Genomic DNA, 57,671 nt, shown 5'->3' on the forward strand with positions numbered 1-57,671 from the left:
TTGAAAATTTTAAAAATTATGGATAATGAAGCTTTAATAGATTCTTTTTCAGATTTTAAATATGAAAAAAATATAGATAGAGTTAATCTCATGGCTATTTTAGAAGAATCCATACGATGTGTATTGAGAAAAAAATACGATTCTTCTAAAAATTATGATATTATTGTTAATCCAGATCAAGGAGATTTAGAAATTTGGAGAAATCGTATAGTTGTAAAAGATGGGTTTGTGAAGGATCTCAATAAAGAAATAGAATTATCTACAGCTCGTAAAATAGAACCAGATTTTGAAATAGGAGAAGAAGTCACAGAAAAAGTAGAACTAAAATCTCTTGGAAGAAGATCTATTTTATCTTTAAGACAAAATTTACTTTCGAAAGTGAACGAATATGATAATACAAATACTTACAAAAAATTCAAAAATAAAATAGGAGAAATTATTAACGTTGAAGTTTATCACATTTTACCTAGACAAATTATTATGAGAGATGAAGAACAAAACGAAATGGTTCTTCCTAAACAAGAACAAATTCCAAATGATTTTTTTCGAAAAGGAGATCCTGTTAGAGTATTAGTAAAAAGAGTAGATTGGAAAGATAATAAACCTTTTGCTATTCTGACTAGAAAAGATGAAACTTTTTTAGAAGAACTTTTTAAATTAGAAATACCAGAAGTTTCTGAAGGATTAATCACGGTTAAAAAAGTAGCGCGTATTCCAGGAGAAAAAGCAAAAATTGCTGTCGAGTCTTATGATGATCGTATAGATCCTGTAGGAGCTTGTGTTGGAATGAAAGGATCTAGAATTCATCCTATTGTTAGAGAATTAAAAAACGAAAATATAGATGTAATCAATTATACATCCAATATACAATTATATATAACGAGAGCTTTAAGTCCTGCTAAAGTTTCCATGATGGAGGTGAATGAAGAACACAAATATGTGAATGTATATGTCAAATTTGAAGAAATATCTAAAGCGATTGGAAAAGGAGGACAAAATATAAAATTAGCTAGTCAATTAACAGGATATAAAATCCATATTTTTAGAGATTTTCCTTATGAAGATGACGTAGAACTAACAGAATTCTCTGACGAAATAGAACCAGAAGTTCTAAAAAAATTTCATCAAGTGGGATTGAATACTGCAAAATCCGTTTTAAACTATAGAAATAATGATCTTAGTCAACGGACTGATCTTGAAGAAAAAATTATTAAAAAAGTAATTTTTATCCTCAAAAAAGAATTTGAGGAAGAATTCAATAATAATAAAAAATAATCCATGAATTTTTTTTGTGTCTAAATTTTTATTTTTGTTCTTATTATTAAGATTTATATGACTGATAAAATCAGATTAAAAACAGTATTAACCAAATTCAATATTTCCTTACAAAGAGTTGTCAATTTTTTGAAAAGAAAAGGGATTAAAATAGAAAATAATCCTAATGCAAAAATAGAGGAACAAGTATACAGATTTCTTGTAAGAGAATTTAAAACTTATAAAGAAATACGAGATGCTTCTGAAAAAGCTTTTTTACAAAAAAGAAAAGAAAAAGAAAAAATAAAAAAAGAAGTATTGAAATCCAAACATAATAATGTTGCTCATCAAATCATACGTGCAAAATCAGAGAAACTAGTTAGATTAAAAAAAATAGGAAAAATAGATATTGACACATTAGAAAAAAAATATGGAACTCCCGAAGGGACAAAAGACAAAAAACATATTGAAGTTGAAGAGAAAAAAACAGGAAATCATAAATCTATTATTCAAAAACATAAAGAAAAAAATAATAAAAAACCTGAACATATAGATACTATCTATCAAAAACTAGATGGTGTCATGTTAACAGGAGATAGAATTGATCTATCTCAATTTGAAAAAAAAAGAACAAAACAAGAAAATAAAAAAAAACGAAAAAGAATTAAAAAAGAAATAATTCTTGAAGAGATAAAAAATATTCCTATCAATAGTGTGAATAATAGTAGAAATAAACAGGAAAAAGAAAGAAGAAATATTTTTAAAAATTTTTCTCATGAAAAAAAAATGGAGAAATCAAAGAATAAAAAAAATTATCAAAAATCTATAGTTACTGAAGAACAAATTGAAAAACAGATTAAAGAAACTTTAGAAAAACTTTCTTCAAAAGGAATTAAATCAAAAGCTTCAAAAATTAGAAAAGAAAAACGTTTACATAAAAAAGAAAAAAGAATTCTTAAAAATGAAAAAATAAAAAATGAAAAACAAGAACAAGAAAAAGTTCTTAAACTAGCTGAATTTACAACTGTAAATGAATTAGCATCTATGATGAACGTAAATGCAACAGATGTTATTGTTTCTTGTATGTCATTAGGAATTATGGTGACTATGAATCAAAGATTAGACGCAGAGATATTAACCCTTGTTGCTGATGAATTCGGATACAATGTAGAATTTGTAGGATTAGATTTAGAAGAAGCTATTCAAGGAGATCATGATTTAGAAGAAAATTTAAAATCTAGACCTCCTATTATTACTGTTATGGGACATGTGGATCATGGAAAAACATCTTTATTAGATTATATTAGAAATACTAATGTAATTGCTGGAGAAGCTGGTGGAATAACTCAACATATAGCAGCTTATAGTGTTGAACTATCGAATAATCAAAGTATCACCTTTTTAGATACACCTGGTCATGAAGCTTTTACTGCTATGAGAGCAAGAGGAGCACAAATCACGGATATAGCGATTATTGTGATAGCTGTAGATGATCAAGTAATGCCTCAAACTAAAGAAGCTATTAGCCATGCTCAAGCAGCAAATGTTCCTATTATTTTTGTGTTTAATAAAATTGATAAACCCAATGCAAACCCTGATAAAATTAGAGAACAATTAGCTAATTTAAATTTTTTAGTAGAAGAATGGGGGGGGAAATATCCCTCTCAAGAAATTTCAGCAAAGTTAGGAAATGGAGTAGATAAATTATTAGAAAAAGTTCTTTTAGTCTCTGAATTATTAGATTTAAAAGCAAATCCAAATAAACCTGCGACAGGAACTGTTATAGAAGCTTCTTTAGATAAAGGAAGAGGATATATAACCACCTTGCTTTTGCAAGGCGGAACATTAAAAGTAGGTGATTATGTTTTAGCAGGAAGTCATCATGGAAAAGTCAAAAATATTTTAGATGAACGTGGAAAATCTATTCCATGTTCAGGACCATCAAAACCTATCAAAATTCTAGGATTAAACGGAGCTCCTACTGCTGGAGATAAATTTAAAGTATTCAAAGATGAAAAAGAAGCAAAACAACTTGCTTCTAGAAGAGAACAACTGCAAAGAGAACAAAATATAAGAGCTCAAAAACATTTGACTCTAGATGAAATAGGAAGACGTATAGCTCTAGGAGACTTTAAAGAATTAAAAATTATTATTAAAGGAGATGTTGATGGTTCTGTAGAAGCTCTTACAGATTCTTTACAAAAATTATCTATAAATAGGATCATGATTAATATTATATATAAAAGTGTTGGTCAAATTACAGAATCTGATGTTTTGTTAGCAAGTGCTTCAGATGCTATTATAGTAGGATTTAATGTACGTCCCAATACTGGAGCTAAAAATATTGCAAAAAAAGAAAATATAGAAATACGAATTTATTCAATTATATATGACGTTATTAATGATGTTCAAGAAGCTATGGATGGAATGTTATCTCCAGAAACAAGAGAAAAAATTTTAGGAAATGCAGAAATAAGAGAACTTTTTAAGTTTCCAAAAACAGGAACTATAGCTGGATGTATGGTCGTAGAAGGAAAATTATTACGTAAAGCAAAAGTTAGATTAATTAGAGAAGGAATTGTAATATACAACAATGGTGTTTTTACTTCTCTAAAACGTTTTAAAGAAGATGTAAAAGAAGTTTCTAAAGGATATGAATGTGGATTGGGGATAAAAGATTATCATAATCTTAAATATGGAGATATTATAGAAGTCTATGAAGAACTATCTTATTCTCCTCCTCCTACTACAACAACTACAAACAAAAAGAAATAAGTTAAAAAAATCAAGTGAGTCTTAGTCAATCATCATACAGAACACATAATTGTGGAGAACTTTGTAAGAAAGATATTGGAAAAAAAGTAGTTTTATCTGGATGGATTCAAAAATTAAGAAATTTAGGATCTATAACTTTTATAGATATTAGAGATTATTTTGGAATAACACAACTTATTTTTTCAAAAAAATTCAAAAAAAATATTGAATTGGGAAAAGAATTTCTCATTAAAGTTAATGGAAAAGTAGTAGAAAGAGTTTCTAAAAACTCTAAAATTCCTACAGGAGAAATAGAAGTCCTATTATCTAGAATAGAGGTATTAAACTCCTCCATATCTCCTCCTTTTTTCATAGAAGATAAAACAGATGGAGATGAAAAATCACGTATGAAATATAGGTATTTGGATATACGAAGAAATCCAATAAAAAATAATTTGAAACTTCGTCATAATATTTCTATAGAAATACGAAATTTTCTTTCTAAAAATGGATTCTTAGAAATAGAAACACCTATGTTAATTAATCATACTCCTGAAGGAGCTAGAAGTTTTGTAGTTCCATCTAGAATACATTCTGGAAAATTTTATTCTTTACCTCAATCTCCTCAATTATTTAAACAATTATTGATGATTGGTGGAATTGATAAATATTTTCAAATTGTAAAATGTTTTAGAGATGAAGATGCTCGTTCTGATCGTCAAATAGAATTTACACAAATAGATTGTGAAATGGTTTTTGTAAATGTTAATGATGTATTGATTTTTTTTGAAAAATTCATAAAATACATATTCAAAAAAATAAAAAATATTCAATTAGAACCTTTTACAAAGATTACTTATTCTGATGCAATTAAAATGTATGGAACAGATAAACCTGATTTACGTTTTGAAATTAAATTTTTGGAGTTGAATGATTTAGTTCAAGAAAGAGGAATTGAATTTTTTAAAAAAAAAGAACTAACAATAGGAATAACTATTCCAAAATGTAGTTCTTATCCATGTGAAAAAATTCATTCCATTATTGAATGGATGAAACAAACAAAAATAGGAATTAAAGATATTTTTTGGTTGAAATATTTTCCAGATAAAACATTATTTTCTCCAATGAGTAATTTTATGAAAAAAGAAGATCTGATAATGTTCATAAAACATTTGAAGGCAAACCCTGGAGACTTATTATTCATTTTTTATGGAAAGGAAAAAATGAGAAATCAACTCAGTCAATTTCGTATGAAATTAATCAATTTTTTAAAAAAATTAAAAGAAAATATTAAAATATTTAAACCTTTATGGGTTACAGATTTTCCACTATTAGAATGGAATAATAAAATTAAAAGATATAAACCTTTTCACCACCCTTTTACAAATCCAAAAGAAGAGGATCTTCATCTTATAAAAAAAAATCCAGAAAATGTTCGTTCACAATCTTATGATTTAATTATTAATGGAGTTGAAATTGGAGGAGGATCTATTCGTATTCATAATAAATCCATTCAAAATTTAATTTTAAAACATTTAGGATTCTCTGTAAAAGAAATTCAATCTAAATTTGGTTTTTTAATCAGAGCTTTTGAATATGGAGTTCCACCTCATGGTGGAATTGCTTTTGGGTTCGATAGATTAATTGCCCTTTTAGAGGGGAAAAAAAATATAAAAGAATTTATTGCTTTTCCAAAAAATAATTCTGGAAAAGATCTAATGATAGATGCTCCATCTTTCTTAGAAAAGAAGAAACTAAATGAATTATATTCATAATTCATTTAGTTTCTTCTTATATCGTAAAGATGATTCTTCATAAATAAAAAGAGCTTCTTTTTGGTTTTTCCAGTTTCCTATTTTTACTTCCTTACCCTCTAAATATTTGTATTCCATGAAGAAATGTTCAATTTCTTTCTTCGCATGAAAAGAAATTTCTTCAATATTATTAATAATATTATAATTAGGATCTTCTATTGGGACACAAATAATTTTTTCATCTTCTCCTTTTTCATCCGTCATAAAAAAAATACCAATAGGTTTAACTCTAATTAAACAACCTGGAATTGTTGGTTCTGTTAAAAAAACTAATGCATCTAATGGATCTCCATCTTTTGAAAGAGTTTTTGGAATAAATCCATAATCCGTAGGATAACTCATAGGAGAATATAGAACTCTATCTAAACGAATTAAATTATTTTTCTTATCAAATTCATATTTATTTCGACTTCCTTTAGGAATCTCAATTAGTACATCAAAATTTGTTTTCATATTTTTTTTTGGACTATATTTTTGTGTAACAATTAAATTTCTCTAAATACAAAGCAACTTTTTTAGCAAATCCTCCTCCTAAAACCCCATCTATAACGCGATGATCATAAGAATGTGACAAATAAATTTTATGTCTAATTCCAACAAAATCTCCTTCTGGAGTTTCTATAATGGAAAGTTTTTTTTGTATTACTCCTATTGCCAATATAGCTACTTGTGGTTGATGAATAATAGGAGTTCCAAATAAATTTCCAAAACTACCTATATTGCTAATAGTATAAGTTCCTCCTTGTGTTTCTTCAGGTTTTAATTGATTCAATTTTGCTCTTTTTATTAAATCATTAATAATTTTTATTAATCCTCCTAAACTATAAGAATCTGCATGTTTAATGACAGGAACAATTAAATTACCATCAGGTAATGCGGTAGCCAATCCTATATGAATATTTCTTTTTTTTATAATATTAGTTCCATTAACAGAAATATTGATCATTGGAAGATCTTTTATAGCCTTAACCACACATTCCACAAATACAGACATTAAAGTCAATTTTTCTCCTGTATTTTTTTGAAAAGTATCTTTCATTTTTTCTCTCCACTTAACAATGTTTGTTACATCCGCTTCAACAAAAGAAGTAACATGTGCAGATATATTTTTACTTTCCATCATATGTGATGCAGTGATTTTACGCATTCTATCCATTTCTTCTATGATCTCCTCATCATTATCATTTTTACCACTACTAGTAAATGAAAAATTATTGTAAGGAGAAATGATTTTATTTTTATTTAAATGAATATACTTCAATATATCTCTTTTGGTAACACGTCTATTTTCTCCAGTTCCTTTTATAGTTTCTAATTCAGAGAAATTAATTCCTTCTCTATGAGCAATAGAACGTACAAGAGGGGAATAAAATCTTTTTTTTAATGGTTCTTTTTCTTCTGTTTCTAAAATAGCTATAGCAGTTCCTACCTTAACCACTTCATTCGGAAAAAATAATTTTTTTTTCAAGATTCCATTTACAGGAGAAGAAATTTCAGAATCTATTTTATCCGTAGCTATCTCTACTAAGAGATCTTCTTTTTTTATAGAATCTCCTTCGTTTTTTAACCAACGAATGATAGTAGCCTCCGCTATACTTTCACCCATGGCTGGAAGGGTCAAATTATACTCGGACATCTAAATTTTTTATCGTTTTATTATATATTGTTTTTTTTTCTGATATTAACCATATTTTACAATCTATCTAAAAAAAAGAAAAAACCAATAAAACCAAAAATAATAAATTCATTTTAAAAAATGAAAATTCTTTCTTTGAATCAAATTAAAAAAGTTGATCAATATTGTATTGATTACGAAGATATTTCTTCTATAGAATTAATGGAAAGAGCTGCAAAAAGTTGTTTCGATTGGATTATTCAACATTATAATCATAAACTTAGAAAAATATCATTTATAATATTAGTAGGAAATGGAAAAAATGGAGGAGATGGACTTTCTTTATCTAGAATGTTACATTTGCATGGCGCTAGGGTCAAGATATATATCTTGAATATTTCTAATCATTTTTCAAATGAATTTATAATTAATAAAAATAAAATATTAAGATATGGAATTGAATTGAATTCAATAAATGAAGGAGATAAATTTCCATTATTTGATAATAAAAATAAACTTATAGATGCAATTTTTGGAATCGGATTGAATCGTCCTATTAAAAAAAAATATTGGAAGTCTTTTTTTTATTATCTAAATAATCAGAAATTTTCATCTGTTATTTCTATAGATGTTCCTTCTGGTCTTTTTATGGAAAAAAATCATGATATTATCATAAAAGCGACTCATACATTAACTTTTCAAGTTCCAAAAATTCCTTTTTTTTTATCAGATTATGCTTTTTACGTTGGAAAATGGTATTTATTAAATATTGGATGGAAAAAAAAATACATACATAATATGTATGTAAAAAATTTTTACATTGATAATACAGATGTTCATTCTATTTATAGAAGTAGGGAAAAATTTTCACACAAAGGAAATTATGGTCATGGACTTATTATAGGAGGAAGTTATGGAATGATTGGATCTGTTTTACTTTCTGCAAAAGCAAGTTTTCGAATTGGAATAGGAAAATTAAGTGTATATCTTCCACATTGTGGAAATAAAATTATACAAACTGTTCTTCCAGAATCTATTATAAAAACAGATCGAAAAGAAAATTTAATTTCTTCTATTCCTAATAATTTTATTATTCAAAAATATGCAGCAATAGGAATAGGAATGGGAATGGGAAAAGATCCTATCACTGAATATGCATTAGAATCTTTTCTCTTAAGATTAAGAAAGAAAAATAAAAAAATTCCTATGGTGATAGATGCAGATGCGATTAATATTCTATCAAAAAAACCAAATATACTAAATCTTTTATTAGAAAAAGAAACTATTCTCACTCCGCATCAAAAAGAATTTGAGAGATTATGTGGGACATGGAAAAATGATTATCAAAAATTATCTCTTTTGAAAAAATTTTCTAAAAAATATAACATTTTCTTAGTATTGAAAGGAGCGCATACTGTTATTTCTACTCCTCATGGAAATCTTTATTTCAATAGTACTGGAAATCCAGGAATGGCTACAGCTGGAAGTGGAGATGTCCTGACAGGCATGATTACAGGTTTATTAGCTCAAGGTTATTCTTCAAAAAACGCTTGTATTATGGGAGTTTATTTGCATGGTCTAGCTGGAGATATAGCCTCTAAAGAATTAAACGAAGAATCTATAATGGCCATGGATATTATAAATTATATAGGAAAAGCTTATAAAAAACTAAAAAATCATGAATGAAGAATATATTTTTTGATACACAAACGATATGTTATCGTATATAACAAAATTATTATTGATAGAAAAAAACTAATTTTAAAAATATAATCTCCATACTTGATATAAAAAGTTTTCTTTTTATTTAGAAAAATTTTTCTGGATAAAACTCCTTTTTTTCCGTACGGAATAGAAGATATAATTTCTCCTTTTTCATTAATAAAACAAGACACGCCTGTATTTGCAGATCTGGCAATAAATTTTCTATTTTCAATAGCTCTAAGACATGCATAAGATAAATGTTGCTTATATCCTTGTGAGACCCCCCACCATCCATCATTAGTAATGAGGGTCATAAATTCTGCATTCTTTTTAAAGAATTGAGAGACATATTCTCCAAATACAGATTCATAACAAATAATAGGAGCGATCTTTATTCCTAAAAAAGGATGTGTAAATATTGTATAATGAGGATCTTTTCCGTGTTCCATTACGGATCCTCCAAAATTAAGAAAAATATTTCCCAATATAGGAAAAAAAATTTTTTTATAAGGAAAAGTTTCTACAGCTGGAACTAATTTAGATTTATGATGAAATTCAATCTGATCATCAGAATATGTTTCTATTTGTATGATAGAATTAAATATATCAATCCATAAGATTTCATTTCTAAAAAAAATTGGAGTTGAAGTTTGACTAAACTCTTTTTTTTTAGAAGAGTTGAATAATTCTATTCCTGTAATAAATACGGTTTTTGGAGAAATTTTTTTTATATGATTTCTAAATATTGAGATGATGTTATTTTTTCCTATATTTTTCAGATAAATTTTTTTTCCATTTCCTGGAAATAGAGTTTCAGGTGCTATAATAAAAGTAGTATTTTTATCAATTTTTTTATCTATTAACTTTATCAATATAGAAATTAATTTTTTCGTTGAAATTTTATATTTTTGATGATATGGATTGATATTAGGTTGTAAAATTAGAACGTTAACAGTTCCAGTTACATCTTTTTTTTCTTCACATTTTAAATATATGTAATTTGAAATAAGAATGAGGAAAAAAATTTTTCCTATATTAAAAAATATGTTCTTATATAAAGAAAGTATGTTTTTATTTTTTTGATATTTGATAATAGAATTCATAAATCCTATATTCACAATCCATATCCATAATGTTCCCCCTAATATTCCAGTATATTCATACCATTGAATCCATTTTATATGATTAGAAAAACCATTTCCTAAATTTAGCCATGGCCAAGAAAACTCCCATTCTAAATGCATTTTTTCAAATGAAATCCATATACAAACTAAAAATAAATATCCTATATTTCTATTTTCTACATGTTTTTTTATCCATGAGTAAAACGAAAAAACAATGGACATTAAAAAAGCATTTATTGTAACAGGAGTTAAATAGGCTTCTGTTGAAAAACTTCCATCAGGTCTTTTTGCATAAAATAACCACCATGTGGATATAGCATTCCATGTAAAAAAAGTAAAAAAAGACAAGAAAAATATTAATACAATTTTTTTCTCTGAATCTGAAGAATAAAAATGTTCTTCTGCATATAAAATAGGAATAAAAGCTATAAACAAATACAAGGGATTTCCATAAGTAGGCCATCCCAATCCTAATAAAATTCCAGAAAGAATACTAAAAAAGAAAAATTTAATATTTTTACTCCTATGTTTTATAAGAAATCTTGAATGACAAGACAATTTATTAAATAAAATTATTTGATTGCATTTGACAGGTTTTTCTCCTTACAGAGTTAAAAAGAAAAACTATGTGGAGCTGGCGGGATTCGAACCCGCGTCCAAACAAGTAGCATAAAAAATTTCTACATACTTATCCAAAAAAATTTTTTTAGACTAAAATCGGTTTTTGGATACCAAATAAAAGTTTAGATTCTAAAAAAAATAGGAAAACTTAAGAATCATCCGTTTTCTTGTCCTTATATATGTTTTAGTATCTCTATATAATCAGTGTATTTATAAGGAAAAATTCCTGAGAGACATTTTGCTTCCACATATTGTGGATTTAGCTATGAAATAATATCAAATTAAGAATTATTTTTCAAGCAGCAAAAGCATATTGTTTTTCGCCATTTATATTGACTTTGTAAGTCTGTATTTACGTGTAAGATCTTACGTAACACGGTATGCTTAATTTTACAACTAATCTTGCTGTCAATTCCAAAAAGTCAGCCCCTTTTTTTTTCAAACTTTAATCATTTTTTCTTATGATGAAAAGAACAAATTTATTAAAAAATTTTGAATATTACATTCATATAAGTCGTTTTTTTTTTAAAAATAATCCCACTCATGATGCATAGAAAACAATAAAAAAGTTATTCAAATCAAACTCGCTTGATTTGCAGCATCTAATCTAATGAAAATGAATAACAAAACAGTAAAAGACCAAAAAGAAGATCCTCCGTAACTGAAAAAAGGTAAAACAATTCCTATTGTTGGAAAAAGTCCCATTACCATGCTTAAATTAATAAAAAAATGAACAAAAATAATATTCCCTACTGAATATCCAAAAATTCTTCCAAAAATATCTTTTTGTCTTTCGGACAAAAAATATATTCTACTAATGAACAACAAATAAAATATGATTAATATAATACTTCCTATAAAACCCCACTCTTCTCCTACAGTACAAAAAATATAATCCGTATGTTGTTCAGGAACAAATTTTCCTTTTGTTATAGTTCCTTTTTTATATCCTTTTCCAAAAAATTTACCGGAACCAATAGCTGTTTTTGAATACAGGAGATTATATCCTATATTATCTCGATATTTTTTATCGAATTCATTTTGAAAAAGAATATTAATCCTATCTTGATGATGTTTCTTTAAAAATTTTTGAAAAAAAAATGGAGAAACGACAACGAAAATGGATAAAAAAATAAAAACAAATAAATAAAATAATAAATCATTTATATTTATAAACCTGTTTTCTTTTCTTAAGAAAAAAATCAATAGTAAAATTGAAAAAATACAGAATATAATAATCCAAGATGATATCTTTAAAGAAGCAATAAACAAAAAAATTAAAAGCAATAAAAAAAGAAGAAAAGAAATAGACAATCCTTGTCTATATAAAGTCAAAATAAATGAAGAAAAAACTATAGATGAACCTGGATCTGGTTGAAAAAATATTAATAATGAAGGTATTATTATTAATAAAACAGATACATATAATAATGTTTTTTTATTTTTCTGAACATTTTCTTGACTCAAAAGATAAGAAATGATTAAAGATGTGGATATTTTTGACAATTCAGAAGGTTGAAAACTAATAGGACCAAAAACATACCAAGATTTTGATCCATTTATATTTTTTCCTAAAAAAAACACTCCAATCAAAAGAAATAACGTAAATAAAAAAAAGAATGAAGAGAAATATTTATAATGTATTGGTTTGAATAAAAAAATTATGAATATGGAAAAAAAACTAAATAAAATCCATATTAATTGTTTTTCTGCTTTCTCATAAGAAACAGAATATAAATTCATATATCCAAAAAAAATCATGAAAATATAGATAAGAACAATATACCAATCTATATTTTCTAATAATGTTTTATTTCTTTTGATTTTTATCAATTATTTTTTTTTTATTTTTCATTCTTGCTATACTATTGTATACTTTTTGTAATCCTAAATTCATAATTTTTTTTTCAAGATTTTTTCTAGAAATATTGTTTTTAATGTATTTTTCTGCAATTAGACTGGCGATAGGACCAGCCCAACGAGATCCAAATCCTCCATTTTCTATAATTACGGAAACAGCTATTTTAGGGTCTTCTACTGGAGCAAATAGTATAAAAATAGAATGATCAGGTAAAGATATTGTTTTATGATTGACACTAATAAAGTTTTGTGACGTTCCTGTTTTTCCAGCCATTCTAATATCCGAAGATTTGAAACTTTTTCCAGTTCCAATTATAAATACTTTTTCCATTCCACTAATAATTAAATCAAAATATTTCTTTTTTACTTTTGTATATTTAGCACGAGTATAATTAGGATTAGAAATAGGTTGATTATTAATACATTTTACAATATGTGGGGTATAAAAAAAGCCTTTATTGGCTATAGCACAAACCATATTAGCTAATTGTATGGGAGTGACATTGATTTCTCCTTGACCAATACTGTTTGAAATAATTGTAATAGCATTCCATTTTGTATATCCATATTTTTTATTGTAATAATCTCCAGAAGGAATGATTCCTTTTTCTCCAGTAGCCAAATCATTGCACAAATAATTTCCAAATCCAAAACTTTTAATGATATCAGACCATTCATTAGCTCCTTTTGTTAAATTTTTTGGATATTTTTCAATAACACGTTTATAAACTTGTGCAAAATAATTGTTACAAGAAACAGCAACAGCTGTTTCTATTCCTATAGGAAATCCATGAATTCCTGAATGACAATGAATTCTTTTTTTTCCATATTTAAATCCATTATAGCATATAAAAGTTGTTTTTGTATTTACTACTCCCATCTGAAGACCTGCTAATTCTGTCATTAACTTAAATGGAGAAGCTGGAGGATAACGGGCTTGTGTTGTTCTATCCAATAAAGGATAGTCTATTGTATTTTTAATTAATTTTTTAAATTCTTTAGATCGGTTAATTCCCACAAACAAATTAGGATTATTGATAGGACTAGAAACTAAAGATAAAATTTCTCCATTTTTAGGATTAATAGCTACTATTCCACCTTTTTTTTGAAACATAAGTTTTTCTGCATAATTCTGTAAATTCCAATCTATAGTTAAAGAAATATCATTTCCACCAATTGCTTTTATATTATTTTTTCTGTTATTATAGGGAGCGATAATACATCCTTTTCTATTTCTTATCCAATATTTCACTCCTTTTTTTCCTCTTAATATTTTTTCATAAGATTTTTCTACTCCAGCCCATCCAATAAAATCTCCTCTTTGATAATAATTAGATTCTTTCTTTATATCTTTTTGACTTACTTCTCCAAGATATCCTAAAATATTAGCAGAGCTTTCTACTTTATAATCTCTAAGAGAACGTTTTGTCCAATCAAATCCTTTGTATTTGTAAAGTTTTTCTTGTATAGTAGCAAATTTCTCTTTTGAAATGAAAGGAAGAAAAACAGAAGGTAAATATTTTGAATAAGCTTTTGCTTTTTCTAAATTTTTGTGAAAAGTATCTTCTTTTATCCCTAAAAGATTACAAAATTCAATAACATTGAAATTTTCATCTATAAGTATAGGAATTACTATTAATTCATAAATAGATTTGTTAAATACTAATAAATTATTATTTCTATCGAAAATAGAACCTCTTTCAGGAATAATAATTTCTTGTTTTATAGAAGTGTTGAATGCATTTAAAATATATTTTTCAGTATATATTTGTAGATAAAATAATCTAGTTATAAAAATTAAACCTATAAAACTTAAAATAATATAGAAAATATATAATTTCTTCAATGTTTAATTTTTCTTCTAAAGAAAAAATATATAATACACAAAATAGTTGTAAAAATACTGCTAAATATAATTTTCAATAAAAAAATTTTTCTAAAATAAGATAACTTCAATATTTCTAATATGAACAAAGAAAAATGATGTGTAAGAATCAACGAAAATATATAAAGAAATTTTCTAATAAAAGGTAATTCATAAATGGAAAAGTTACTTTTTTGTAGAAAATTTTTTCCTTCAAAAAATTGTAAAAATTTTAACCGCAAAAAAGCGGAAAGAGTCGTAGAAAAAGCGTGTATTCCTCCAGAATTCATACAGTGATCTATAATCCAACCTATCATAAAAGATAAAAATAAGAAGACCAATTGATTTCCATAATATGAATAAATTAGTATAAAAATAATATACATATAAGTATACCAACCTAAAAATATAGAGTTTAATATTGATACTTGAATTAAACAAATCAAAAAAATGGAAAAAATAGATAAGAAAAAATTCTTTAGAAAATTCATTATTTACTTTCAACTTTATAAAGTTGAACATTTTTCCATTCTTTTCTAAATAAATTTTTCACAACATAGGCATTTTCTATGGTAGAGAAATTTTCTAATAATTTTACTTTTATAACATAATTAGCATGCTCTTCATCAAATCTATAACAAAAAACTTTTCCAATTGGAATTCCTTCAGGAAAAGTTGCAGATTTTCCATCTGTTTCTACTATATCTCCTTTATGTATGATAGAATGTTTGGGAATATCGTATAAAACAACGTATTCATGATCTAATCCATCCCAACTAACTGTTCCAAAATATTTATTTCTTTTTAGTCTCGCATTAACTTTAATTTTTGGATTTAAAAGAGAAATAGCTGTACTAAAGTGTGGGGAAGTTTTTATAATAATCCCTGCAATTCCATTAGGTAAAATAATTCCCATATCTGTTTTAATTCCATCCAAATTTCCTTTATTTATAGTAATATAATTTTCCTGTTCATGGATACTATTATTAATAATTTTGACAGGGGTATAAACATATTGTTGTAGATAATCAATATTATCTTTTTTAAAATCTTTAATTATTTTACTTATTTTTGAAGAAATATGAGAACGACGTAATCTTATATTTTCTTTTATAAGTCTATCATTTTCAACTTTTAATAAAAAATAACTACGTAATATATGAATTGTTTCGTACATTTTTCCTACCAAAAAATTGGAGGAACCATTATAAATATATTGATGAATATTATTTTTAGAAAATGAAAGAAAAATAGCTAAAGATTCTAATAGAAAAAATAAAATAAAAAAACGCCATTTTATAATGGAATTAAAAAACTCACGCATAAATATAAAAGCATAAAATTATAAAAATCTTTTTTTTTATTTCATCAAAAATGTAAATTTATCAATATTTTTCAAAGCAACTCCTGTTCCTTTTACCACAGCTCTTAAAGGATCTTCTACTAAAGAAACAGAAAGACCTGTTTTTTTAGAAATTCTTCTATCTAATCCTCTTAGAAGGGATCCTCCTCCTGCCATGTATATTCCTGTTTTATATATATCTGCAGCAAGTTCTGGAGGAGTTCTAGATAGTGTTTCCATGACAGCGTCTTCAATACGTAAAATAGATTTATCAAGTGCAGGAATAGTTTCTTTATAAGAAAGATTCATTTCTTTAGGTTTTCCTGTTGGCAAATCTCTTCCTTGAATATGAATATCTACAGGAGGATTTTCAATAGATTCTATAGCGGCTCCTATATCTATTTTAATTTTTTCAGCAGTTCTTTCCCCAATGTACAAATTGTATTTAGTCCTAAGAAAATAGGCAATATCATTAGTAAAAACATCTCCGGCTATTTTAATGGATTTTTGACAAACAATTCCACCTAAAGCAATTACTCCACATTCTGTGGTCCCTCCTCCGATATCAATAATCATATTTCCTTCAGCTTTTGTAACAGATATGCCGGATCCAATAGCTGCCGCCATAGGTTCTTCAATAAGATAAACTTCTTTAGCATTTAAATGTTGAGCAGAATCTTTCACAGCTCTTTTTTCTACTTCTGTAATTCCAGATGGAATACAAATAACCATAACTAATGATGGAGTAAATAATTTTTTATTTATTCCTGGAATTTTTTTGATAAATTCTCTTATCATAAGTTCTGCTACTTGATAGTCTGCTATGACTCCATCTTTTAATGGTTTATAAATTTTAATATTTTCATGTGTTTTTCCTTGCATTTGTTTCGCCTCTTCTCCTACAGCTAAAACTTTTTTACTTCTTACATCTATAGCAATGATTGAGGGTAAATCAACAATCACTTTATTGTCATGCATAATAAGAGTATTTGCTGTTCCCAAATCTATAGCAATTTCTTGAGTAAATAAATTTTTCATCAAATCAACTAATCCCATAGTTTTTTGTTATGGATTCTAAATCTTTACTCAATTTAAAAAATAAAAAAATATTTTTCTATTTAAAAATGAAGTTTTTCAGTATCTTATGAAAGATATAATTTTTTCTTTTGAAAGAACACAACATTTATTTGTTACAAGGAAGCAACAAAGAAAATAAAAAAGAATATTTGGATAAATCTTTATTCCTAATTTGTAAAAAAATTGGGAAAATAATTAAAAAATCTTCCTATTTTGAAAGCGTAGCTTGGAATATGAATAAAAATACATCTTCTTTTTATAATAGAGCTTTGCATGTAAAAACATTTCATTCTCCTATAGAATTATTGGAAAATATTTTAGAAATTGAATCCATTGTAGGGAGAAAATCAAAAAAAAACATTTTTTCTTTTAAGAAAAAAAGAAAATACCAAGATAGAGAAATTGATATTGATATCATATTTTATGATCATCTTATAATACATAGCTCTATGTTAACGATTCCGCACCCTTTATTTCATTTACGTAGATTTGCTATAGAACCAATGTGTGAAATTTATCCAAAAAAATATCATCCTATATTTAATTTAACAATATTGGAAATATTAGGAGCATGTATAGATAAATTAGAAGTAAAAAAAATATCAACTTTTTGATTTTATCCAAAAAAATGAATGTTATAAAATTCTTATTTCAAGGGATTATAAGAAATAGAAAAAAAAATAAAATAATTTCAATACTATTATATAAAAAGTTAATTATTTTATTTTTTTTTCTATCTTTTCATACTTCTTTTCTTCTTTCAGAGGAAGAAAACAATAAAAATAAATTTGAAGACTCTACGAAAATAGTAAATCTTATTCTGAAAGATAAATTCAAAAATCTGAAATATAGTTCAAATGCACAAGAATATAATATGAAAGAAGGAAAATTTTATTTAAATGGAAATGTTTTCATAGAATTTCTAGATGTGAAAATTGAAGCAGATTGGATAGAATTTAATTGGAAAAATGGAGACATTAATGCAAAAGGAATAAAAGATAAATATATAAAAGTTGTACAAGGTGATAAAAAATATTTTTTGAAAAATTTTTGCATCAATTTGAATAATCAAAAAGGAGAAGCAAATGACGTTTACATACAAGAAAAAGATCATGTTATGATAGCCAATCATATAAAAAAAGAAAATAATGAAATGACTCTAATGAAAGAAGTGATATATACATCTGATCCTTTTTTTATAAAATCTGATCCTTTTTTTATAAAGAAAAAAAATAACCATCCTGATTTTTATTTAAAAACAAATAAATTAAAATATTTCCATGAAAAAAAATCGATTATTACTGGACCAGTATTTTTTTATTGGCATAAAATTCCTATGCCTATAGTTCTTCCATTTTTATACATTAAAAATAATAACGAATTTTATGGAATAAAATTTCCTATACTTAGAATTAAAAATAAAGAAATTTATATGGAAAAAATAGGTTTATTTTTTCCCGTTTCCAATTCTTTAAATTTTTCAATATTCAGTTCTATATATGGAAGTGAAAAATGGAAGATAGAGACAGAAATGAAATATAAATTTCAGAAAGAGAACCCATATCATGGATTAATTTCTTTTAATTATCAAGGATTTTCAAATAAAAAATTTGATTCTCAATTCAAATGGAAACATAATAAAAAATTTCAATCCAATATAGAATTTAATACAGACATAAATTATGTAATAAGCAACAGACTTTTTGAAAAAAAAAATGAAGTTTTTATTTCAAATATTAATCTAAAAAAAAAATTTGATAATCATTCTTTATTAACTATGTCCACTCATTTTATTCAAGATGAAAATGAGAACAAAAAAGAAACAAAGTTAAAAATACCAGAAATTCGTTTTTTGATACGTAAAAATCATTTTTTGAATGAAAAGAATCCACTAATACATTATTATTTATTTGATTATCATGCATTTTTATATAAATCAATTAATTTTTATCCATATAATTCTCCTATTTCAAAACAAAAAATGAATTTTAAAATTCAAACCAGTATGAACCATACTATCAGTATGTCAACTGATATTCGTTTTTTTCCTTTTTTAAAGATCCTGCCAAAAATTCATTATAATATACTTTGGGATTTTTATTCGAGATGTTTTTTTTATACTAAAAATATATCAACGGATATTATTTCTACTCCATTATCCAATAATTTAGAAATAAACTCTATTCTTTTAAAACATGAAATAGAACCTATATTATCTTTACAGATAAAAGATTCCTCTAATTCTTTTTCTGAAAAAAAAATAAGTTTGATATTAAAAAATAATTTGGAATTGAAAAAAAATACTGAAAAAAACATAAAAATACTTGAATTTTTTCAAATAAGTACTTCTTATATTTTTGGAGCTCCTTCTAAATGGGAAAATATACATTTTATGGGATATACTGATTTTAAAAATCATTTAGGAATCAAATATAAGGGGGGAATTAACTTCAAAGAAAAAGAAGAAGAAAAAAGAAATAAAAAAATCTATTTTTATTTTTCATTTTTTTACAATTTCATAAGAAATGAAATGAATTTTCATAAAAAAAATGAATCTTGTAAACAAGGAAAAAACCGTTATAAATATTTTCTTTTTGATAAAGAGAATTATGCAAAATATATGATGATTCCAATGAATTTCAAAGTCAATTTGAATTCAAGTTTTCATGAAAAAAATACAAAAAAATATTTTAATACATTTTTAAGTGTTAATGGATCTATAGAAATAACAAAATATTGGAAAATAAATATTCGCACAGATTACGATTTGTTGAAAAAACAGATGACATTCGCCAATATAATTTTTCATAAAGATTTAAGAAGTTTCAAAATAGATTTTAATTGGTCTCCCATAGGAGATCGTTCTTGGTCTTTTTTTATTGGAATAAAAGATCCTATTTTAAAAAGTATTTTTTGATATAGTGAAAAAAAAACATTATTCATAATATGAAACAAAAAAAATATTCAATAAAAAAAATTCCATCTTTTGGACCATATCGTTCATATGTTATTGTAGAGAATTTTTTATTTGTTTCTGGACAAATAGCCATTGATCCTACAACTCAGAAATTAATTTCTGAAACGATAGAAATGGAAACTGAAAGAGTTATGAAAAATTTGAAGATTATTCTTTCAGAAACTGAAATTGGATTTGAAAATGTAATAAAAACTTCTTTGTTTATAAAAAATATAGAAGACTATCCCAAAATAAATTCTATATATTCTAAATTTTTTCATAAAGAAAATTATCCAGCTAGAGAAACTATACAAGTTTTAGGATTACCAAAAAACGCAAACATAGAGATATCTTTAATAGCGTACAAAAATATGAAAAATTAGAATTTGAATGAATTCAATTAGAACATGGATTCCGATTATTTTATAATCATATGATTCTTAATTTTACTTTTACTAAAAAATATTTAGTAATATTTGGTTTATTTTTATTCTTCTTTAATAAGAAAGTATACCCTTTTCCAAGGAAAAATTTTTTTTTGAAAAAAAAGATACAGATTATTCATACTGACTTTATTCAAAAAAATGAAAAACATTATAACAATATCATTTTAACTGGTCATGTTCATTTGAAATATAGTAAATATCATCTTTTTTGTGATAAAGCTATATTTTATAAAAAAAAAAATAAATTTTCTGGATATGGAAATATCCAGTTATTATCAAATAATAATAGAATTTATTCTAAAAAAATAGAATATTCAAAAAATATTTTGAAAGTATCAAAAAATGTGGTTTTATTTCAAGACAATATAAAACTAATGGCAAATGCAATTAGTTTTAATTTGAGAAAAAAATATTTTCAAGCGGATCAAAATGTTATTTTATTTTTTAAAAAATTAAAATTATCTACCAATATTTTAAAATACGATTTTCAATTGAAAAAAGTTTTTTACAAAAAAGGAGGATCTATTTCTTATAGAGATTTTTTACTTTCCAGTAAAGAAGGAAGTTATTTTCTTAAAAAAGAAAAAATCGAATTAAATAATGAAATTAAATTGGTTAATAAAAATTATACAATCTTTTCTAAGAAGATGGAGTGTTTCTTTCAATTGAAAAAACTAAATTTTTATAGTCCTACTATAGTAATATATAATAATCAAACAAATAATTTTCTTTCTGCTAAAGCAGATCCTTTTTTATTTGGAAAAAAAATTTTTTTTACGAAAAAATTTCGTATCCATTATAATGGAAAAATTATAAAAGGAGAATGTTTATTTTTAGACTATAAAAAAAAATATGGATTTATAAAAAATGTCTTTTTTGAAGATCCTAAAATAGGATATTTAATAGGAGGTTATGGGGATTTTGATTTGAATTCTGGATTTTTCTCTTTAAAAGAAAATCCAACGGCTATCATAAAAATTTACAAAGATTCAATCTATATTCGTTCTGATACTATTGAAATTGCTTTTTTGAAGAAAAAATCTTCTATATTCATTAAAGCTTTTCCTATTAAAAACATTTTTTTTAGAAATAAAGTTATACAAGGAAAATGTAGTCTCTTGAAATATGAACTATCAAATAATTCCAACATAACTCATTTAACATTAAATGGAAATCCTATTTTTTGGATTAACAACAACCAACAAATTACTGGAGATGACATTCATCTTTTCACGAAAGATGGAATTATAGATTCATTGGATATGACAAATGTATTTTTTATAAAAAAAATAAACTCAGAAAAATTTCATCAAATACAAGGAGAAAAAATGACTGGTTTTTTTAGAAAAGAAAATATGGAAAAAATTTTGATTAAAGGAAATGCTAAAAGTATTATTTTTTTTGATTCTACTTGGATTAACAAATCATCTTGTGGAATGATTTCTTTAGATTTTGAAAAAGAAAAAGAACTCATAAAAGTTTCTTATCTAAAGAAAGTTTATTCAGAGCTTTTTTATTTTCCTTTTCATATTCTTTTTTATAAGGAAAACCTTTTTCTTCCTAAATTTTCTTGGAAAGAAAAAGAAAGAGAAGAAATAAAAACTGAAAAAAATTCTCTTTTAAAACAGATAGAAAAGTATAAAAAAAAGTTGAATTGACTATGAGAATAGGAAAAGAATTAGAGAATGATTTTATTCAATATCAAACTCAAATCAACCCTAACCCCATGAAAATTATAGTGGATTATGCAAAAGGAAATTACATTTATGGAAAAGATGGAAAAAAATATTTAGATTTTGTAGCAGGAGTTTCTGTTAATGTATTAGGACATGGAAATAAAAAAATAAAAAAAGCCATAAAAAAACAGGTAGATAAGTATTTACATACTATGGTATATGGAGAATTTATACAAGAAGTATGTGTCAAACTTTGTAAAAAAATAGCAGAAAACATTCCATCTCCATTAGAGACTACTTACTTGGTCAGTTCAGGAACTGAAGCCGTGGAAGGCGCTTTAAAACTTGCTAAGTGTTATACAGGACGGGAAGAAATTATTTCTTGTAAATGGTCTTATCATGGAAGTACACATGGATCTATGAGTGTTATGGGGGCTGAAAAAAATAAAAGACCTTTTAGACCTTTACTCCCTTTGGTCAAATTTATAACATTTAATCAAATAGAAGAATTCATTTCTTCTATTACAGAAAAAACAGCTTGTGTAATTTTAGAAACAATACAAACTTCTTCAGGAATAAGATTACCTGATCATTCTTTTTTAAAAGAAGTTAGAAAACAATGCAAAAAAAAAAATATTTTAATGATTCTGGATGAAATACAGACAGGATTTGGAAGAACAGGAAAACTTTTTGCTTTTGAACATTATGATGGAATTGTTCCTGATATTTTAATTATGGGAAAAGGTATGGGAGGAGGAATGCCTATAAGTGGTTTTATATCCTCTAATAAAATCATGAGATCTTTTTGTGATCGTGTTCCATTAGGACATCTCACAACTTTTGGTGGAAATGCTGTAGCAGCATCAGCTGCTTTGGAAACACTAATTCAACTAGTTGATTCTAATATTATGAAACAAGTTCCTTTAAAAGAAAAATGGATTAGAAAATATTTAGTTCATGATGAAATAAAAAATATTCATGGAAAAGGACTCTTTTTATCTATTGAATTAAAAAACAAGAATTCTATAGAAAAAGTATTACATTCTTGTATGAAAAAAGGATTGATTCTATTTCGTTTTTTATTTCATAGTAATTCTTTACGTATTTCTCCTCCATTAACTATTGCAGAAAAAGAAATAAAAACAGGATGTTCTATTATTAAAGAGAGTTTAAATGAATTAAAAAGATAATAAAACATAAATGAAATTAAGATTTTTTATTGAATTAGCTTATAATGGAAAACATTATCATGGATGGCAAATACAAAAAAAAGAAAATAATACTATAGAAGAAAAGTTAGAATATTGTTTATCTAAATTATTGAAAACATCTTTAAATGTAATAGGAGCAGGAAGAACAGATAGTGGAGTTCATGCAAAACAAATGTTTGCACATTTTGATTTAGAAAAAAACATAAAAAGTATTAATATAAACTTAATAAAAAGATTAAATCTTTTTTTGCCTAAAGACATCAGGATCATTAATATTTTCCCGGTAAAAAAACATATTCATGCCAGATTTAGTGCAATAAGTCGTACTTATCAGTATTATTTACTATGTGAAAAAAATCCATTTCTTCAAGATTTTTCTTGGTATTGTTTTTATCCGTTAGATATAAAAAAAATGAATGTAGCTTCTAAAATTTTAATGGAGTATAGAAATTTTAGTTCTTTTTGTAAAAAAGAAAAAGACAAAAAAAAAACAATATCTGTAAAGTATATAATGCTTATTGGTCAATAAAAAAAAATAATACATGCTTTTGTTTTACTATTGAAGCAAATAGGTTCTTAAGAAGTATGGTAAGATTAATTATTGGAACACTTATTGACGTGGGAAGAAAAAAAATAAGTATAAATAAATTTGTGGAAATTATAGAATCAAAAAATAATGCTAATTGTAGTCCGATCGTTCCTGCATGTGGGTTGTTTCTTACTAAAATTCTTTATCCAGAAGATATTTTTTTATGAAAAAAAAAGGATTCTACTTCAAACAACTTTTAAAAATGAGTTTAAATTATAAACTCATTTTAATATCAACAATAATCACTTCTATATTAATATCTTTTATCTCTGCTTATCGACCAAAATTAATACAAAAAGCTATAGACGTTCATATAGTTTACAAAGATTTTTTTGGACTGAAAAATGTATTGACATGGATAATTATTCTTCTTTTTCTAGAAAGTATATTTCATTTTATTTTATTATATCTATCTAATATTCTTGCTCAAAATGTGATTGAAAAGATTAGAATTCTTTTATTTGAAAAATTTTTACATTTGAAAAATTCGTTTTTTAATAAAACGTCAATAGGAAAATTAGTCTCTTACTCTGTTTCAGATATAGAAACAATCACTGTGATATTTAACGATGGAATTTTACTAGTCTCTGTAGATATATTAAGAATAATGATGATTATCATTATGATGTATACTGTGCATAAAAAATTGTCTTTTATTGTTATTTGTACTATTCCATTTGTGTATATAGTTACTCGTTTTTTTCAAAAAACATTAAAAAAAACATTTCACGAAGAACGTGTACATAATTCACGTTTAAATAGTTTTTTGCAAGAAAATATTATAGGAATGTCCATTGTTCAGCTTTTTCATAAAGAAAAAGAAGAATATTTAAAATTTAAATCTATAAATCATAGGTTAATGAATGCACATTTTAAAACAATTTTTTATTTTTCTATTTTTTTTCCAATAGTAGAAATTATATCTGCAGTAACAATAAGTATTGTCATATTTTATGGAGGATACAATTCCATTGATAATGGAAATGTAAAACCTGGACAAATCATTGCTTTTATTTTTTTTATTTATCTTATTTTTCGTCCTATACGACAAATAGCAGATAGATTTAATTTAATACAAAGAGGAATAGCAGGAATAGAACGTATATTTTCCATATTAAATTATGGAGAAACAATTTCAGATAAAGGAAATATACGAATTAAAGAGCTAAAAGGACATATTGTATTTAATAATGTTTATTTTTCCTATATTGATAGAGAAATGGTTCTAAAAGGAATCTCTTTTGAAATAAAACCCGGAGAAAAAGTAGCTATAGTAGGATCTACAGGTTCTGGAAAATCTACAATGACACATTTAATTTCCAGATTTTATGAAATAAAAAAAGGAAATATTGTCATTGATGGACATCAGATTCAAGATATTGAATTAAAAAATTTAAGATCTCATATTAGAGTAGTAACGCAAGATACATTTTTATTTAATGATTCTATTATAAACAATATTACTTTAGGAGATCCTTCTATTAGCATAGAAAAAATAGAAAAAATGGCAAAAAAAATAGGAATTCATAGCTTTATAACATCTTTGCCACATGGATATAAACATATTGTAAAAGAAAGAGGAGATATTTTATCTCTTGGAGAAAAACAATTAATTTCTTTTTTAAGAGTTCAAATGCATCCTTATTCTATGCTTATTCTAGATGAAGCAACAGTATCTTTAAATAAAGAATTAGAAAAATTGATTTATCATGCTACAAATTGTATGACAAAAAATAAAACTTCAATTATTATTACTCATAGACTTTCTACATTAGAAAATGTAGACAAAATATTAGCTTTGAATAAAGGACATATTGTTGAAAAAGGAACCCATGAAGAGTTAATTCAATTAAATGGATATTATGCAGGATTATATAAAGAAACTTTTCATAGAAGAAGATGATTCTTTTATGTACAAGATTTTTCTATTTTTTTAAAATAAGTTTTTTTTAATTGATTTTTCGCCCAATTTCTAATCTCATGTTCTTTTTTTATGTTTGTCAAAATCATTTTTAATGTTGGATAATCTTTTTCCATAGAAAGAGAATGAGATGGAATGATTTCTAATAATTTTACAATAAGAAAAGTTTCTTTTCCATTGATAACTTCTTTATAAGGATTAGAAATTTCACCATTTTTTAAAGAATGTAATATTCTTTTCATTTTGTTTGTTAGATGATTTTCTTCAATCAATTTCTTTTTCCATACAAAAGTATTTATGAATTGATCTTCCATTCTATTTTTGAGAATATTATCTAATAAAACTGTTTTAGGAAAAATTTTGTGATTAATGATACGTTTTTTTATTAGACTAATAAATGATTTTGTTTTAGAAAGTTCTTCTTTTGTATACTTGTGTTTAATTAGAATATGTCTTATATCTATTTTGTCCCCTATTTTTTTTTCTAGTTGAACTAAATGAAATCCTAAATTAGTTTCAAAAGGTTCTGAAATTTCTTTTTCTTTCAAAGAAAAAACTATACGTTCAAATTCTTTTGATATATTTTCTTTTTTAATTCCTTTCATTAATCCTCCTTTGAATGCTGAAGGAATATCTTCTGATAATAAAATAGCTTTCATAGAAAAATCAACATCGGAATGGATTTCATTTTTTATTTTTTTTAAAAAGTCAATAATTTTTTTTCTGTTTACTTTGCTTTTTTTTGGATAAAAATCCATATAAGATATCCAAAATTTTTTAGGAACCTTAGGAAGAGACTTTTTTTCTTTTAAAAAAAAAGATCTCACTTCTTCAGGAGATACTTCTACATTTTTAACTATTTTCTGATTATATTTTTTTATAGATTGATTCTCTTTCATTTTCTCAATGAATTCTTCTAATGAAAAATATTTCTGAATAGTGGGATCATTTTCATTATTATAGTAGGAGGAATAGTCTGATTCTTCTTCTTGATTAGACTGATTAAAAATTTGTATTTCTGGATCTATTTTTGCGTGATAAAGTATTAATTTTTGAATTATCAAATTCTCTAATCCTTGACAGAAATTTTTATTATTAGAATAATCTAAATAATGCTTTACTTCAGAATTCAAAATTATCTCATTCCCTATTACTGCAGAAATCTCATTTATTTTCTTTAAAGAATTTTCTAAAGAGAAAGAAAAATAAGGACAAAGAAACAAAATAATAATAAAAAAATATTTATAACCCATATTTTATTTTACTAAATATAATTTGCAAATTTAAAAAATATTTTCAATTTTTTGAAAAAAAGAAAATTATGTCATTAATAGTCAAAAATCTGTATAAAAAACGTAAAAAAAAATACATAGTAAAAAATGTTTCTTTGCAATTATCTCAAGGAGAAATAGTAGGATTAATAGGTCCTAATGGAGCTGGGAAAACAACTTTTTTTTATATGATAGTGGGATTAATTATGCCTGATCAAGGAAAAATTTTTCTTAATGGAGAAAACATCACAAAAGTACCTATGTATCAACGTTCTAGAAAAGGAATTGGATATTTATCACAAGAACCATCTATTTTTAGAAAATTATCTGTAGAAGATAATATTTTATGCATATTAGAAATGAAAAAAAATTCTTCTAAAGAAAGAAAAGAAAAAACAGAAAAACTTATTCAGGAATTTAGATTGCAACATATTCGAAAAATACGTGGAGATCTTCTTTCTGTCGGAGAACGTAGACGTACTGAAATTGCTAGATGTTTAGCAACAAAACCTAATTTTATTCTTTTGGATGAACCTTTTTCTGGAATAGATCCAATAGCTACGGAAGAATTAAAAAAAATTCTTTTTTCTTTGAAAGAAAAAAGAATTGGAATATTGATAACTGATCATAATGTACAAGAAACATTTCTAATAGCAGATTCTCTTTATTTTATGTTTGAAGGAAACATATTAAAAAAAGGTTCCTCTAAGGAATTAATACAAGATCCTATAGTAAAACAAGTTTATTTAGGAAATAGGAATAATAGATTATTAGAATTAATAAAAAAATAAATCAAATAATGAATCATCGTTTCATAGGACCAGAAGTCGGATTATTTTTAAATGGAGAACCCCCAATTCCAATAGCTAAAAAAAATTTTTTTTATGAAAAAATATTTGCTGTAAATGGAGCTTTTTCCTATCTAAAAAAATTATCAATACAAGTTGATTGGACAATAGGAGATTTTGATTCTTTAAAAGAAAATTTAGAAAAATTAGACAATAAATTTTTTAAAAATTATGATCAAAATTATACAGATTTTGATAAAGCATTGAAAATAATCTATAAAAAAGGTTTTTTTAATATAAATGTTTGGGGAGCTAGTGGAAAAGAACAAGATCATTTCTTGGGAAACTTATCTACAGCTTTAAAATACAAAAAAAAATTATCTATTATTTTTCATGATAATTATCATTCTTATTTTTTTTCTCATAAAAAAAATTCTTTTTCTCATAAAAAAAATAAAAAAATTTCTCTTTTTCCATTTCCAAAAGTAGAAGGATTATCAACTTATGGTGTAAAATATCCTCTTACTAACAAATTATTAAAAATGGGTGAATGTATAGGAATTAGGAATGAAATTATACATAATAAAATAGAGATAAATTATAAAAAAGGAGAATTATTAATCTTTTTAGAAAGATAAATTTTTATCAATCATAGATTCTGATTAATCCTAAAAATAATTTTATTCGTATGTCTTTCCAAGACATTATTTTCTCCTAAATTATTCAAAGAAATGTGAACATATCCATGGTAAATCATATTGAGAACAAATGCAGTTTGTTGAATAGGTCGTAAAAATTCATCTATAGTAAAATTATTTCTAAATCCTGCATGGAAAGAGTTTTTTTCTGCTCCAGAAGTAATAGATACTAATAAATGTTTTCCTGAAAGAAAATCTTTTCCATCATTATATAATTTTGTAAAAACTTTATCTTTCCATTCTTTTAAAAGAGATGGATAACTATACCAATAGAATGGAAATTGAAAAACAATGAATTTTACATTTATAATAATTTTAATTTCTTCATCTACTTTGATTTTAAAATCAGGATAAATATTGTATAAATCTCGTATAAGAATTCTTTCTTTATTTTTATCATGAATGATTTTTACAATTTTTTTGTTCAAAAAAGATTTCTCTATGTTAGGATGAGCTACTAAAAACAAAATTTTTTTCATTTTGTTATGAAAATAAAAAAAAAATAAACTTAAAAACTTAAATTAAACTATTTAATTTTAATTTCTTCATCATATTGGAAATATGATTAGCAGAATTTTTCAAAAGATCTCTTTCTTCTTTGTTTAACTGTAATTCTATAATTTTTTCAACTCCATCTTTTCCCAAAAGAACAGGAACTCCTAGATATATATTTTTCAAATCATATTCTCCTTTTAAAAAAACAGAACATGAAAAAATACGTTTTGAGTCTTTTATGATAGCTTCTACCATTTGAACGACAGATGCACTAGGTGCCATCCAAGCAGATGTTCCTAGTAAATTGACAATCTGTTCTCCACCCTTTTTTGTTTTTTCAATAATATCCTGATTTTTATCTTTTGATAAAAATTCCTGTATTGGAATTCCAGAGACAGAGGTATATCTATATAAAGGGACCATAGTATCTCCATGTCCACCCAATAACAAAGATTGTATATCATGAGGAGAACAATTCAATTCTCTTGATAAAAAATAACGATATCTAACTGAATCTAATATTCCAGCCATTCCTATGACACGAGAAGAGTCCACTCTTAATGTCATATAACTAACATAAGACATTACATCCAATGGATTAGACACTATTATAAACTTTGCTTTTGGAGAAAAAAGGATAGATTTTTTAGTTACAGAATGAATTATTTCTGCATTTGTGTTCATTAAATCATCGCGATTCATTCCTGGTTTTCTAGGAATCCCACAAGTAATAATAATAATTTCAGAATTTTCTGATTTGGAAAAATCATTAGTGATTCCAATAACATGAGTATTGGATCCTATAATGGAAAGCATCTGAGAAATATCTAAACTTTTTCCTTCGGCAAATTTTTCTCTAACATCTAATAAAATAATTTCTTTCACTATGTCTTTTTGAGATAATAAACTAGCACATGATGCCCCCACATTCCCTGCTCCAATAATAGTAACTTTCATTTAATTATGTTTTTAATACAAATGTATGATTTTATCTATTTTGAATGGTTCAGATAAAAAATATTTAATTTTGTAATTGATTATTAATTGAATCAAAAAAAATATTTATTGTTGTTTATGAACAAAGATTTCATATATAGACATATAGGACCTACCAACGAAGAAGTTTATAAAATGTTGAAAATATTAAAATGTCATTCTATCAAAGATTTAATAAATAAAACAATACCAAAAGAAATACGTTTTAACAAAAAACTAAATATTCCGAATTCTATTTCTGAATATAAATATTTAAATCATATTTATAGAATTAGTAAAAAAAATAAAATTTATCGTTCTTATATAGGATTGGGATATAAAAATACTATAACTCCTGCTGTTATTCAAAGAAATATTTTAGAAAATCCAAATTGGTATACTCCTTACACTCCTTATCAATCCGAAATATCTCAAGGACGTTTGGAAGCATTAATCAATTTCCAAACTATGGTTTCAGACCTTACGGGAATGAATATAAGTAACGCCTCTATGTTAGATGAAGGAAGTGCAACAGCTGATGCAATGTTTATGACTTATAAATATTCTCTAAAAAAAAGACGTGTCAAAAATTATCCACATTTTTTTGTTTCAAATGAAATCCTTCCACAAACATTGGATATTATAAAGACAAGATGTTATGGAATAGGAATTAATCTTGTTCAAGACTTTCACGAAAACATACAAAAAAGATCCAATGAAAAGGAAATATTTGGATTATTGCTTCCTTATCCTTCTTCTTCAGGAGAAATTTATGATTACAGTGAAACTATAAAATATGCAAAACTAAAAAATATATCGGTTATAATCTCTACAGATTTAATGGCTTTAACTTTGTTAAAACCTCCTGGAGAATGGGGAGCCGATGTAGTTGTAGGATCTACACAATCTTTTGGAATTCCTATGGGATATGGAGGACCTCATGCTGCTTTTTTTTCTACTCATGAAAAATATAAACGTCTTCTTCCAGGAAGAATTATTGGAGAGTCTTTGGATCGAAAGAACAAAAAAGCATTTCGTATGTCCCTACAAACAAGAGAACAACATATTAAACGAGAAAGAGCAACTTCTAATATATGTACATCACAGGTTTTACCTGCTATAATGGCCTCTATGTATGCTGTATATCATGGTCCAGAAGGATTAAAATCTATAGCAGAAAATATTCATAAACGGACTAAAAAACTTGAATCATTACTGATGAATAACATTCATAATATTCATCAAATAAATACATCTTATTTTGATACTCTTAGAATCAGAATAGATTCAACCAAAATAGAACCATTAAAAATGGTAGCTAAACGTAAAAAAACCAATTTCAGATATATAGATAAAAATCATTTAACAATTACTTTAGACGAGACGACTTGTTCTCAAGATATAGATCATATTGTTTCTATTTTTCATGAAGTTTATAATAATAAATATCAAAAAATTAAAAAGAATAAAGAAAAAGAATCTAATAATAGAATTCCTAATTTTTTAAAAAGAACCTCTAATTTTTTAGAACATCAAATTTTCCATAAGTTTCATTCAGAAAATGAACTAATTCGTTATATTAAAAAATTAGAAAAAAAAGATCTTTCATTAACACATTCAATGATTCCATTAGGATCATGTACTATGAAATTAAATGCATCTGCAGAATTACTTTATTTAAACCAATATAAATGGAGAGATCTGCATCCTTTTGTTCCTGAAAATCAATCCAAAGGGTACCAGTTGATTATTAAAAATTTAAAAAAATATTTAAAAGAAATAACTGGATTTCATGGAATTTCTTTACAACCTAATTCAGGAGCTCAAGGAGAATATGCTGGACTAATGGTTATAAAATATTATCATAATTCACGAAAAGAATCTAAAAGAAATATAGCATTAATTCCTTCTTCTTCACATGGAACTAATCCGGCATCCGCAATGATGGCTGGAATGAAGGTGATCTTAATTTCTACTCAAAAAGATGGATCTATTGATAAAAATGATTTATTCAAAAAAGCAAAAGAGAATAAAAATTTTTTATCTGTATTTATGATCACTTATCCTTCTACTCATGGTGTATACGAATCTCATGTAAAAGAAATAATAGAAATTATTCATGAAAATGGAGGACAAGTTTATATGGATGGAGCAAATATGAATGCACAAGTAGGATTAATAAAACCGGCAAATTTAGGAGTGGATATTTGTCATCTTAATCTACATAAAACTTTTGCTATTCCTCATGGAGGTGGTGGACCTGGAATGGGGCCTATTTGTGTTGCTCCTCATTTATCTCCTTTCCTTCCTAATCATCCTTTACAACAAACAAAGAAAAGAAAAATGACATTAACAATTTCTTCTTCTCCATATGGATCTCCCCTTATTCTCCCTATTTCTTATGCTTATATTCGTTTATTGGGACCAAATGGATTAAAAAAATGTACAGAAATATCTGTATTAAATGCTAATTACATAAAGGAAAAATTAAAAAATTATTATCAAATATTATATTCAGGAAAGAATGATACAGTAGCACATGAATTGATTATAGACTGCAGAAATTTTAAAAAAACTATTGGAATAGAAGTAATAGATATTGCAAAAAGAATGATGGATTATGGATTTCATGCTCCTACTGTTTCTTTTCCTGTAGAAGGATGCATGATGATAGAACCTACAGAAAGTGAATCTAAAAAAGAATTAGATCTATTTATTGAAACAATGATAAATATACGAAAAGAAATTAATGAAATTTCAGAAGGTAAATTTTCTAAAGAGGAAAATGTATTAAAAAATGCTCCACATAGTTTAGATTTATTAACAGAAAATAATTGGAAATATCCATATACTAGAAAAAAAGCTGCTTATCCATTGGATTGGGTAAGAGAAAGAAAATTTTGGCCTTCAACTGATAGAATAAATGATGGATATGGAGATAGAAACTTGATTTGTACATGTACTTAATAAAATCTTTGAAATTTTGAATATGAACAGACATTAACAGAATCAAAAATATTTTTTTCATATTTAAGTAATCCTGTTATGGCTATCATCGCAGCATTGTCTGTTGCATATTTTTTTTTTGGAATAAAAATTTCCCATTTTTTGTTTTGTTTTTCAAAAACAAGAAAATGGCGTATGATTTCACTATTAGCAGAAACTCCTCCTGCTAAAGAGACTCTAAAAATTCCGGTATCTGAAATAGCTGCTTTCACCTTTTCTAAAAGAATCTCTGCAATGATTCTTTGGATAGAAGCACATAAATCGTATAAATTATTTTCAATGAAATATGGATTTTTTTTTGATTTATTTTTAATAAATTGCAAAACATGACTTTTTAATCCACTAAAACTAAAATCTAATCCTTTTACTAAAGGTTTTGAAAAAATAAATCTTTTGTAATTTCCTCTTTTAGAAAAAGATTCCAGTTTTGGCCCCCCAGGATAAGAAAAACCAAACATTCTAGCTATTTTATCAAAAGCATCTCCTACAGAATCATCTAAAGTAGATCCTAATATATCCATTTTGAAAAAATCACTAACTTTTACTATTTGAGTATGTCCTCCACTTATCATTAAACATAAAAATGGAAATTTTGGATAAGAATTTTTGTTTATATTCACTTTTTTTATAAACTGAGAAAGAATATGAGCTTGGACATGGTTAACGCTTATCAAAGGAATTTTTAATCCCATTGAAAATGATTTTGCAAAAGAAGCTCCTACTAATAAAGGACCTATTAACCCTGGTCCTAGGGTAAAAGATACAGCATCAATTTGATTTTTTTTTATTTTTGCAGATGAAATAGCCATATTTACAGCCTTTGTGAGATATTTATCATGTAGTCTTGCAGCTAACTCTGGAACAACGCCGCCATATTTTTCATGAATTTTTTGATGAAGAATGATATTGGATAATACATTTCTATCTCTGTTAATAACAGAGACAGCAGTATCGTCACATGACGTTTCTATTCCAAGAATAACAATAGATTTTTTTTTCATACTTAAAATTATAAGTTTGATCTGGATAAATAAAAATATTTTTCATAATTATGAAATTATTATTAAAAAAAAAGTATTCTACACAATTTGATAGTAATTAAAAGTCAATGTAAAATTTGAAAAAAAAATACATTGAATAATAATCAAATTCATCTTCAAAAGAAAGTTTTGTATCTTGGTATTTTTAATACCTTTAAAAAAAAATAAAATATAAAACAATGATTCTAAGACATAATACAGACGAAATAGACAATACTATTGTCAGAAAACTTAACATAAATGCTAGAACTCCATATACTGAAATTAGTAAACAAATCAGCAAAGAAATTAAACCTTTATCCGTTGGAACTGTTCATGTTAGAGTTAAAAAATTAGAAGAAGCTGGAATTATAAAAGGAAGTACATTAATAATTGGATACGAGTCATTGGGATTTCATTTGATCGCTTTTGTAGGAATATTCTCTGATTCTAGAGAATCTCAATTAGTTAAAGAAGAATTAAAAAAAATTCCAAATGTTGTACAATTGTACATTACCTCAGGTAAGTATAATCTTTTTTGCAGAATTATAGCTAAAGATCCTTCAGATGCGAGAGATGTTATTTCTAAAATAGGAGAAATCAAAGGAGTTCTTAGAACAGAATCGACTATTTGTTTAGAAGAAAGCATTAATGATGAAAATAGATTACTATCTAACATATTACAACAACAACATCAATCATAATAAGAATTTATTATATAAAAAATGACGATATTATAATATCCTGTTCTCATTATTATTATTTATTGAAGTTTATTATGTTGTTTTCCAACATAACATATTCATCTTTCCAAAAAATTGCATAGTTTCAATTTTTTTAAGGAAATGTCTAAATTCTTCAGATTGTATTATATAATATCTAAAAAAATCTTAGATAAATTTTTAGTTACGCTTATTGCTATATTAGCATTAACATTTTGTTTCCCAAAAAAAAAGATTTTTAAATATAAATTTTCAAAAGGAAAAACTTGGATTTACGAAGACTTATTTTCTCCGTTGAATTTACGGATATTAAAAAATAATAAAGATATCAGTTTAGAAATTGAAAATATAAAGAAAAAATCAAATTTTTTTTGTTTTAAAAATATAAAAATAGCCAAAAATATAAAAAAAAAAATCAAAAAATTTTTAATAAAAAAGAAACTTTTTGCTTTTCAAAAAAAAATTACTAAAATAGTAAATACTATATACAAATATGGATATATAGATTCTAATCATTTTCCAAAGAAAGATAATATTTCCTTCGTTTTTTATAAAAAAAACAAACATTGGATATCTTTTTCGTATAAAAAAATTTATACTTTTAATAGAGTCCAAAATTTGATTGAAAAAGAAATTCCTAAAAATAGACATCATGAATTTCTCATAAAAAAAATATTAAAAAAAACTATAGTACCGGATCTTTTTTATGAAAGAAATTATAATGAAAAAATTTTTAATGAAAAAATAAAATCTATTAAAAAAATCAAATTTTCTATTGCAAAGGGAGAAAAAATTGTCAGTAAAAATGATATTCTTAATGAAGAAAAATTTCAAATGTTATCCTTATTAAAAAAGGAATATGAAACCAAAATATGGAACAAAAAAAATAACTATTTTTTGATTTTAGGATATTTTTTAATCATTAGTATGATTTTCTCCATACTTTTTTTGTATCTTTTTTATTTTCAAAAAAAAATATTTAAAAGTAATAGAAAAATTAATTTTTTAATAATCAATATATTATTGATATCATTTATTACAATCACAATCTTAAAATATTATTCTAAAACATTATATTTGATTCCTTTTTGTATTCTTCCCATAAGTATTCGTGCATTTTTTAATTTCAACTTGAGTTTCATCATTCACTTAATAACTATTTTATTATTATCATTGATTACCCCAAATAGTTTCGAATTTATTTTTATTCAAATTACTACAGGTTTTTTAGTCTTGTTGACAAAAAAAAATATTTTTAAAATGAAAAACCTATTCCTAACTGTAGGAAAAATTACAGTAACTTATATAGTTATTTTTTGCTCACTTACTTTAATCCGGGAAGGATCTTTAGAAAAAATCTCTTTGTACACTTTTTTTCTATTTTTTTTTAGTGGATTATTAACTTTGTTTGTTTATCCATTTATATTCATTTTCGAAAAATTGTTCAATATAACTTCAGATATTTCATTATTAGAACTTTCTGATGTAAACACCCCTATACTAAGATTATTATCTAAAAAAGCTCCAGGAACTTTACAACATGTTTTAACCGTATCAAATATAGCAGAAGAAGCTGCTATAGCTATTGGAGCGAATTCTTTGTTAGTGAAAATAGGAGCTATTTACCATGATATTGGAAAAATACAGAATTCCATTTTTTTTACAGAAAACCAACACAACATAACACTTAATCCTCATGAAAATTTGAGTCCAAAAGAAAGTGCTAAAATTATTTTAGAACATGTTCCAATTGGGATAAAATTAGCAAAAAAACATCATTTACCTGATCCTATTACTGATTTTATAAAAACTCATCATGGAAACAGTCTTGTTTATTACTTTTATGAAAAACAAAAAGAAAAATATCCTAATGTTTTGATAGATAAAAAACAATTTCAATATTCTGGACCTAAACCATTTTCTAAAGAAACAGTTATTGTTATGATATGTGATTCTATAGAAGCCGCTTCAAAAAGTATAAAAAATCCATCTGATAAAGATTTAAATAATTTAGTAGAGAAAATTATTTTTAAACAAAAAATAGAAAATCAATTTTCCAATTCAAATATTACTTTGAAGGAAATAGAAAAAGTCAAAAAAGTTATTCAAAAAAAATTGATAAACATCTATCATTCTAGAATAGAATACCCTATGTGAAAATTATTTGTCTATTTAATAGATCTATTTTAGATTTGTAAAATGAACAATTAGTTTTTAGTCGTCTGTTTTTGTTGCATATATTTGATTTATAATGGAGAGTTGCCGGAGTGGTTAACGGAACAGTTTGCTAAACTGTCGGTATGAAAATACCGCGTGGGTTCGAATCCCACATTCTCCGTTTTCGGGGTATAGCGTAGTTCGGTTATCGCGCCTGGTTTGGGACCAGGAGGTCGTAGGTTCAAATCCTGCTACCCCGACGTAACATTTTGGATCACGTAGCTCAAATGGATAGAGCAACTGCCTTCTAAGCAGTAGGTCACAGGTTCGAATCCTGTCGTGATCACAATTTCTTCTTTTCTATTTTTTTATCAGTTTTTTTTTCCTTTCAAAACTTCATCTATCATTCCATATTTTTTAGCTTCTTCAGAAGTCATCCAATAATCTCTATCTGAATCTTTTTCTATCTTCTCAATAGGAGCATCTGTATGTATTGAAATAATTTCATAAAGTTCTTTTTTCAATTTTAAAATTTCACGAACTGTAATTTCTATATCTGAAGCTTGTCCATGTGTTCCCCCTATTGGTTGATGAATCATAATTCTAGAATGTTTCAATCCAGATCTTTTATTTTTTGCTCCTGCACAAAGTAAAACTGCTGCCATAGATGCTGCCATTCCTGTACAAATGGTAGCGACATCTGGTTCAACAATTTGCATGGTATCATATATTCCTAATCCTGCATAAACATCTCCTCCTGGAGAATTAATATAAATTTGAATATCCTTTAAAGAATCTACAGACTGTAAAAATAACAATTGAGCTTGTACAATATTAGCAACTTGGTCTTCTATAGGAGTTCCCAAAAAAATAACACGATCCATCATTAATCTAGAAAAAACATCCATTTGAGCTACATTTAATTTCCGTTCTTCAACAATATAAGGTGTTGTAGATTGAATATATCTATCAATAGTTAAACTATTAATTTTTTTATGTTTAGTTGCATATTTAATAAACTCTTCTGAATCCTTATTGTACTTATAATCCATTATTATTAAAGTAATTTTATTTTTTTAATTTACTCATATTTCTTATCATAAAAAATTTTCATATGAATAAAAAATGTAGAAATTAGAATAATTTTTATTAATAAAAAATTATTGAATTTGTACAAAAAATTAATGATTCAAACCATTGTTTATTCTATAGGTTTCATTTTTCAAAAGATTATTAATTACACTTTTTTAAAAATTTTTACTCAATCTTTGAAAAAAGAAGAATTTTCTCTTTATACCGATATGTATGCTTTATCTTTTCTAGTTATAGCTTTTCTTTCTTTTGGATTAGAAAATACTTATTTTAGATTTTTATCTAAAAAAACTTACGATAAAGAGGTTATTTTTTCAACAGGAGTTTTTGTACAATTGTTTCTCACTTCTTTTTTTTTGATCATTTCTATGAATTCAATCAAATATTTAGTTTCTATTGCTGGATATAAGAATCATCCAGAATATTTTTTCATGTTTTTTTTAATCATATTTTTTGATACTATTTGCATTCTTCCTATGGCTTGGCTTCGTACTAATGAAATGGCTTTAAAATATACCATTATAAATATGATTAATATATTAATCCAATCTATTTTTATAATTTATCTGTTTTCTTTTTCTAAGAAAAGTAATCACTTGAATTGTTTTTCTATTGTTGAATTAGTTAATTCTTTTACAGATAAAACAGGTTATATTTTTTTTTCAAATGTGGTTTCATCTTTAACTAATTTTTTTTTAGTTATTCCTATTCTTTTAAAAGAAGTCTCTATCAAAAAATTTAATCAGTCTCTTGCTAAAAAAATGTTAAATTATGGAATTCCTATCATGCTTGGAACTATTGCTTTTTCTCTTAATGAAAACCTTGATAAAATTTTGATTAAAAGATGTCTTTCTGATGAAATTAATGGAGCTTATTCTGCATGTTACAAAATAGCATCCTTTATGAGTTTGTATATTCGTGCATTTCGGTTAGGAATTGAACCTTTTTTTTTTAAAAAATCCGAAGATCCTTATGCAAAAAATTATTACGAAGAAATCACATATATGTTTATAATATTGGGATTAATGTTTTATGTATTGATATGTGGAAATATTTCTTTGTTTATAGAATTTTTGATTGATAAAAAATACCATTTTGCAATTCCCATTATCCCAATAATAATGATGGGAAATTTATTTTTAGGAATTTATATAAATTTGTCTATTTTTTATAAAACTATAGATAAACCTATTATAGGAACTTATATTTCCTTAATAGGGGTTTTGGTAACCGTTTTATTTAATGTAATTTTAATAATAATTCCTAATAGTAGTTTTATGGTTTCTGCATGGGGAACATTCACTTCTTATGGAAGTATGGTTTTAGTTTTGTTTCTTTGGGGAAAGAAAAAATTGAATCAATTTTTTAATTGCAAAAAAAAAATATGGAAAATTATCATCCATTTGTTAATGGCATTTCTTTTAGTAAGAGTTACTAATAAAAACAAAATAGAAATTAGTTTGTTTTTACAATTTTTGTACCTGATCATAATTTTTTTATCAGAAAGAAAATTTTTGAATAAGATAATTCTATAAATTAATTTTAAAAGTTGACATTGTTTTTAAGAGCTTATATAAAAAAATCTATTTCTATAAATTTTTTGGAAAGAAGATTAATTTCAACAGGAATCTATATTCATTTTGATGAAACGAGAAACAATTTGATCGTAAAAAAAAATTTTTTAAAAACAATCTGTTTAGTTTTTTTTACGGAAAAAATGAAAAAAATAGATTCTAAATCTAAAGAAATAAAAATCATTATCATCAATATTTCTTTAAAATCTATTTTAATTCACCCTTATGATCCAATAGCAATCGTAAACATTACTAAAGAAATTAAAATAGAATGGAAATTATCTAATATACTGAATAAAAGTGTAAGAGGAAGTGGTAGTTTTGGTAGTACTGGAAGATAATTAAAAAAAATAAATATGAAAATTATAATGCCTATGGCAGGAAAAGGATCACGTCTACGTCCACATACCTTAATTACTCCTAAACCGTTTATTTCTATCGCAGGAAAATCTATTTTGAATAGACTACTGGAAAATCTATCTCAATCTATTTTTTCTATAAAAAAAATCATTTTTATCATAGGAAATGCAGAAAAAAAAATAGAAAATCAATTAATCAATATTGCTACCAAAATTGGTTTAGATGTTTCCATATACTATCAAAAAGAACCATTAGGAACTGCAGATGCTTTGCTAAAAGCTAAAGATGATTTGAAAGGGCCTACAATTATTGCTTTTTCCGACACTTTATTTTACAACAATCACTTTGAAAAAATAAATTTAGATGATAATATTATATGGACAAAAAGAGTAAAAAATCCTAGTTTATTTGGAATAGTAAAATATGATTCTAATACAAAATCGATTATTCATTTTATAGAAAAACCAAAAAATAATCTATCAAATTTAGCAATGATTGGTATTTATTATTTTAATAATAGTTCTTTTCTTAAAAAAGAACTGCAATCTATATTAGATCATAATATAAAAAACGAAGAAGAATACCAATTAACATCTGCATTAGAAAATATGAGAAAAAAAGGGATAAGATTTACTATTCACCAAGTTAAAGAATGGATGGATTTTGGAAATAAAAAAAGAACTATTTCTTCCAATTCAAAAATATTATCTATTGAATCTAATAATAGATTAGAATTAATTAATAAAGAATCAATCATAAAAAATAGTTTGATTATAAAACCTTGTTTTATAGGAAAAAAAACAATTGTTGAAAACAGTATTATTGGTCCTTATGTCTCAATAGGAAAATATACAAAAATAAAAAATAGCAAAATAGAAAAATCTTTAATTCAAGACCATGTAGAAATTACACATGCTAATTTATTTAATTCTATGATTGGAAATTATGTCTTTTATATTGGAAAAGCAAAAGAAGTTAATTTAGGAGATTATTCTCAATTAAAAAATTGAGAAAAAAGTTTTTATAGAAAAAAAATAAATCACTGAATAAAAATTCATAATTTTTTTTATATTTGGATAAAAATTCCATATGATGGATTTTGTTTTTATTTTTTTCATACTACTTGGAACTTTTGGTACCACAGAAATTGTGGTTATTGTGATTCTTGCACTTTTACTTTTCGGAGGAAAAAAAATACCAGAATTAATGAAAGGATTAGGTACAGGATTGAAAGAGTTCAAAAAAGCTTCTGAAAAAGAAGATTCTGCAGTAGAAGAAGAATAAATATTTTTTTCATTTTTTGTTTGTTTGTTGATTAACTTAGCGTTTTTTTTTGACTAATTAATGACAACAATAAGAAATATTCTGTTCTTTGTTCTAATCTTAAAAAGCCTGATGATTCAATCGGCGTCAAAACCATTTTTAGAACAAAAAAAGAGTTCAAAAAAAACATAATAGAAACATTATTATTCCTACTACTACTCTATACTACACTACTATTGACACCTATGAATTGAAATCAAAAATCAACCATCTGAATCAAAAATCTCAAATAAAAATAATATTGTTTCTGCTTCTGTAGAAAGTTATCTTTGTATGGTATGGGAAGATATATAGAAAAAATGATTTCATTATCTAATTTTTATTTTTCTATGTTTGAAGAAAAATTTGAAAAATATCATCTTCCAAAAGAATTAAAAAAGATGCATCAGCTATCATAGTAGAATCAAATCTAACTTATAAAGTTACATCTCAAATTGGAGCACAAGGAATTTGGTAAATTATACCTGAAACAGGAAAAAAACATAATTTAAAAATTAATAATTTTTATGATGAGAGAAATGACCCCGTCAAATCTACAGAAGTTGCTTACAAATACTTTCAATATTTATTGAAAAAAAAATAAGAAATTGGGAATTAGTTTTATCATCCTATAATGGTGGGACCAGGGAAAATTGATAAAATATTTCTACGTCATAAAAAAGAAAAAAAAATTTTTGGGATTTATGGAATAAACTTCCAAAAGGAACCAAAAATTATATTTCTAAATTTATTGCTATGAATTATGTCATAAATTATTATAGAAAACATAATATTTTTCCTTCAATAACAAGAACTGTTGATCATGATCATCATCATATTCGTCATCATTATATTCATATGAAAAATCATGAAAAAAAATTAATTTTTATTTTTCCTACGTTAAATGTTAAAAATTTAAATTTTATCCATTCAAAACATTTTGTATATCCCATTTTTTTTTCTGAAAAATATTTTTCTCTCTTTCTCTTTCCAAAAAGAAAAATAAAATAATTGAAGAAGAATTTATTTTAAAGATTATGAATGAAAAATTTGAACAAAAAAAAAGATCCTTAAGACTTGTATTAGATAAAATGGATAAAATTTATGGAAAAGGAACAGTAATGCGTATGGGGGATTCTCAAATTGAAAATTTGGAAATTATATCTTCTGGATCACTTAGTTTAGATATTGCTTTAGGAATAAAAGGATTCCCTAAAGGTCGTATTATAGAAATATTCGGACCAGAATCCTCTGGAAAAACAACTTTAGCTTTACATGCAATTACTCAATCTCAAAAATCAGGTGGATTTGCAGGATTTATTGATGCAGAACACGCTTTTGATTGTATTTATGCAAAAAAAATAGGTGTTAATATAAAAGAATTAATTATTTCTCAACCAGATAATGGAGAACAAGCTCTTGAAATAGTAGATAATTTAATTAGATCTGGAGTTATTGATATGATAGTCGTTGATTCAGTAGCAGCTTTAACTCCTAAAAGTGAAATTGAAGGAGAAATGGGGGATTCTAAGATTGGATTACAAGCAAGATTAATGTCTCAAGCTCTGAGAAAACTTACTTCTAGTATAGGAAAATCTAAAAGTATTCTAATATTTATTAATCAATTACGTGAAAAAATTGGAGTGTATGGAAATCCAGAAGTAACGACTGGAGGAAATGCTTTAAAATTTTATTCTTCCATAAGATTAGATATAAGAAAAGGAAATCAAATTAAAAATGGAGAAAAAATTTTAGGAAATAGAACAAAAGTAAAAGTAGTGAAAAACAAGCTTTCTCCTCCTTTTAAAACTGCAGAATTTGATATTCTATATGGAGAGGGGATTTCCAAAATAGGAGAAATTCTTGATTTGGGTGTAGACTTAGGTATTATCAAAAAAAATGGATCTTGGTTTAGTTATGGAGATGTGAAATTAGGACAAGGACGAGATTCTGTAAGAGAATTTTTAAAAGAAAAGAAAAATATTATAAATGAAATGAAAAAAAATATAATTAATCAATATATTCAATAAATTCTTAGAAAGAAATATGAAAATTACTTTTTTAGGAACTGGAACTTCACAAGGAATTCCTGTTATTGGATCTAAACATCCAGTCTGTTTATCTAAGAATCCAAAAGATAAAAGACTTAGAAGTTCAATTATGATAGAAAAAAATCAAAAATATTTTTTGATAGATTGTAGTCCAGATTTTCGTTATCAAATGCTAAGAAGTAATCATGAAAGATTGGATGCTATTTTTATAACACATGAACACCAAGATCATATAGGAGGATTAGATGATATAAGACCTATTAATTTTAATATGAAAAAAACTATTCCAGTTTATGGATTACGTCGTGTATTAGAAAGTTTAAAAAAGCGATTTTATTATATTTTTTTAGAAAAAAAAAAATCAAATACTTCAAATATATCTATTCATGAATTAGATGATTATACAGATTTTTTTATTGTTGAATCCTTTAAAGTTTTTCCTTTATCCATATGGCATGGATCACTTCCTATTTTAGGATTTCGTATAGAAAATTTTGCATATATAACGGATGCAAGTAGCATTCCTATTCATACTATGAAACAATTAAAAGGATTAGATATTTTTGTTTTAAATGTATTAAGAAAAATTCCAAAACATCCTTCTCATTTTACATTATCCGAAGCTTTAAAAACAATTCAAAAAATTCGTCCTAAAAAAACTTACTTAACGCATATTAGTCATTTATTAGGTTTCCATGAAGAAATACAGACACAATTACCTAAAAATGTTCATTTGGCTTATGATGGATTGATTCTTTAGATCCAAATCCTTATTATTATTTATTTTCACAATATTTTATAATAAAAAATTTTTTTAACTAATATTATCTAATATTATTTTTATTATTTATGTTATTTAATTCTGTGTTATCAGATAAGGAAATCAGGTCTAAAAAAAATATAATAATATGCGAACGTTAAAAAATATTCTTTTTTCTACAAAAATTACTGCTGTTTTATTTTTATTATTATCCTTATCTATGGCATTGGCTACTTTTTTAGAAAAAAAATATTCTACAAATATGGCCAAAATATTTGTTTATGAATCAAGTTGGTTTGAAACAATAATGTTTCTAATTATAATTAATTTAATAGGAAATATATGGAGATATAAATTATGGAATAAAAATAAGTTTCCTTTATTCGTTTTTCATATATCATTTGTATTTATTTTTATTGGAGGAATATTTTCTAGATATTATAGTTTCGAAGGAGTTATGTCTATCAGAGAAGGAGAAACTAATAGGAAAATTATTTCTAGAAAAAACTATATCAAATTACAAGTAGATAAAGGATCGCATACAATGGTTTATCAAGATCCTTATATTTTATCTTCTTTTCATAATGGATATAAAGGAAAATTTCTTTTTAAAGGAAACATTTTAAAAATAAAAATTGTCGATTATATTCCATGCGCAAAAGTTATTCTTTCTAAAAAGAAACCAGAAACAAAAATTCTAAAAATTGTTTCAACAAATGAAAAAAAAGGAAGAACTGAAAATTTTATTAAAGATGGAAAAATCTTAAAAATAAACGGAATTTTTTTCTCTTTTAATAAAAAAATACCATTTGGTATACAAATTTTTGAAAAAAACAAGAAACTTTATGTGAAATCTTCTTTTTTAGGAAAAAGTATGAATATGATAAATAAAAAAATAGATCTCTTATCTAAAGAGACTCCTACTTTTTTAAAAATAAGGCATTTATATAGAATTGAAATAGACAAAAATCATGAAATGCAATGGGTAATTCCTGAAGGGATTGTAAAAGGAAAATTAGAATATATTCAATCATGTGACAATGAAGATAATGAAAAAGAAAATAATAAGAATTTATTAGATGCTATTACTGCAGAAATCTCATTTAAAAATCAATCCAAATTAATCACTTTTTTAGGAGGTAAAAATAGAACAGAAATGAGTGATCCTATATCATTCAACAAAAATTATAAGATTTCTATTGGATATGGTTCTATATTATTGAATCTTCCTTTTTTTTTACGATTAAATAAATTTAAAGTAGAAAATTATCCAGGTTCTGAATTTCCATCTTTTTTTATTAGTCATGTTACAATAATAGATAAAGAAAAAAAGAGAAATCGTTTTATTTATATGAATAATGTTCTAGATTATAAAGGATATAGATTTTTTCAATCCGGATATGATCCGGATGGAAAAGGAACACATTTTTCTGTAAATAATGATTTTATAGGAACTAGTTTATCATACATTGGATATGGATTCATGAGTTTAGGAATGTTTCTTACTCTGTTTTGGAAAGGAACTAGGTTTAGTTATCTTAAAAAAAAATTAAGAAATTTATCTCAAACTTTTGTATTTATTTTATTTTTTTTAGTTTTTTTTTCAAAAACTTATGCTGATGATGAAAGTATAATGCATGATGGTTTGAATAAAATTCCTTTAGAAAGTATTTCTGAAAATATTCACATTTCTAAAGAACATGGAAATAATTTTGGACATTTATTGGTTCAAGACCACAAAGGAAGGATAAAACCAGTGAATACTCTTGCAATAGAACTTCTAAGAAAGATACATAAGAAAAATTTTATAGAAAATTTAGATGCTAACCAATGGTTTATTTCTATACATCAAGATAATTTTTTTTGGACTAAGGTTCCTTTTATAAAAGTTGATAAAAAAGGAGGATATGAGTTTTTAACAAAAATACGAGTAAATAGAAAATATTATGTTTCTTTGATGGATCTTTATATTGTTGATTATAAATCAAAAAGATTAAAGTTTATTCTTCAAAAAGATTATGAAAAAGCTTTTTCTAAAAATCCTGCTCAAAGAAATGAATATGACAAAGCTGTTATTAATCTTAGTGAAAAAGTAGGAATTCTTCATGGTATTTTTCAAGGAAAATATCTTCGTATTTTTCCTATTCCAAACGATAAAAATCATACTTGGTCTAGTTGGATCAGTTCAGATTCAAAGAGTTTAAATCCTATTGGTTTTTTTATGATAAACAATTATTTGAAATCTTTGTTTGATTCACAAAATCAAAGAAATTGGAAAATTGCGGATAAAGAGATTCAAAAAATACGGTTATATCAAATCAAACATGCTTCTTCTTTTTCTCCTTCCGATAGAAAAATAAAGATTGAAATTCTTTATAACAAATTAAATATTTTTTATCATTTGTCTTTTTTTTATATCCTTATTGGAATAGTAATTCTTTCAATTTCTTTTGTAAAAATCTTTTTTCAAAAAAAATACATGAATTGGATTTATAAAATTTTGATTCTAATTTTATCGTTTCTGTTTATTTTGGAATTTTTAGGATTAATTTCAAGATGGTATCTATCTGGACATGCTCCATGGACTAATGGGTATGAATCTTCTATTTTCATTAGTTGGTGTTTAGTTGGAGTAGGATTTGTATTTTATAAAAATCAATTTGTTCCAGGAATTACAGCATTAATTTCATCTATTTTGTTGATGTTATCAAATGGAATGGATCCTGAAATAACCAATCTAGTTCCAGTTTTAAAATCTCATTGGTTAATCATACATGTAGCTGTAATAACATCAAGTTATGGTTTTTTTTTCACAGGAGCATTTTTAGGATTTTTTGTATTGATTTTATATATTATTTTAGGATTAGGACATAGAAACAATAATTTTTCTTCTTCTTATAAGAAAAAAATTCAAATTCATATTGATCAATTAACTATTATTAATGAAATGAGTATTACAATAGGACTTTTTTTATTAACTATAGGAACTTTTTTGGGATCTATTTGGGCTAATAGGAGTTGGGGCCGTTATTGGAGTTGGGATCCAAAAGAAACTTGGGCTTTTATCAGCATAATGATTTATGCTTTTGTATTACATATGCGTTTAGTTCCAAGTCTTAAAGGTGTATTTTCTTTCAATATTTCCAGTATTTTAGCAATATGTTCCATTATTATGACTTATTTTGGAGTAAACTATTACCTATCCGGATTACATTCTTATGCTAAGGGAGATCCTATTTCTATTCCTTATTGGATTTATTATAGTTTACTCATTTTAGTCATTGTTACAATTTTATCATACTGTTCAAAAAAACATTATGAAAAAAATAGACAAGTGACTAGTAAATAATATTTTTACTTAATTTATTCAAATCAAAACATATAAACACAAGTATTAAATATTAAAAAAAAATTGGAAAAAAAAAGAAGTACTCTCTTTAGAGATGCATTTGGTCATTTACATTTTATAAAACGTTTTTTAATTTTCACTTTTGGGTGTATTTCTTATAATCGTTACAATGGATTTAATCAATTACAGCTAAAAGGAACAGAATATATTAAAGATCTTCCTGATAAAAGAGTTCTTTTTGTTTCTAACCATCAAACTTATTTTGCAGATGTTTTTGCTATGTTTCATGTATTTTGCAGTGTTAAGAATGGATTTATAAATACAATAAAAAATCCTATTTATCTTTTGAATCCGAAAGTCAATTTATATTATGTAGCTGCAAAAGAAACTATGAATCAATGTTTTATAACAAAACTATTTACTTATTCAGGAGCTATCACTGTAAAAAGAACATGGAGAGAAGGAGATAAAAAAATATCTAGACCTTTAGATCTATCTGAGATTACTCGTATGGGAACCGCTTTAAATGATGGATGGTTAATAACCTTTCCACAAGGAACTACCAAAGCATTTGCGCCTGGACGTAGAGGAATTGTTCATGTTATAAGAAAATTTAATCCTATTGTTGTTCCCATTGTAATAGATGGGTTTCAAAAAGCTTATGATAAAAAAGGAATAAGAGTGAAAAAAAAAGGAGTTTTACAAAAAATGAGATTTAAAGAACCAATACAATTGGATATAAAAAATGATTCTACTGAAAATATAATGGAAAAAATCATGGATTCCATAGAACAATCTTCTAAATATGAAAAAATAAAAAATATTTATGAAATATAAACATCTTTATATAAGAAATACTTTCCTTAATTTTTTTAAAAAAAAAAAACATCAAGTTTTTTCTTCCTTTCCTATTTTTCTAAAAAATGATCCGACTCTTCTTTTCATTAATGCTGGAATGAATCCTTTTAAGGATTACTTTATAGGACACAAGGAACCAAAATATAAAAGGATTGTAAACATTCAAAAGTGTCTAAGAATTTCTGGGAAATATAATGATTTAGAAAATGTAGGATATGATAATTATCATCATACTATGTTTGAAATGTTGGGAAATTGGTCTTTTGGAGACTATTCGAGAAAAGAAACCATAGAATGGGCTTGGGAACTTTTGATACAAGTTTTTAATATTCCTGAGAAAAATATTTACATATCTATTTTTTTAGGAGATGAAAAAGATGGATTATCTATGGATAAAGAAACTTTGCAATGTTGGGAATCATTAATTAGTAGAAATAATATTCTATTTTTTGGAAAAAAAGAAAATTTTTGGGAGATGGGAAACATAGGTCCTTGTGGACCTTGTTCTGAGATTCATGTAGATTTACGTAGCAAAAAAGAAAAAGAGAAATTATCTGGAAAATATCTTATAAATAAAAATCATCCTAAAATAATAGAAATTTGGAATCTTGTTTTTATAGAATTTTTACGAAAATCAAATGGAACATTAGAAAAACTTTCTAAAAAACATGTAGATACAGGAATGGGATTGGAAAGATTGTGTATGATTTTACAGGGAAAATCTTCTAGTTATGAAACCGATATTTTCTTTCCTCTGATTAGAGAGATCAAAGAATCTTTAGGAAAAATTTATAAGGAAGAATTTTATCAAGATGTTTCCATTCGGATTATAGCAGATCATTTAAGAGCTATTGTATTTTCTATTTCAGATGGGGTGTTTCCATCAAACAATGGAGCAGGTTATGTAATAAGAAGAATTTTAAGAAGATCCGTTATTTATATTACTCGTTTTTTCTATAAGAAAGAACCTTTTCTTTATAAATTTGTAAATTCTTTAGTAAGGGAAATGAAAAATTTTTTTCCTGAATTAAAAAATAAAGAAGAACACATTCAATATATAATTAAAAAAGAAGAAACTTCTTTTTTTAAAGTAATTGAAAAAGGAAATGAACGAATTCAACATATAATTCTAAAATATAAAAAAGATAATAAAAAAATAATTGATGGAAACACAATTTTTAAATTGTACGATACTTATGGATTTCCAATAGAATTATCTAAGATGATAGCTAATCAGAATAATTTATTGATTGATGAAAAATTATTTCAAAAACAATTACTAAAACAAAAAGAAAAATCTAAAAAAGAAAATAATAAAGAAATAAAAAAAGATTGGATTCAAATTCATGATAATTCCTCATTGAGGAATGAAAATTTTATAGGATATGATTTTTTAGAATGTGATATTTTAATTGTAAAATATAGAAAAGTAGAAAATGATTCTTCTATTCATAAGAAGAAAAAAGATTATTATCATGAATTAGTTTTTTCAAAAACTCCTTTTTATCCTGAAGGAGGAGGGCAATTAGGAGATACTGGTATTATAAAAAACGAAATAGATGAAATTTATATTGAAAATACAAAAAAAGAAAATTCTATAATTATACATATCGTTAAAGAACTTCCTTTAAATATTTCTTTGTCTTTTAAAGCTATAGTTCACAAGGACAGAAGAAAAAAAATTGAAAAAAATCATACAGCGACTCATTTATTATATTTTGCATTGAAAAAAGTTTTAGGAAAACATATTCAACAAAAAGGATCTTATATTGGAGTAGATCACTTACGTTTTGATTTTTCACATCATAAGAAAATAACAATTGAAGAGTTACATAAAATAGAAGAAATAGTTCAAGAACTAATTTTTGATGATCTTCCCTTAAAAGAAAAACGATGTTATCCTTTACAAGAAGCTATCAAAAAAGGACTTCATGGAGACTTTCATGAAAAGTATGGACAAAAAGTACGAGTGGTGACTTTTGGTTTTTCTTCTGAATTATGTATTGGAACACATACTAAATCCACTGGGAAAATTCAAGTATTCAATATCTTATCAGAGTCTTCTATTTCGTATGGAATACGAAGAATCAAAGCAATCACTTCAAAAAAAGCAATTCAACATTTAAAAAACATTCGATTTCAACATGAAGACTTAAAAAAAATCATAAAATATCCGGAATCTCCAATGAAAAGTTTTCTTAGTTTACAAAAACTAAATAAAAAATTAAAAAAAGAAATTGAAAAAATACATGATCAACAAATCAAAATCTTTAAAAAAGAATATCTTTCAAAAGCTATTCAATTCTCTTTTATGACATATATATGTGATATATCTAATGAAGAAAAAGAATTAGATATTCATATTATTAAAAAAATTGTTTTAGATTTACGAAATGAAATATCAAATTTATTTATGATAGTAGGATTTCTAAAAAAAGAAAAACCAATGATTTTGATATCTATTTCAGATTTTCTTATTAAAAGAAAAAATATTCATGCTCATCAAATTATAAAAAAAATGACGGATTATATTCATGGAAAGTCTTGGGGAAAATCGTTTTTTGCAACTTCTATAGGAAGTAATAAAGAAGGATTGAATTTAGTTTCAAAAGAAATAAATCAATACATAAATAAAATCGAAAATAAAAAAAATGATTGAATTCAATTTATAGGTGAATGAATCTTTGGATAATAAATTTTGTTATAGTTTTATTTGTTATATTGGAAGTCTTTATTTTCATTTAAAACAAATTATATGATGAATCTATGAATGATAGATATTCTTTTTTAAACACTCTCCATTTAAAAGATATAGAATCTCTTTACAAAAAATATAAGAATAATCCTAATTCTATAGAACAAAGTTGGTGTGCTTTTTTTCATGGATTTGATTTTAGTGAAGAAAATTCTCTAAAAGAAGAAAAAAATAAAACGACTTTTAATTCTAATTCTTCTAATCTAGATACAGAATTTTTAGTTTTCAATATGATTCATTCATACAAAACAAGAGGTCACTTTTTGACTAATACAAATCCTATAAAAAATAAAAAAATAAGAGACTTTTCTTCTTCAGATTTAGACTTAAAAAATTTTGGACTATCTGAAAAAGAACTTGATCTTCAATTTGAAGCGGGAAAATTAATTGGATTAGGAAAAACTTCCTTAAAAAATATAGTTGACTATCTAAAAAATATTTATTGCAATTCTATAGGAATAGAATATATGTATATTTCTGATCCTAAAAAAATAGAATGGATTGAAAAATGGTTTCAAAAAGGAAAATTCTCTTTTTCTAAGGAAAAAAGAAAGTTTTTTTTGAAAAAATTAAATGAAGCTGTTACATTTGAAAATTTTGTTCATACTAAATTTGTAGGTCAAAAAAGATTTTCTATAGAAGGAAATGAATCTCTATTGCCTGCATTGGAAGAAATGATAGAATATGCTTCCAATAAGTATCTAACAGAAGATTTTGTAATAGGAATGTCACATAGAGGTCGTTTAAATATTCTATCAAATTTTTTTCATAAGAACTATTCTCATATTTTCAGTGAGTTTCAAGGAAAAGAATATAAAGAAAAAATATTTTCCGGAGATGTGAAATATCATTTAGGTTTTACAAAAATTAGAAAAACTAGTCAAGATCGACATATAAAGATGAGTTTGGTTCCAAATCCATCTCATTTGGAATCTGTGGATTCTATTGTAGAAGGGCTTACAAGAGCTAAGATAGATATCAATTACAATAAAAATAGTCATTCTGAAAAAATTATTCCTGTTTTAATTCATGGAGATGCAGCATTATCAGGACAAGGAATTGTTTATGAAGTTCTACAATTATCTAGATTAAAAGGTTATAAAACTGGAGGAACAATTCATATTGTAATTAATAATCAAATAGGATTTACTACAAACAATACCGAAGGTCGTTCTAGTATTTATTGTACTGATATAGCAAAAATAGTACTTTCTCCTGTATTACATGTTAATGCAGACGATATAGAATCTGTTATTCGTGCTATTTATTTTGCAGTAGATTTTAGAATGCATTATCATGAAGATGTTTTTATAGATTTAATTGGATATAGAAAGTATGGACATAATGAAGGAGATGAACCTCGTTTTACTCAGCCTTTTTTATATAAAACTATTTCTAAACATCCTAGTTCTTATTCTTTATATAAAGAGAAGTTAGAAAGAGAAAAAATCATTCATATAGATGACGTCAAAAAAATGGAAAAAGAGTATGAAGAAATTCTTCAAATAGGATACAATGAGTCTAAAACTATAAAATGGAATGTTCTAAATTCTTTTTTAGAAGAAGAAAAAACATGGAATAATTTTCCCATAACATATAATAATAAAGATATCTTTAAAAAAGTAAAGACTCAATTTCCAATTAAAAGACTTATAGAAATTGCTAGTAAAATTTTTACTCTTCCTATTGAAAAAAAATTTTTTAAAAAAACGAAATTTCTTTTTCAAAAAAGATTAAATATGATTAAAAATCATTTAGTAGATTGGAGTATAGCAGAATTATTAGCATATGGAACACTTTTATATGAAGGATTTCATATTCGTTTATCAGGAGAAGATGTCGCAAGAGGGACGTTTTCTCACCGTCACGCAGTCGTAAAAACAGAAGAAGAAGAAGAAGAAATTATTCCTTTGAATAAAATTCGTATAGGACAAGGAAAAATACAAGTGTATAATTCTCCCCTTTCAGAATATGGGGTTTTAGGATTTGATTATGGATATGCTTTATTTTCTCCTTACATTTTAACTTTATGGGAAGCTCAATTTGGAGATTTTGGAAATGGAGGACAAATTATTATAGATCAATATATTTCTTCTGGAGAAAATAAATGGAAAATCAGAAATGGAATTGTTATGTTGCTTCCTCATGGATATGAGGGACAGGGGCCAGAACATTCTTCTGCTCGTATAGAACGTTATTTACAACTTTGTGCTAACAATAATTTATTTGTTGTTAATTGTACTACTCCATCTAATTTTTATCATCTTTTAAGAAGACAAATGAAACTAAATTTCAGAAAACCACTTATCGTTTTCACTCCAAAAAGTTTGCTTCGTCATACAAAATGTTTATCAAATATAAAAGAACTCTCTGAAGGACAATTTCATGAGATTTTAGACGATCCTTATATTGCTTCTGCAAATATTGAAAAAATTACGAAATTAATTTTCTGTTCTGGAAAAATATATTATGAATTATTAAATAAAAAAGAATCTATTAAAGATGAAAAAACCGCTTTAATTCGTATTGAACAAATTTATCCTTTGAAAGAAGAAAAAATTAAAAAATTGTTTAATAAATACAAAAATAAAAAAAGTGTTCTTTGGGTACAAGAAGAACCAGAAAATATGGGATTGTGGAGTTTTATTTTAAGAAAATTGGGAAATAGCATTCCATTTCATTTAATCGCACCAGATGAAAGTGCTAGTCCTTCTACAGGTTCTTATTCATATTTTTTTAAAATTCAAAATCAAATATTAGAAAAAGCTTTTCAATAATTAAATTCAAATTATCTATGATAATAAAGGTTAAGGTTCCTTCTCCAGGAGAATCAATTACAGAGGTAGAAGTTTCCTCATGGCTCGTTAAAAATGGTGATTACGTTTCTAAAGGTCAAATAATAGCAGAAATAGATTCAGATAAAGCAACTTTGGAAATTTCTGCAGAAGAAAATGGAATAATAACCTTAATGAAAAAAAAAGGAGAAAAAATACAAGTAGGCGATATTCTATGTCTCATAGAAACTTCTTATGAAAAGAAATCAAATCTTCTTCATGCAGAAAAAACAGAAGAAAAAAAAGAAATAAATAATAAAAGAATTGAAACAGTAAAAAAATATCCTTCTCCATCTGCAAAAAAAATATTAACAGAAAAAAATATTCTCATAGAATCTGTTCAAGGGACTGGAAAACATGGAAGAATTACAAAAGGAGATTGTCTTGTTGCGGTTTCATCCACATCCTCTTCATCTTCTTCTTCTCCTATTATTATTACTACTAGTAGTAATAATAATAATGGAAATGGAGATGTTGATGATGATCATCATTATTTTTCTCCCCCTACAGGTAGAGTTCCAACAGCATCTAGATATCATAAGAAAACCCCTCTTTCTTCTCTAAGAAGAAAATTATCTGAAAGATTGGTTTCTGTTAAAAATAGAACAGCATTACTGACTACATTTAATGAAGTAGATATGAAGGAAATTTTTTTGATAAGGAAAAAATATAAAAATATTTTCAAAGAAAAACATGGTGTTAATTTAGGATTTATGTCTTTTTTTACGAAATCATGTGTTAGAGCATTATCTCTATATCCAGATGTAAATGCAATGATTAGTGGAGAAAATAAAATTAATTTCGAATACTGTGATATTAGTATTGCTATATCTGGACCAAAAGGATTAATGGTTCCTGTCATAAGAAATGCAGAAAATTTGTCATTCAGAGGAATAGAACAAGAAATTAGTAGATTATCTGAACGTGTTCGTAATGGAAAAATCTCTATAGATGAAATGACAGGGGGAACGTTTACCATAACTAATGGAGGAGTATTTGGATCTATGCTTTCTACCCCGATTATCAACCCACCTCAAAGTGCTATTTTAGGAATGCATAAAATAGTGGAAAGACCTATTGCAATTAATGGATCAATTGAAATACGACCTATAATGTATTTAGCACTATCTTATGATCATAGAATTATTGATGGAAGAGAATCTGTTGGATTTTTAGTTTCTGTAAAAGAATCAATAGAGAATCCAGTCAAATTTTTAATGGAAAAAAGTGAAAAAAATATTTCTAAAATATTAGAATTAGATTAATATAAATCTACCGCTTTATTTTCATTATATAAAATGATATAAAAAAATTGGATAGATTTTGATTTAACTGAGGATCCCTCATGAAATTTATTTTCTAAAGTAGGGATTTTGTCTATTTTTTCTACTTATATTCATTTTTTTCATTTGTATTTTTATGATTTGAATATAATCATGTAATAAACCTGTCACATCTGTTTTTTTTGCTTCTAATAACAAGACTTCAGCTCTTTTTTTATCTCCTTTTGACAAAGAAGCAATTGCTAAGTTTAATTTCGCTATTGCAATGTTTTGCTTAAATTTTAATCCAAAATCTAAAGCTTTTTGCATATAGATTTCTGATTGACGAATATCAGATTCTGAATATAAAATTCCATTTAAAAAATAATAATAAGCAATTTGATTTTTAGTAAGTTGTAATTTTGGATCTTTTACATATTCTAAACATTTTTTTAATCCTTTCATATCTTTTTTTCGTATTTTAAAAAAAGCTAATAACAAAAATTCATTTCTGAAAATGAAAAAAATGGGAAAGAAACTTAATCCAATTAAAATTGTTCCCCATAAATAATTTTTATGAAAAAAAAAATAAATAGATAGGATTAAAATAATTAAAAATAGGACTATTTTTGTGTGTTTTTTCATTATGAAAATTTTGATAAAAAATTTTTCAATTTTTTTTTTTTATCCAATGAATGAGATCTCTATAATTAGAATTACATAAAGTATGTCCGGAATTGTATTCTTTATAATGAAAAGAAAGAATTTTTTTTTTTTTCAAAAAATGTAATCCTTTTTTTGCCCAGTTAATAGGAATAATCGGATCATATTTTCCGTGAGAAATAAAAACTTCTAAATTTGAATAAAAAGTGGAATTTACTTTTTTTGGTAGAAAACATTCTTCTAAATATCCACTTAATGCGATGACTTTTTTTACTTTATCAGGTTTTTTTAAAGCAATAGCATAGCTTAAGATTGCTCCTTGGCTAAATCCACATAACCATACTTGAGTTCTGTTTAGTTTATATTCTTCTATGGCTTCATCTATAAAATAAGATATTTTTTCTATTGTTTTCTTAGCCTGTAAGATATTATTTATGAATTTTTCTTTATTAGGATTAGAAAAATCAATATCGTACCATGAATATTTATTGTTTCCAATTGAATAAATTCCTTGAATGCTAATTATAAAGAAATTTTCTGGAATATCTTTTTTAAAAGAAAAAAGATCATTTTCATTGCTTCCATATCCATGAATCATCAGAAAAAGAGTAGGAAATTTTTCATGAACAGATTTTTTTACAATATGTTTAATAGAAAGTTGATTCTTTAAAAACATTTTTCTTGTTATTTTCTAGTATTTGGTTATTACTCCTTTTTCTATTTTTAATTTTTCATCAGCCATATCTGCTAATTGGATATTATGAGTAACTATTAAAAATGTTTGTTGAAATTTTTTTCTAAGATAGAAAAAAATAGAATGTAATTTTTCGGCATTTTTTGTATCTAAATTTCCAGAAGGTTCATCCGCAAAAATCACTTTTGGGTTATTAATTAAAGCTCTTGCTACTGATAATCTTTGTTTTTGTCCTCCTGAAAGTTCTTCAGGTTTTGAATTTATACATTCAGAAAGATTCAATTGATTTAATAGTTCTTTTGCTTTTTTTTTCACATGATCTTTATTATTTTTTTTCTTTATGAATCCAGGTAAACAAACATTTTCTAATGCTGTGAATTCAGGAAGAAGTTGATGAGTTTGAAAAACAAAACCTATTTCTTCATTTCTAATCATGGAAAGTTTTTTTTCAGAAAGAGATAGGACATCGAATCCATTTATTTTTAAAATAGTTTTTTCATTTTTTTTAAAAGTCGGTCGATCCAATGTCCCTAAGATATGTAATAATGTGCTTTTTCCAGATCCAGACTCTCCTAAGATACATACAATACTTCCTTTTTTTACTCTAATATTTACACCTTTCAATATTTCATATCTTCCAAATGATTTGGATATGTTTTCAGCTTGAATCATAGAATAGAGAATAAAATATGTAAATTTAAAAATCTTCTTTTAAATTAACCGAAAAAAAACGTTTCATTAACCGAAAAAAAACGTTTCAAAAATCAACGAATTTTATAAATTTACTTTTTCACATAAAAACTATTCTAACATGAATTTATATGAATTTCAGGGAAGAGAAATATTAAATTCTTTTTCTATTAAAGTCCCTGACGGAATTGTTGCTTCCACTCCAGAAGAATCTGTACAAGCAGCAAAAAAAATATTAGAAAATACAAAAAAAAAATCTTTAGTTATTAAAGCTCAAATACATGCAGGAGGACGTGGAAAAAGTGGAGGGATCCAAATAGCAAAATCTTTAAAAGAAGTCTATGAAAAATCAAAAAGTATTTTAGGAAAATATCTGATTACTCCACAAACTTCAAAAAAAGGAAAATTAGTTCGTAAAGTTCTTATATCTGAAGATGTTTATTCTAATTCTTATATTTATGATGAATA

General features: G+C 25.0%; 45 protein-coding genes, 3 tRNA genes, 1 other RNA gene and 1 pseudogene (1 of these 50 running past the window's edge). 33 read left to right on the plus strand and 17 right to left on the minus strand.

Annotated elements, in window-relative coordinates:
* Window positions 1-18 precede the first annotated feature (18 nt).
* From nusA to aspS, 3 genes are read left to right on the plus strand one after another with little or no spacing between them, the layout of a single operon-like run.
* Window positions 19-1,275 carry a transcription termination factor NusA gene (gene nusA, locus H0H77_RS00005; protein ID WP_185851577.1) on the plus strand — a complete coding sequence of 419 codons (1,257 nt, stop codon included), beginning with the start codon at window positions 19-21 and terminating at the stop codon, window positions 1,273-1,275.
* Window positions 1,276-1,332: 57 nt separating this feature from the next.
* Window positions 1,333-4,029 carry a translation initiation factor IF-2 gene (gene infB, locus H0H77_RS00010; RefSeq protein WP_185851578.1) on the plus strand — a complete coding sequence of 899 codons (2,697 nt, stop codon included), beginning with the start codon at window positions 1,333-1,335 and terminating at the stop codon, window positions 4,027-4,029.
* A gap of 14 nt (window positions 4,030-4,043) precedes the next feature.
* A complete protein-coding gene (gene aspS, locus H0H77_RS00015) occupies window positions 4,044-5,783 on the plus strand; it encodes an aspartate--tRNA ligase (protein ID WP_185851579.1) in 1,740 nt (579 codons plus the stop codon).
* Here the strand turns inward: aspS and H0H77_RS00020 are convergent.
* Complete coding sequence (locus H0H77_RS00020) at window positions 5,778-6,275, minus strand: inorganic diphosphatase (protein ID WP_185851580.1); 498 nt, start codon at window positions 6,273-6,275, stop codon at window positions 5,778-5,780. The genes aspS and H0H77_RS00020 overlap by 6 nt on opposite strands.
* 13 nt (window positions 6,276-6,288) lie before the next feature.
* Window positions 6,289-7,458 (minus strand): dihydrolipoamide acetyltransferase family protein, encoded by a 1,170-nt coding sequence (locus H0H77_RS00025; protein ID WP_185851581.1) that lies wholly within the window; start codon window positions 7,456-7,458, stop codon window positions 6,289-6,291.
* A 120-nt stretch (window positions 7,459-7,578) separates the two neighbouring features.
* Between H0H77_RS00025 and H0H77_RS00030 the strand changes: the two genes are divergently transcribed.
* Entirely contained in the window at window positions 7,579-9,123 is a 1,545-nt protein-coding gene (locus H0H77_RS00030; protein WP_185851582.1) for an NAD(P)H-hydrate dehydratase, read from the plus strand.
* On the opposite strand, the gene lnt is transcribed toward H0H77_RS00030, so the two are convergent.
* From lnt to H0H77_RS00065, 7 genes are all read right to left on the minus strand, one after another.
* A complete protein-coding gene (gene lnt / locus H0H77_RS00035; protein WP_238783795.1) occupies window positions 9,114-10,823 on the minus strand; it encodes an apolipoprotein N-acyltransferase in 1,710 nt (569 codons plus the stop codon). The two genes, H0H77_RS00030 and lnt, sit on opposite strands and share 10 nt — an antisense overlap.
* 68 nt (window positions 10,824-10,891) lie before the next feature.
* Window positions 10,892-11,316: a transfer-messenger RNA gene (gene ssrA, locus H0H77_RS00040) on the minus strand.
* Between the two features lie 143 nt (window positions 11,317-11,459).
* The gene (gene rodA / locus H0H77_RS00045; protein ID WP_238783796.1) at window positions 11,460-12,719 is read right to left on the minus strand and encodes a rod shape-determining protein RodA; all 1,260 of its coding nucleotides are present in this window, start codon (window positions 12,717-12,719) and stop codon (window positions 11,460-11,462) included.
* A complete protein-coding gene (gene mrdA, locus H0H77_RS00050) occupies window positions 12,697-14,592 on the minus strand; it encodes a penicillin-binding protein 2 (protein ID WP_185851583.1) in 1,896 nt (631 codons plus the stop codon). The genes rodA and mrdA overlap by 23 nt, the downstream gene beginning before the upstream one ends.
* Window positions 14,589-15,101, minus strand: coding sequence for a hypothetical protein (locus H0H77_RS00055; protein WP_185851584.1), 513 nt, complete (start codon window positions 15,099-15,101; stop codon window positions 14,589-14,591). Before H0H77_RS00055 ends, mrdA begins: the two co-directional genes overlap by 4 nt.
* Window positions 15,101-15,934, minus strand: coding sequence for a rod shape-determining protein MreC (gene mreC, locus H0H77_RS00060; RefSeq protein WP_185851585.1), 834 nt, complete (start codon window positions 15,932-15,934; stop codon window positions 15,101-15,103). Before mreC ends, H0H77_RS00055 begins: the two co-directional genes overlap by 1 nt.
* 36 nt (window positions 15,935-15,970) lie before the next feature.
* Complete coding sequence (locus H0H77_RS00065) at window positions 15,971-17,008, minus strand: rod shape-determining protein (RefSeq protein ID WP_185851586.1); 1,038 nt, start codon at window positions 17,006-17,008, stop codon at window positions 15,971-15,973.
* A gap of 110 nt (window positions 17,009-17,118) precedes the next feature.
* Here H0H77_RS00065 and folK point away from each other — a divergent pair, with 110 nt between their 5' ends.
* From folK to H0H77_RS00100, 7 genes and pseudogenes are all read left to right on the plus strand, one after another.
* The gene (folK, locus tag H0H77_RS00070; protein ID WP_185851587.1) at window positions 17,119-17,643 is read left to right on the plus strand and encodes a 2-amino-4-hydroxy-6-hydroxymethyldihydropteridine diphosphokinase; all 525 of its coding nucleotides are present in this window, start codon (window positions 17,119-17,121) and stop codon (window positions 17,641-17,643) included.
* Between the two features lie 14 nt (window positions 17,644-17,657).
* Window positions 17,658-19,946 (plus strand): putative LPS assembly protein LptD, encoded by a 2,289-nt coding sequence (locus tag H0H77_RS00075; RefSeq protein ID WP_185851588.1) that lies wholly within the window; start codon window positions 17,658-17,660, stop codon window positions 19,944-19,946.
* Between the two features lie 29 nt (window positions 19,947-19,975).
* On the plus strand, window positions 19,976-20,368 hold the full coding sequence (locus H0H77_RS00080) for a Rid family detoxifying hydrolase (protein WP_185851589.1): 393 nt from the start codon (window positions 19,976-19,978) through the stop codon (window positions 20,366-20,368).
* 155 nt (window positions 20,369-20,523) lie between these two features.
* Window positions 20,524-22,089, plus strand: a complete 1,566-nt coding sequence (locus tag H0H77_RS00085) for an OstA-like protein (protein WP_238783797.1) — start codon at window positions 20,524-20,526, stop codon at window positions 22,087-22,089.
* Window positions 22,090-22,091: 2 nt separating this feature from the next.
* The gene (locus H0H77_RS00090; RefSeq protein ID WP_238783798.1) at window positions 22,092-23,297 is read left to right on the plus strand and encodes an aspartate aminotransferase family protein; all 1,206 of its coding nucleotides are present in this window, start codon (window positions 22,092-22,094) and stop codon (window positions 23,295-23,297) included.
* A 10-nt stretch (window positions 23,298-23,307) separates the two neighbouring features.
* Window positions 23,308-24,074: pseudogene (truA, locus tag H0H77_RS00095) on the plus strand (tRNA pseudouridine(38-40) synthase TruA).
* The gene (locus H0H77_RS00100; RefSeq protein WP_185851591.1) at window positions 24,071-25,810 is read left to right on the plus strand and encodes an ABC transporter ATP-binding protein; all 1,740 of its coding nucleotides are present in this window, start codon (window positions 24,071-24,073) and stop codon (window positions 25,808-25,810) included. The pseudogene truA and the gene H0H77_RS00100 overlap by 4 nt, the downstream one beginning before the upstream one ends.
* 5 nt (window positions 25,811-25,815) lie before the next feature.
* On the opposite strand, the gene H0H77_RS00105 is transcribed toward H0H77_RS00100, so the two are convergent.
* On the minus strand, window positions 25,816-27,081 hold the full coding sequence (locus H0H77_RS00105; RefSeq protein WP_185851592.1) for a peptidylprolyl isomerase: 1,266 nt from the start codon (window positions 27,079-27,081) through the stop codon (window positions 25,816-25,818).
* Between the two features lie 68 nt (window positions 27,082-27,149).
* Here H0H77_RS00105 and lptB point away from each other — a divergent pair, with 68 nt between their 5' ends.
* Together lptB and H0H77_RS00115 are read left to right on the plus strand one after the other, a co-directional pair.
* The gene (gene lptB / locus H0H77_RS00110) at window positions 27,150-27,890 is read left to right on the plus strand and encodes an LPS export ABC transporter ATP-binding protein (protein ID WP_185851593.1); all 741 of its coding nucleotides are present in this window, start codon (window positions 27,150-27,152) and stop codon (window positions 27,888-27,890) included.
* Window positions 27,891-27,898: 8 nt separating this feature from the next.
* The gene (locus H0H77_RS00115; protein WP_185851594.1) at window positions 27,899-28,525 is read left to right on the plus strand and encodes a thiamine diphosphokinase; all 627 of its coding nucleotides are present in this window, start codon (window positions 27,899-27,901) and stop codon (window positions 28,523-28,525) included.
* Window positions 28,526-28,536: 11 nt separating this feature from the next.
* Here the strand turns inward: H0H77_RS00115 and H0H77_RS00120 are convergent, their stop codons facing one another.
* On the minus strand, window positions 28,537-29,064 hold the full coding sequence (locus H0H77_RS00120) for an NAD(P)H-dependent oxidoreductase (RefSeq protein ID WP_185851595.1): 528 nt from the start codon (window positions 29,062-29,064) through the stop codon (window positions 28,537-28,539).
* 37 nt (window positions 29,065-29,101) lie between these two features.
* Complete coding sequence (gene mdh, locus H0H77_RS00125) at window positions 29,102-30,037, minus strand: malate dehydrogenase (protein WP_185851596.1); 936 nt, start codon at window positions 30,035-30,037, stop codon at window positions 29,102-29,104.
* Between the two features lie 117 nt (window positions 30,038-30,154).
* Between mdh and gcvP the strand changes: the two genes are divergently transcribed.
* Window positions 30,155-33,022: an aminomethyl-transferring glycine dehydrogenase gene (gcvP, locus tag H0H77_RS00130; protein ID WP_185851597.1), complete on the plus strand. Its 2,868-nt coding sequence runs from the start codon at window positions 30,155-30,157 to the stop codon at window positions 33,020-33,022.
* Here the strand turns inward: gcvP and tsaD are convergent.
* Window positions 33,019-34,062: a tRNA (adenosine(37)-N6)-threonylcarbamoyltransferase complex transferase subunit TsaD gene (gene tsaD, locus H0H77_RS00135; RefSeq protein WP_185851598.1), complete on the minus strand. Its 1,044-nt coding sequence runs from the start codon at window positions 34,060-34,062 to the stop codon at window positions 33,019-33,021. The genes gcvP and tsaD overlap by 4 nt on opposite strands.
* Window positions 34,063-34,280: 218 nt before the next feature.
* Between tsaD and H0H77_RS00140 the strand changes: the two genes are divergently transcribed.
* The 5 genes from H0H77_RS00140 to H0H77_RS00160 all read left to right on the plus strand — a co-directional run bounded on the left by H0H77_RS00140 (window position 34,281) and on the right by H0H77_RS00160 (window position 37,305).
* A complete protein-coding gene (locus tag H0H77_RS00140) occupies window positions 34,281-34,784 on the plus strand; it encodes an Lrp/AsnC family transcriptional regulator (RefSeq protein ID WP_185851599.1) in 504 nt (167 codons plus the stop codon).
* Between the two features lie 141 nt (window positions 34,785-34,925).
* Window positions 34,926-36,959 carry an HD family phosphohydrolase gene (locus H0H77_RS00145; RefSeq protein ID WP_185851600.1) on the plus strand — a complete coding sequence of 678 codons (2,034 nt, stop codon included), beginning with the start codon at window positions 34,926-34,928 and terminating at the stop codon, window positions 36,957-36,959.
* Window positions 36,960-37,055: 96 nt separating this feature from the next.
* Window positions 37,056-37,140, plus strand: a tRNA-Ser gene (locus H0H77_RS00150).
* A gap of 4 nt (window positions 37,141-37,144) precedes the next feature.
* A tRNA-Pro gene (locus H0H77_RS00155) sits at window positions 37,145-37,219 on the plus strand.
* A gap of 12 nt (window positions 37,220-37,231) precedes the next feature.
* Window positions 37,232-37,305, plus strand: a tRNA-Arg gene (locus tag H0H77_RS00160).
* Between the two features lie 25 nt (window positions 37,306-37,330).
* On the opposite strand, the gene clpP is transcribed toward H0H77_RS00160, so the two are convergent.
* Window positions 37,331-38,011, minus strand: a complete 681-nt coding sequence (clpP, locus tag H0H77_RS00165) for an ATP-dependent Clp endopeptidase proteolytic subunit ClpP (RefSeq protein WP_185851601.1) — start codon at window positions 38,009-38,011, stop codon at window positions 37,331-37,333.
* A gap of 132 nt (window positions 38,012-38,143) precedes the next feature.
* Here clpP and H0H77_RS00170 point away from each other — a divergent pair, with 132 nt between their 5' ends.
* From H0H77_RS00170 to odhB, 13 genes are all read left to right on the plus strand, one after another.
* A complete protein-coding gene (locus H0H77_RS00170) occupies window positions 38,144-39,586 on the plus strand; it encodes a lipopolysaccharide biosynthesis protein (protein WP_185851831.1) in 1,443 nt (480 codons plus the stop codon).
* A 20-nt stretch (window positions 39,587-39,606) separates the two neighbouring features.
* Window positions 39,607-39,966, plus strand: coding sequence for a dCTP deaminase/dUTPase family protein (locus tag H0H77_RS00175; RefSeq protein WP_238783799.1), 360 nt, complete (start codon window positions 39,607-39,609; stop codon window positions 39,964-39,966).
* 15 nt (window positions 39,967-39,981) lie between these two features.
* The gene (locus H0H77_RS00180; protein WP_185851603.1) at window positions 39,982-40,995 is read left to right on the plus strand and encodes a sugar phosphate nucleotidyltransferase; all 1,014 of its coding nucleotides are present in this window, start codon (window positions 39,982-39,984) and stop codon (window positions 40,993-40,995) included.
* 82 nt (window positions 40,996-41,077) lie between these two features.
* Window positions 41,078-41,269 (plus strand): Sec-independent protein translocase subunit TatA/TatB, encoded by a 192-nt coding sequence (locus tag H0H77_RS00185; protein WP_185851832.1) that lies wholly within the window; start codon window positions 41,078-41,080, stop codon window positions 41,267-41,269.
* Between the two features lie 532 nt (window positions 41,270-41,801).
* Window positions 41,802-41,891, plus strand: a complete 90-nt coding sequence (locus H0H77_RS03060) for a hypothetical protein (protein WP_238783814.1) — start codon at window positions 41,802-41,804, stop codon at window positions 41,889-41,891.
* A 152-nt stretch (window positions 41,892-42,043) separates the two neighbouring features.
* Window positions 42,044-42,298: a hypothetical protein gene (locus H0H77_RS03065; RefSeq protein ID WP_238783800.1), complete on the plus strand. Its 255-nt coding sequence runs from the start codon at window positions 42,044-42,046 to the stop codon at window positions 42,296-42,298.
* Window positions 42,299-42,324: 26 nt separating this feature from the next.
* Window positions 42,325-43,317 (plus strand): recombinase RecA, encoded by a 993-nt coding sequence (gene recA, locus H0H77_RS00195; RefSeq protein WP_185851604.1) that lies wholly within the window; start codon window positions 42,325-42,327, stop codon window positions 43,315-43,317.
* Window positions 43,318-43,333: 16 nt separating this feature from the next.
* Window positions 43,334-44,098, plus strand: a complete 765-nt coding sequence (locus H0H77_RS00200; protein WP_185851605.1) for an MBL fold metallo-hydrolase — start codon at window positions 43,334-43,336, stop codon at window positions 44,096-44,098.
* Window positions 44,099-44,246: 148 nt separating this feature from the next.
* Window positions 44,247-47,447, plus strand: coding sequence for a cytochrome c biogenesis protein (gene ccsA / locus H0H77_RS00205; RefSeq protein ID WP_185851606.1), 3,201 nt, complete (start codon window positions 44,247-44,249; stop codon window positions 47,445-47,447).
* 63 nt (window positions 47,448-47,510) lie between these two features.
* Window positions 47,511-48,284: a lysophospholipid acyltransferase family protein gene (locus H0H77_RS00210; protein WP_185851607.1), complete on the plus strand. Its 774-nt coding sequence runs from the start codon at window positions 47,511-47,513 to the stop codon at window positions 48,282-48,284.
* A complete protein-coding gene (gene alaS / locus H0H77_RS00215; RefSeq protein WP_185851608.1) occupies window positions 48,274-50,964 on the plus strand; it encodes an alanine--tRNA ligase in 2,691 nt (896 codons plus the stop codon). The genes H0H77_RS00210 and alaS overlap by 11 nt, the downstream gene beginning before the upstream one ends.
* 107 nt (window positions 50,965-51,071) lie before the next feature.
* Window positions 51,072-53,837: a 2-oxoglutarate dehydrogenase E1 component gene (locus tag H0H77_RS00220; protein ID WP_185851609.1), complete on the plus strand. Its 2,766-nt coding sequence runs from the start codon at window positions 51,072-51,074 to the stop codon at window positions 53,835-53,837.
* A gap of 17 nt (window positions 53,838-53,854) precedes the next feature.
* Complete coding sequence (odhB, locus tag H0H77_RS00225; RefSeq protein WP_185851610.1) at window positions 53,855-55,159, plus strand: 2-oxoglutarate dehydrogenase complex dihydrolipoyllysine-residue succinyltransferase; 1,305 nt, start codon at window positions 53,855-53,857, stop codon at window positions 55,157-55,159.
* An 87-nt stretch (window positions 55,160-55,246) separates the two neighbouring features.
* Here odhB and H0H77_RS00230 read toward each other — a convergent pair whose 3' ends face one another.
* Genes H0H77_RS00230 through H0H77_RS00240 form a run of 3 tightly spaced genes read right to left on the minus strand, consistent with a single transcriptional unit; the run spans window position 55,247 to window position 57,185 of the window.
* Window positions 55,247-55,801, minus strand: a complete 555-nt coding sequence (locus tag H0H77_RS00230; protein WP_185851611.1) for a hypothetical protein — start codon at window positions 55,799-55,801, stop codon at window positions 55,247-55,249.
* A 25-nt stretch (window positions 55,802-55,826) separates the two neighbouring features.
* A complete protein-coding gene (locus H0H77_RS00235; protein ID WP_185851612.1) occupies window positions 55,827-56,495 on the minus strand; it encodes an alpha/beta hydrolase in 669 nt (222 codons plus the stop codon).
* Between the two features lie 15 nt (window positions 56,496-56,510).
* The gene (locus tag H0H77_RS00240) at window positions 56,511-57,185 is read right to left on the minus strand and encodes an ABC transporter ATP-binding protein (RefSeq protein WP_185851613.1); all 675 of its coding nucleotides are present in this window, start codon (window positions 57,183-57,185) and stop codon (window positions 56,511-56,513) included.
* Between the two features lie 139 nt (window positions 57,186-57,324).
* Between H0H77_RS00240 and sucC the strand changes: the two genes are divergently transcribed.
* Window positions 57,325-57,671, plus strand: partial view of an ADP-forming succinate--CoA ligase subunit beta gene (sucC, locus tag H0H77_RS00245; protein WP_185851614.1) — the 5' end (the start) only. It continues 859 nt past the right edge of the window; the window shows 347 of its 1,206 coding nt (coding positions 1-347); the start codon lies at window positions 57,325-57,327; its stop codon lies off the right edge, out of view.

The sequence above is a fragment of the Blattabacterium cuenoti genome, from assembly GCF_014251255.1.
GTDB lineage: Bacteria > Bacteroidota > Bacteroidia > Flavobacteriales > Blattabacteriaceae > Blattabacterium > Blattabacterium cuenoti_W.

Bases quoted from the DNA above. Each gene is read 5' to 3' on its own strand.
- H0H77_RS00065 (WP_185851586.1), bottom strand. From the start codon at position 17,008: ATGGGATTAGTTGATTTGATGAAAAATTTATTTACTCAAGAAATTGCT.
- clpP (WP_185851601.1), bottom strand. From the start codon at position 38,011: ATGGATTATAAGTACAATAAGGATTCAGAAGAGTTTATTAAATATGCA.
- H0H77_RS00200 (WP_185851605.1), top strand. From the start codon at position 43,334: ATGAAAATTACTTTTTTAGGAACTGGAACTTCACAAGGAATTCCTGTT.
- mreC (WP_185851585.1), bottom strand. From the start codon at position 15,934: ATGCGTGAGTTTTTTAATTCCATTATAAAATGGCGTTTTTTTATTTTA.
- ccsA (WP_185851606.1), top strand. From the start codon at position 44,247: ATGCGAACGTTAAAAAATATTCTTTTTTCTACAAAAATTACTGCTGTT.
- H0H77_RS00180 (WP_185851603.1), top strand. From the start codon at position 39,982: ATGAAAATTATAATGCCTATGGCAGGAAAAGGATCACGTCTACGTCCA.
- nusA (WP_185851577.1), top strand. From the start codon at position 19: ATGGATAATGAAGCTTTAATAGATTCTTTTTCAGATTTTAAATATGAA.
- H0H77_RS00090 (WP_238783798.1), top strand. From the start codon at position 22,092: ATGAGAATAGGAAAAGAATTAGAGAATGATTTTATTCAATATCAAACT.
- H0H77_RS00120 (WP_185851595.1), bottom strand. From the start codon at position 29,064: ATGAAAAAAATTTTGTTTTTAGTAGCTCATCCTAACATAGAGAAATCT.
- H0H77_RS00080 (WP_185851589.1), top strand. From the start codon at position 19,976: ATGAAACAAAAAAAATATTCAATAAAAAAAATTCCATCTTTTGGACCA.
- gcvP (WP_185851597.1), top strand. From the start codon at position 30,155: ATGAACAAAGATTTCATATATAGACATATAGGACCTACCAACGAAGAA.
- recA (WP_185851604.1), top strand. From the start codon at position 42,325: ATGAATGAAAAATTTGAACAAAAAAAAAGATCCTTAAGACTTGTATTA.
- mdh (WP_185851596.1), bottom strand. From the start codon at position 30,037: ATGAAAGTTACTATTATTGGAGCAGGGAATGTGGGGGCATCATGTGCT.
- H0H77_RS00235 (WP_185851612.1), bottom strand. From the start codon at position 56,495: ATGTTTTTAAAGAATCAACTTTCTATTAAACATATTGTAAAAAAATCT.
- H0H77_RS03065 (WP_238783800.1), top strand. From the start codon at position 42,044: ATGAATTATGTCATAAATTATTATAGAAAACATAATATTTTTCCTTCA.
- H0H77_RS00220 (WP_185851609.1), top strand. From the start codon at position 51,072: ATGAATGATAGATATTCTTTTTTAAACACTCTCCATTTAAAAGATATA.
- H0H77_RS00055 (WP_185851584.1), bottom strand. From the start codon at position 15,101: ATGAATTTTCTAAAGAATTTTTTCTTATCTATTTTTTCCATTTTTTTG.
- odhB (WP_185851610.1), top strand. From the start codon at position 53,855: ATGATAATAAAGGTTAAGGTTCCTTCTCCAGGAGAATCAATTACAGAG.
- H0H77_RS00075 (WP_185851588.1), top strand. From the start codon at position 17,658: ATGAATGTTATAAAATTCTTATTTCAAGGGATTATAAGAAATAGAAAA.
- H0H77_RS00185 (WP_185851832.1), top strand. From the start codon at position 41,078: ATGGATTTTGTTTTTATTTTTTTCATACTACTTGGAACTTTTGGTACC.
- H0H77_RS00020 (WP_185851580.1), bottom strand. From the start codon at position 6,275: ATGAAAACAAATTTTGATGTACTAATTGAGATTCCTAAAGGAAGTCGA.
- H0H77_RS00230 (WP_185851611.1), bottom strand. From the start codon at position 55,801: ATGAAAAAACACACAAAAATAGTCCTATTTTTAATTATTTTAATCCTA.
- H0H77_RS00025 (WP_185851581.1), bottom strand. From the start codon at position 7,458: ATGTCCGAGTATAATTTGACCCTTCCAGCCATGGGTGAAAGTATAGCG.
- tsaD (WP_185851598.1), bottom strand. From the start codon at position 34,062: ATGAAAAAAAAATCTATTGTTATTCTTGGAATAGAAACGTCATGTGAC.
- H0H77_RS00100 (WP_185851591.1), top strand. From the start codon at position 24,071: ATGAAAAAAAAAGGATTCTACTTCAAACAACTTTTAAAAATGAGTTTA.
- infB (WP_185851578.1), top strand. From the start codon at position 1,333: ATGACTGATAAAATCAGATTAAAAACAGTATTAACCAAATTCAATATT.
- H0H77_RS00170 (WP_185851831.1), top strand. From the start codon at position 38,144: ATGATTCAAACCATTGTTTATTCTATAGGTTTCATTTTTCAAAAGATT.
- H0H77_RS00115 (WP_185851594.1), top strand. From the start codon at position 27,899: ATGAATCATCGTTTCATAGGACCAGAAGTCGGATTATTTTTAAATGGA.
- alaS (WP_185851608.1), top strand. From the start codon at position 48,274: ATGAAATATAAACATCTTTATATAAGAAATACTTTCCTTAATTTTTTT.
- H0H77_RS00145 (WP_185851600.1), top strand. From the start codon at position 34,926: ATGTCTAAATTCTTCAGATTGTATTATATAATATCTAAAAAAATCTTA.
- H0H77_RS00105 (WP_185851592.1), bottom strand. From the start codon at position 27,081: ATGGGTTATAAATATTTTTTTATTATTATTTTGTTTCTTTGTCCTTAT.
- lptB (WP_185851593.1), top strand. From the start codon at position 27,150: ATGTCATTAATAGTCAAAAATCTGTATAAAAAACGTAAAAAAAAATAC.
- H0H77_RS00240 (WP_185851613.1), bottom strand. From the start codon at position 57,185: ATGATTCAAGCTGAAAACATATCCAAATCATTTGGAAGATATGAAATA.
- H0H77_RS00030 (WP_185851582.1), top strand. From the start codon at position 7,579: ATGAAAATTCTTTCTTTGAATCAAATTAAAAAAGTTGATCAATATTGT.
- H0H77_RS00140 (WP_185851599.1), top strand. From the start codon at position 34,281: ATGATTCTAAGACATAATACAGACGAAATAGACAATACTATTGTCAGA.